Origin of the sequence: Robinsoniella peoriensis (assembly GCF_000797495.1) — a bacterium.
Lineage (GTDB): Bacteria > Bacillota > Clostridia > Lachnospirales > Lachnospiraceae > Robinsoniella > Robinsoniella peoriensis.
This window is the reverse complement of record NZ_JTGN01000004.1, coordinates 57338-115008: the sequence shown is the minus strand read 5'-3', so window position 1 is coordinate 115008 and position 57671 is coordinate 57338. Positions and strand designations below refer to the sequence as shown.

53 protein-coding genes and 1 pseudogene (2 of these 54 running past the window's edge) are annotated in these 57671 nt (G+C 40.2%); 45 read left to right on the top strand and 9 right to left on the bottom strand.

Annotated elements, in window-relative coordinates; genetic code table 11:
* Nucleotides 1–473: the end of a beta-L-arabinofuranosidase domain-containing protein gene (locus QR40_RS29725; RefSeq protein ID WP_052430773.1), read on the top strand. 4606 nt of this gene lie to the left of the window's left edge; only the last 473 of its 5079 coding nucleotides appear in the window; its start codon lies beyond the left edge, outside the window; the stop codon is at nt 471–473.
* A gap of 78 nt (nt 474–551) precedes the next feature.
* On the opposite strand, the gene QR40_RS29720 is transcribed toward QR40_RS29725, so the two are convergent.
* Entirely contained in the window at nt 552–1418 is an 867-nt protein-coding gene (locus QR40_RS29720) for an AraC family transcriptional regulator (protein WP_052430772.1), read from the bottom strand.
* Between the two features lie 142 nt (nt 1419–1560).
* On the opposite strand from QR40_RS29720, the gene QR40_RS09345 reads away from it, so the two are divergent.
* Nucleotides 1561–2847, top strand: coding sequence for a hypothetical protein (locus tag QR40_RS09345; protein ID WP_044294578.1), 1287 nt, complete (start codon nt 1561–1563; stop codon nt 2845–2847).
* A 93-nt stretch (nt 2848–2940) separates the two neighbouring features.
* On the opposite strand, the gene QR40_RS09340 is transcribed toward QR40_RS09345, so the two are convergent.
* Nucleotides 2941–6855, bottom strand: coding sequence for a glycoside hydrolase family 98 domain-containing protein (locus QR40_RS09340; RefSeq protein ID WP_044294577.1), 3915 nt, complete (start codon nt 6853–6855; stop codon nt 2941–2943).
* Nucleotides 6856–7207: 352 nt separating this feature from the next.
* On the opposite strand from QR40_RS09340, the gene QR40_RS09335 reads away from it, so the two are divergent.
* The 23 genes from QR40_RS09335 to QR40_RS09235 all read left to right on the top strand — a co-directional run bounded on the left by QR40_RS09335 (nt 7208) and on the right by QR40_RS09235 (nt 28858).
* Entirely contained in the window at nt 7208–7960 is a 753-nt protein-coding gene (locus tag QR40_RS09335) for an IclR family transcriptional regulator (RefSeq protein ID WP_027294451.1), read from the top strand.
* A 94-nt stretch (nt 7961–8054) separates the two neighbouring features.
* On the top strand, nt 8055–8981 hold the full coding sequence (locus tag QR40_RS09330) for a dihydrodipicolinate synthase family protein (protein WP_044294575.1): 927 nt from the start codon (nt 8055–8057) through the stop codon (nt 8979–8981).
* 4 nt (nt 8982–8985) lie between these two features.
* Nucleotides 8986–9876, top strand: coding sequence for a carbohydrate ABC transporter permease (locus QR40_RS09325; protein WP_027294449.1), 891 nt, complete (start codon nt 8986–8988; stop codon nt 9874–9876).
* Between the two features lie 20 nt (nt 9877–9896).
* Complete coding sequence (locus QR40_RS09320; protein WP_242858479.1) at nt 9897–10736, top strand: carbohydrate ABC transporter permease; 840 nt, start codon at nt 9897–9899, stop codon at nt 10734–10736.
* 61 nt (nt 10737–10797) lie between these two features.
* Nucleotides 10798–12120 carry an ABC transporter substrate-binding protein gene (locus QR40_RS09315; RefSeq protein ID WP_242858478.1) on the top strand — a complete coding sequence of 441 codons (1323 nt, stop codon included), beginning with the start codon at nt 10798–10800 and terminating at the stop codon, nt 12118–12120.
* Between the two features lie 17 nt (nt 12121–12137).
* Complete coding sequence (locus QR40_RS09310; RefSeq protein ID WP_044294572.1) at nt 12138–13655, top strand: FAD-dependent oxidoreductase; 1518 nt, start codon at nt 12138–12140, stop codon at nt 13653–13655.
* A gap of 51 nt (nt 13656–13706) precedes the next feature.
* Nucleotides 13707–13889 carry an Ig-like domain-containing protein gene (locus tag QR40_RS09305; RefSeq protein WP_242858476.1) on the top strand — a complete coding sequence of 61 codons (183 nt, stop codon included), beginning with the start codon at nt 13707–13709 and terminating at the stop codon, nt 13887–13889.
* A 244-nt stretch (nt 13890–14133) separates the two neighbouring features.
* The gene (locus tag QR40_RS09300; RefSeq protein WP_044294570.1) at nt 14134–15429 is read left to right on the top strand and encodes a bifunctional folylpolyglutamate synthase/dihydrofolate synthase; all 1296 of its coding nucleotides are present in this window, start codon (nt 14134–14136) and stop codon (nt 15427–15429) included.
* A complete protein-coding gene (locus tag QR40_RS32050; RefSeq protein WP_176731149.1) occupies nt 15426–15572 on the top strand; it encodes a hypothetical protein in 147 nt (48 codons plus the stop codon). Before QR40_RS09300 ends, QR40_RS32050 begins: the two co-directional genes overlap by 4 nt.
* A gap of 10 nt (nt 15573–15582) precedes the next feature.
* On the top strand, nt 15583–17286 hold the full coding sequence (locus QR40_RS09295; RefSeq protein ID WP_052430771.1) for a tetratricopeptide repeat protein: 1704 nt from the start codon (nt 15583–15585) through the stop codon (nt 17284–17286).
* A gap of 156 nt (nt 17287–17442) precedes the next feature.
* A complete protein-coding gene (locus QR40_RS09290; RefSeq protein WP_330373713.1) occupies nt 17443–17868 on the top strand; it encodes an STAS domain-containing protein in 426 nt (141 codons plus the stop codon).
* Nucleotides 17869–17882: 14 nt separating this feature from the next.
* Nucleotides 17883–18329, top strand: coding sequence for an anti-sigma F factor (spoIIAB, locus tag QR40_RS09285; RefSeq protein WP_027294443.1), 447 nt, complete (start codon nt 17883–17885; stop codon nt 18327–18329).
* Between the two features lie 20 nt (nt 18330–18349).
* Nucleotides 18350–19066 (top strand): RNA polymerase sporulation sigma factor SigF, encoded by a 717-nt coding sequence (gene sigF, locus QR40_RS09280; RefSeq protein ID WP_027294442.1) that lies wholly within the window; start codon nt 18350–18352, stop codon nt 19064–19066.
* A gap of 68 nt (nt 19067–19134) precedes the next feature.
* Nucleotides 19135–19293, top strand: coding sequence for a hypothetical protein (locus tag QR40_RS31720; protein ID WP_160295792.1), 159 nt, complete (start codon nt 19135–19137; stop codon nt 19291–19293).
* A complete protein-coding gene (locus tag QR40_RS09275; RefSeq protein WP_044294569.1) occupies nt 19290–19925 on the top strand; it encodes a stage V sporulation protein AA in 636 nt (211 codons plus the stop codon). The genes QR40_RS31720 and QR40_RS09275 overlap by 4 nt, the downstream gene beginning before the upstream one ends.
* Before the next feature lie 53 nt (nt 19926–19978).
* Nucleotides 19979–20392, top strand: a complete 414-nt coding sequence (locus QR40_RS09270; RefSeq protein WP_027294440.1) for a stage V sporulation protein AB — start codon at nt 19979–19981, stop codon at nt 20390–20392.
* 118 nt (nt 20393–20510) lie between these two features.
* Nucleotides 20511–20981, top strand: a complete 471-nt coding sequence (spoVAC, locus tag QR40_RS09265; RefSeq protein WP_027294439.1) for a stage V sporulation protein AC — start codon at nt 20511–20513, stop codon at nt 20979–20981.
* A complete protein-coding gene (gene spoVAD, locus QR40_RS09260) occupies nt 20978–21988 on the top strand; it encodes a stage V sporulation protein AD (protein ID WP_027294438.1) in 1011 nt (336 codons plus the stop codon). The genes spoVAC and spoVAD overlap by 4 nt, the downstream gene beginning before the upstream one ends.
* A gap of 30 nt (nt 21989–22018) precedes the next feature.
* A complete protein-coding gene (locus QR40_RS09255; RefSeq protein WP_027294437.1) occupies nt 22019–22375 on the top strand; it encodes a SpoVA/SpoVAEb family sporulation membrane protein in 357 nt (118 codons plus the stop codon).
* Nucleotides 22376–22608: 233 nt separating this feature from the next.
* Nucleotides 22609–23709 carry a glycerol dehydrogenase gene (locus QR40_RS09250; RefSeq protein ID WP_027294436.1) on the top strand — a complete coding sequence of 367 codons (1101 nt, stop codon included), beginning with the start codon at nt 22609–22611 and terminating at the stop codon, nt 23707–23709.
* 150 nt (nt 23710–23859) lie between these two features.
* The gene (locus tag QR40_RS09245; RefSeq protein WP_027294435.1) at nt 23860–24525 is read left to right on the top strand and encodes a response regulator transcription factor; all 666 of its coding nucleotides are present in this window, start codon (nt 23860–23862) and stop codon (nt 24523–24525) included.
* On the top strand, nt 24509–26176 hold the full coding sequence (locus QR40_RS29715; protein ID WP_052377817.1) for a sensor histidine kinase: 1668 nt from the start codon (nt 24509–24511) through the stop codon (nt 26174–26176). Before QR40_RS09245 ends, QR40_RS29715 begins: the two co-directional genes overlap by 17 nt.
* A 102-nt stretch (nt 26177–26278) precedes the next feature.
* Nucleotides 26279–28858: an ABC transporter substrate-binding protein gene (locus QR40_RS09235; protein WP_044294567.1), complete on the top strand. Its 2580-nt coding sequence runs from the start codon at nt 26279–26281 to the stop codon at nt 28856–28858.
* A 982-nt stretch (nt 28859–29840) separates the two neighbouring features.
* On the opposite strand, the gene QR40_RS32515 is transcribed toward QR40_RS09235, so the two are convergent.
* From QR40_RS32515 to QR40_RS09225, 3 genes are all read right to left on the bottom strand, one after another.
* Nucleotides 29841–29963, bottom strand: coding sequence for a hypothetical protein (locus QR40_RS32515; protein WP_255348072.1), 123 nt, complete (start codon nt 29961–29963; stop codon nt 29841–29843).
* Between the two features lie 69 nt (nt 29964–30032).
* A complete protein-coding gene (locus tag QR40_RS09230; protein WP_044294565.1) occupies nt 30033–30593 on the bottom strand; it encodes a chromate transporter in 561 nt (186 codons plus the stop codon).
* Nucleotides 30590–31153 carry a chromate transporter gene (locus QR40_RS09225; RefSeq protein WP_044294563.1) on the bottom strand — a complete coding sequence of 188 codons (564 nt, stop codon included), beginning with the start codon at nt 31151–31153 and terminating at the stop codon, nt 30590–30592. The genes QR40_RS09230 and QR40_RS09225 overlap by 4 nt, the downstream gene beginning before the upstream one ends.
* A 235-nt stretch (nt 31154–31388) precedes the next feature.
* Between QR40_RS09225 and QR40_RS09220 the strand changes: the two genes are divergently transcribed.
* The 3 genes from QR40_RS09220 (at nt 31389) to aroE (ending at nt 34190) form a co-directional block, all read left to right on the top strand.
* Nucleotides 31389–32261: a LysR family transcriptional regulator gene (locus tag QR40_RS09220; RefSeq protein ID WP_044294562.1), complete on the top strand. Its 873-nt coding sequence runs from the start codon at nt 31389–31391 to the stop codon at nt 32259–32261.
* A 180-nt stretch (nt 32262–32441) separates the two neighbouring features.
* Nucleotides 32442–33302: an NAD(P)-dependent oxidoreductase gene (locus QR40_RS09215; protein WP_027294430.1), complete on the top strand. Its 861-nt coding sequence runs from the start codon at nt 32442–32444 to the stop codon at nt 33300–33302.
* A gap of 30 nt (nt 33303–33332) precedes the next feature.
* The gene (aroE, locus tag QR40_RS09210; protein ID WP_200889744.1) at nt 33333–34190 is read left to right on the top strand and encodes a shikimate dehydrogenase; all 858 of its coding nucleotides are present in this window, start codon (nt 33333–33335) and stop codon (nt 34188–34190) included.
* Between the two features lie 109 nt (nt 34191–34299).
* Here the strand turns inward: aroE and QR40_RS09205 are convergent, their stop codons facing one another.
* Nucleotides 34300–35295 carry an ABC transporter substrate-binding protein gene (locus QR40_RS09205; protein ID WP_027294428.1) on the bottom strand — a complete coding sequence of 332 codons (996 nt, stop codon included), beginning with the start codon at nt 35293–35295 and terminating at the stop codon, nt 34300–34302.
* Between the two features lie 191 nt (nt 35296–35486).
* Between QR40_RS09205 and QR40_RS09200 the strand changes: the two genes are divergently transcribed.
* From QR40_RS09200 to QR40_RS09185, 4 genes are all read left to right on the top strand, one after another.
* Nucleotides 35487–37427 (top strand): OPT family oligopeptide transporter, encoded by a 1941-nt coding sequence (locus tag QR40_RS09200; protein ID WP_044294558.1) that lies wholly within the window; start codon nt 35487–35489, stop codon nt 37425–37427.
* Nucleotides 37428–37429: 2 nt separating this feature from the next.
* Nucleotides 37430–37792 (top strand): PqqD family protein, encoded by a 363-nt coding sequence (locus tag QR40_RS09195; RefSeq protein WP_027294426.1) that lies wholly within the window; start codon nt 37430–37432, stop codon nt 37790–37792.
* Between the two features lie 148 nt (nt 37793–37940).
* Nucleotides 37941–38663 carry a phosphatase gene (locus tag QR40_RS09190; protein WP_027294425.1) on the top strand — a complete coding sequence of 241 codons (723 nt, stop codon included), beginning with the start codon at nt 37941–37943 and terminating at the stop codon, nt 38661–38663.
* Between the two features lie 71 nt (nt 38664–38734).
* On the top strand, nt 38735–39031 hold the full coding sequence (locus tag QR40_RS09185) for a YerC/YecD family TrpR-related protein (RefSeq protein WP_027294424.1): 297 nt from the start codon (nt 38735–38737) through the stop codon (nt 39029–39031).
* A 93-nt stretch (nt 39032–39124) separates the two neighbouring features.
* On the opposite strand, the gene QR40_RS09180 is transcribed toward QR40_RS09185, so the two are convergent.
* Entirely contained in the window at nt 39125–39736 is a 612-nt protein-coding gene (locus QR40_RS09180; protein WP_027294423.1) for a DUF1836 domain-containing protein, read from the bottom strand.
* A gap of 118 nt (nt 39737–39854) precedes the next feature.
* A complete protein-coding gene (locus tag QR40_RS29710; protein WP_052430770.1) occupies nt 39855–40517 on the bottom strand; it encodes a DUF1648 domain-containing protein in 663 nt (220 codons plus the stop codon).
* A 386-nt stretch (nt 40518–40903) separates the two neighbouring features.
* On the opposite strand from QR40_RS29710, the gene QR40_RS09170 reads away from it, so the two are divergent.
* The 4 genes and pseudogenes from QR40_RS09170 to rlmD all read left to right on the top strand — a co-directional run bounded on the left by QR40_RS09170 (nt 40904) and on the right by rlmD (nt 45938).
* The gene (locus QR40_RS09170) at nt 40904–41134 is read left to right on the top strand and encodes a hypothetical protein (RefSeq protein WP_027294421.1); all 231 of its coding nucleotides are present in this window, start codon (nt 40904–40906) and stop codon (nt 41132–41134) included.
* A gap of 104 nt (nt 41135–41238) precedes the next feature.
* Nucleotides 41239–43446: a DNA helicase PcrA gene (pcrA, locus tag QR40_RS09165; RefSeq protein ID WP_044294556.1), complete on the top strand. Its 2208-nt coding sequence runs from the start codon at nt 41239–41241 to the stop codon at nt 43444–43446.
* An 83-nt stretch (nt 43447–43529) separates the two neighbouring features.
* Nucleotides 43530–43745: pseudogene (locus tag QR40_RS09160) on the top strand (hypothetical protein); the annotation flags it as partial.
* A gap of 561 nt (nt 43746–44306) precedes the next feature.
* Nucleotides 44307–45938, top strand: a complete 1632-nt coding sequence (gene rlmD / locus QR40_RS09155) for a 23S rRNA (uracil(1939)-C(5))-methyltransferase RlmD (RefSeq protein WP_044294554.1) — start codon at nt 44307–44309, stop codon at nt 45936–45938.
* A 62-nt stretch (nt 45939–46000) separates the two neighbouring features.
* Here rlmD and QR40_RS09150 read toward each other — a convergent pair whose 3' ends face one another.
* Complete coding sequence (locus tag QR40_RS09150; protein ID WP_003508925.1) at nt 46001–46192, bottom strand: helix-turn-helix domain-containing protein; 192 nt, start codon at nt 46190–46192, stop codon at nt 46001–46003.
* A 575-nt stretch (nt 46193–46767) separates the two neighbouring features.
* On the opposite strand from QR40_RS09150, the gene QR40_RS09145 reads away from it, so the two are divergent.
* From QR40_RS09145 to QR40_RS09110, 9 genes are all read left to right on the top strand, one after another.
* Entirely contained in the window at nt 46768–47043 is a 276-nt protein-coding gene (locus QR40_RS09145) for a SymE family type I addiction module toxin (protein ID WP_044294553.1), read from the top strand.
* A 14-nt stretch (nt 47044–47057) separates the two neighbouring features.
* Nucleotides 47058–47225 (top strand): hypothetical protein, encoded by a 168-nt coding sequence (locus tag QR40_RS31715; protein WP_160295791.1) that lies wholly within the window; start codon nt 47058–47060, stop codon nt 47223–47225.
* 40 nt (nt 47226–47265) lie between these two features.
* Nucleotides 47266–48195 carry an ORF6N domain-containing protein gene (locus tag QR40_RS09140; protein WP_330373711.1) on the top strand — a complete coding sequence of 310 codons (930 nt, stop codon included), beginning with the start codon at nt 47266–47268 and terminating at the stop codon, nt 48193–48195.
* Nucleotides 48196–48439: 244 nt separating this feature from the next.
* Nucleotides 48440–48661: a helix-turn-helix domain-containing protein gene (locus QR40_RS09135; protein ID WP_044294550.1), complete on the top strand. Its 222-nt coding sequence runs from the start codon at nt 48440–48442 to the stop codon at nt 48659–48661.
* Nucleotides 48662–48815: 154 nt separating this feature from the next.
* Nucleotides 48816–50540, top strand: a complete 1725-nt coding sequence (locus QR40_RS09130; RefSeq protein WP_052430797.1) for a phosphoadenosine phosphosulfate reductase domain-containing protein — start codon at nt 48816–48818, stop codon at nt 50538–50540.
* An 11-nt stretch (nt 50541–50551) separates the two neighbouring features.
* A complete protein-coding gene (locus QR40_RS09125; RefSeq protein WP_200889742.1) occupies nt 50552–51436 on the top strand; it encodes a DUF4007 family protein in 885 nt (294 codons plus the stop codon).
* 17 nt (nt 51437–51453) lie between these two features.
* Entirely contained in the window at nt 51454–55053 is a 3600-nt protein-coding gene (locus QR40_RS09120) for a hypothetical protein (RefSeq protein WP_044294547.1), read from the top strand.
* A gap of 10 nt (nt 55054–55063) precedes the next feature.
* Complete coding sequence (locus QR40_RS09115) at nt 55064–56209, top strand: aminotransferase class V-fold PLP-dependent enzyme (protein ID WP_044294545.1); 1146 nt, start codon at nt 55064–55066, stop codon at nt 56207–56209.
* A 93-nt stretch (nt 56210–56302) separates the two neighbouring features.
* Nucleotides 56303–57671, top strand: the 5' portion of a protein-coding gene (locus QR40_RS09110; RefSeq protein ID WP_044294543.1) for a DEAD/DEAH box helicase. 356 nt of this gene lie beyond the right edge of the window; only the first 1369 of its 1725 coding nucleotides appear in the window; it begins with the start codon at nt 56303–56305; its stop codon lies off the right edge, out of view.

Below are 57671 nucleotides of genomic sequence, written 5' to 3'. Positions count from 1 at the left end.
ACCGTTATAAAGTGACCAGCCTAAAGCACAAGACCGTAACCCTAACCGGAGTGACGAAGAAAACCCTCACTTCCATTAAAGTCGGCAAAACAGTTAAAATAAAAGGCAAAACTTTTAAAATAACTGCAATTGGAAAATCTGCATTTAAAGGCTGTACGAAAGCGAAAAAAGCAACGGTTGGAAAATACGTAAAAACAATTGGTGACAACGCATTTTATCAGTGCAAAAAACTAAAATCCGTTCATATAGAAAGCACAGAACTGACAAAGATCGGTAAAAAAGCATTCTATAAAAACAGCAGTTTAAAGAGTATTACCATAAAAAGTAAAAAGCTGAAATTAGCCGGATCCCAGGCATTCACCGGTATCCACAAAAATGCAAAGATGAAAGTGCCTTCGTCATGCCTGAAAAAATATGAGACAAAAATCCTGAAAAATAAGGGACAGAAGAAAACAGTGAAAATTGTAAAATAAATTAAAAAGGATATTTCTGGTTCTAAGCACAACCGGAAATATCCTTTTTCCAACAGTAACGAAATATCTTGAATCCGGTTAAAACGGGCTGCTGCGATATCTTCCCGGTGAGATTCCTACTTTTTCACTAAAAGCGGAAGTGAATCCCATCTCACTTTGGTAGCCAACAGCGTTTGATATTTCTCCGATAGTTTTATCTGTTGTTTGCAACAGATGTTTGGCAGTATCTATGCGCAGCTTTTGCAGGTACTCATATGGTGAATATCCGGTATTGTTTTTAAAGACCCGTATAAAATGATATTTGCTCATGTGAACCGAGTCAGCAATATCAATGAGGTTGATTTTGCTGCTGAGATTATATTTCATATATTCAATAGCAACAGTGGAGACTCTGGTTGATTTTGAGGCAGTGCTGTTATTATCGGCAGAAAGTGAAGAAATCAGGGTCTTATAGATTGCGGAGGACAGATCTGTTTTGCTCAGCATCTGTCCTGTTTTGAAGGAAGAAAGTATAAAACGAATATTAGTTTTAATATCATTACAGGTATAGTCATGGATGATAATACCGTTTTTACTGCGATAGTGTTCATAAATATTATTGCAGATAGTTCCTTTTATATGAAGCCAGCTAAAATCCAGGCTGCCTGCAGCGCCATAGCGGTGGGGGGTTTTTAAATCCATGAAAACAACATCCCCCTTTATAGCGGTATAGTGGGATCCTTCGTAATCGATATCCATGGCACCCTGATCAATATAAGCAATAAAAATGCAGTCATAAAACAGACGGTCTATCACATAACCGTCTATACAATGGTACTGGCCGCACATAACCAGATGATTGAAGATATCCGTATCCTTGCATTCTTCTGATGCAATGAAAAACTCGGATCCGGGAGATACTCCGGCTTCATTTCCAAGCACATAACTCTTACGTTCAATATTCATATCGGACCTCTCTAAAAACAGCAATTTTGATATAATAGAACAGCAACTATTTCGATTGTTAAGCAGGATTCTTTCAACTATACTCATTATATCAGATTGTACAATCTATAGTAAGAACTTAATTGAAATGGAGTGATTGTTTATGGAACATATGAATATCAGAGTGAATTTTAATATGGCTGATTACAGCAATTTGAAATTTCCAAAAAAGGATAAGGAAATCTTACGAGAACTGGCTAAGAGAATGGCAGAGTCAGCGGCTAAGCCGGTGATGTCAGAAAGGCGTAAACTGTGGACTGCGCACAATATGCTGCAATGTGCCCGCCCTCTGATTCTGTGTGATCCTGAAAATGGCTGGAATGAAATTATACCGGATGAAGAGATAGAGTGCGAAAACAGTATAGCCAGATACTGGGAGTTACATATCAGAAAACAGATTTATTGGGGCGAATATATGAATGATGATTATGTCGTGGAACCCGTATTTACACTTCCGTATGTTCACAAAGTAAAATCCTGGGGTTTAAAGGGAAAAGAATCTAAATTTACAAAAGGCATAAAAATGGAACAGGGGAAATCCTATCACATTGATGCGATTATGAAAGACTATGGTGAGCTTGCCCAGGTGGAAAAGGAAGAGTTTCTCTTGAACCGCAATGCAACAAAAGAGTTGTTTGAAACTGCCTGCGATTTATTTGAGGGCAGTTTGAAAACACAGCTAAATACGGCATGGTTTTGGTCATTTGGCCTGACGGATGAAGCAGCTTTCTTAAGAGGCATGGAACAGCTGATGTATGATTTTTATGATGAACCAGAAAATATACACAAAATGATGGCAATGCTTCGGGATGGAGTTATGGCAAAACTTGATTTCCTTGAGGAAAATGATCTTTTTTCAATGAATAATGATAATTCCTATGTAGGTTCCGGGGGAATTGGCTATACTACGGAACTTCCGGCATCTGATTATACCGGCAGGGTTCGAACCAAAGATATGTGGGGGCTGGCTGAGAGTCAGATCACAGTTGGGGTATCAACGGAAATGTTTAAAGAATTTGTGTTTCCCTACCAGAAACCAATCATGGAGCGTTTTGGTTTGACATGCTACGGCTGCTGCGAACCAATGGACCAGAGGTTTGATATAGTAAAAGAGGTAAGTAATCTTCGCAGAGTCTCAGTATCACCCTGGGCAGATAAAAGAATAATGGCATCTAAACTGAAGCAGGACTATATCTATTCCCTGAAGCCATCGCCGACTGATCTGGCATCATCAGAACTGGATCAGGATAAAGTCCGGCGGGAACTTAGAGAGACACTGCGTATATGCCGGGATAATTGTGTGGAAATTATTATGAAAGATAATCATACATTGGGCAAGAATCCAAAGAATCTGACAGACTGGGTGAGAATTGCCAGGGAGGAAATCTGAGCTGCCTTTTACAATAATGACAAGCGCAAGAGTGTCTTTTAGACACGGTCTGGCGCTTGTCATTAATTATATGGAGTTAGAAAAGTATACAGCTTATGATTTGTATTTTTTAAAAGTAACCGTTGCCGCCTGCCCTTTGTTTTTAAATTTTGATTTATAGGAAGACCATTTTTTAGCAGGTACCTGAATGGTGGCTGTTTTATGAATATTCTTTAAAGCATCTTTTTCCACTGTTTTTATCGATGAAGATTTTACTAATATCTTTTTCAGCTTTGAACAGCCACTGAAGCTTTGTTTTCCAATAGAAGTGATATTTGAACCAATTGTTATGGAAGTTAGCTTATTATTTTTTTGAAAAGCCTTGTCAGAAATTCCGGTTACTTTAAAAGTAAATGAATTTACTTTAATAGAAGAAGGAATCGTTAATTTGGTAAATGTATTCTTTTTTGGTTTCACAACAGCAGCAGTTCTGGATTTGGAAGTGGCGCTCGTAATTTTATATACGAAATTTCCAATGGTAACTTTAGTTCCCTTTTTCGGGATCTGTGGGACACTCTTTAATCCACGGATTGCTGTTTCGGCGGATTCTGTAGTGATCGTAACCAGAGTCTGCAATTCTGCCTTGGGACTAATGCTCAATAATTCCTGTGCTGCTTTTATAGATTTGTCAACAACCGCTAAGGTTTCTGTAGTGTATTTATTTCTATCCAGCTTTGCGGCTTTGTTAATAACAGCGGTTAATGCCGATACATCAGCTTTTTTCTCAGGCTGTGCAATATTTTCCTTTAAATTGTTTACTGCTGATGCCAAAGCCTGCAAGGTGTTATTGACGGTATTCTGCTCATCAATATCAGGATTTAATTTCACAATACGTTCAGCTTCAGCCAATACTTTATCCAATACGGATAAGGAACCTGCCTGGTATTTTGTCCGGTCAATTTTCTTAGCCAGATTAATGCCGGTTATGAGTACAGTCAGATCAGCAGGTTTTTTTACCAATGATTTCATGGCATTTTGTATGGATGCCACTGCAAGATCCACCGTTTCCTGGGTGATGTCTCCCGGAAGTGAAACGATGATTTTATAAGCATTTGCCGTCGCACTGTCTAAGCTGTTTAAAGAAGCAGCAGTGTAGTTATCCCGCACGATTTCCTGGGCATTGTCAATAGCCTGGAGTAAGAGGTCCGTGTTGAGGGGCTCTTCAGGTGTTGTTTTTACTATCTCAAAATTCATATACCCGTTTGCGTTTATTTCTAAAGTATATTCTCCTGTCTCTTCATTCCAGGTTTCTTTAGGGGCATCATACTGATTTTTAAGCCCTGTCAGATTCTGAATCTCAGGTTTAGACTGGAGGCCTTTAAATGTTATGGAAGCTTTTTTAAATTCATTATCACGGGTTTTATCTTTTGGAATATAGTTTTCCATCAGATAATCCTGGAAGAGCAGGTTATAGTCTCCATCCCAGCGTTGTGTGTAGTTTTCCCAGATATCACTTTTATCTACGAAATAGTTATTGAAATTGACAGTAACTTTTTCGCTAGTTTCTAAGAAATTAATGTAGGTATAAGGATCAAATGATACATGAATGCCATTGCCAAATTCTGTATTTTTCAGATCCGCAGTCTGTACAAGAGATGACACCGGATATCCGATCCAGCGGTTATTGTAAGTAAACCAGTAGTTGTCAATGTTTTGAACATAAGCGTTACCAGTTGCATTTTCCTCATAAAACTGGTTGAAATATTCCTGCACAGCTTTTTGGGTTGCGGTATCTTTTCCGGTTTTTACTTCATCTAGCGTATTTTTCTTGAACTTTTCTATTACGGAATCTTTGTTCAGCAGCTGTATCCCATTATCGGTAAATATTTTTTTATCTTCATCCGTTGCAAGGGCAGGAATAGATGGAATGATTCCATATCTTCCGGTAAGCTGCATCATCAGCATTTCATTTTCATCTGATCTGTCTCCTTTATGATTTAAATTCCCATCGCCGTATAGAGCCTTTATCAGATTCACACCAGCTTCCGCTGTTTTATTGAGCGTACCTTTTCCAGAATCAAATGCAACTTTGGTTCTGCTCATAACTTCTTCATGTGTCTGGCTGTGGTTTGCTATCATATAGTCCATTGCCTGTACAATGGCGTTATCAAAAGCAGGAGTGGTATAAGCCGGTTCATTTTCACTTCTTGCGATGGCTGTACTGTAAAAGGGATGCTCAAATGAAAATACAGTAGCACCCGAATTGGCTTCAGACAGCATACGGATTGGATAATTTAATTCCGGGAATGAAAATGGGTGACGGCATTCTTCTCCACCGCCCAGACGTTCTACGCGGTTTTCGCGGAAAGGATCGTTATAGTAGTAGAGATCCCACCATTGCCAGGAATCAATTAAGGATCCCCAGTTTCCGGCATATCCGCTCAGCCAGGTACCCATGGCAACGCTCTGATAGGAATTATATCCTGCCATGCTCCATTGGCTGGTATACTTTGGCATAATGATGAAGTTGTCTCTGTATTTTTTAGCAGCTTCCATGAGGACGGTATTTTTTAAAGTGCTTTCCATGTATTCATCATAATTGTTGGTATCTGCAAAGATAACGTATCCGCCGTATTCCGCAGACAATTCCAGTTTAGATGCAATTTCCTCACTTCGGTATCCGCCATGATTCTGCCATACGGATGCATGATTTTCCGAGTATACCACGCCAAGCATATTTGGATATTGTTCATACATTTCAGCCAGCCAATCATTGTCAAAAGGATGGTCGGTGTAAGAGTTGGATATCATCAGGAAAAAGGGAATTTGATCGGCTGTCGTCTTATCCATTTCCATCTTATACCATCTTCTGGTGTCTTCGTCATCATTAATATTGCCGCCTGCATGTATGAGAATTGCCTGATACTGCTTGGTTTCCGGTGTCATGGCTGTATCCAGGCTGTCCCAGAATGTCTGAATGTCAAGTCCGCCCTGAAGAGAATCCTGTCCTTGTCCAAGATTTTCGGGATTGGACTGGCGGTACAAATGGTGATAAAACAAAGGATGTTCACTATCGATAACTCTTCTAAGCGCTCCCACCTGTGTTGATCTGACCTCCAGCCAGAAGGATTGATCTAAGCCATTTATGGAGGCAGTGATCTGGGTTTTGCCGTTGGAAAGGGCTGTTATAAGGCCTTTTTCATTTATTTCGGCAACAGCAGGAACACTGCTTGCAAAGGAAAGCCCACTTGCGTACACTTGACTGTCTCCTTTTTTTAAGGATACATCTAACTGTAGTGTTTCACCTGTCTTCATTTTGCCGGTAGAATTATTAATTACAAGGCTGTCAGCTGTTACAGGTGTCTGGTCAGTAGTGTAAGCCAGTGCATCTAATTCTATAAAATTAATATTGTGAGCTGAATTAGGTGGACCCTGACTTTCTATCACAAAAGTATGTTCTCCATAAGGGATACCGATTAACGTATAGATTGTACGCTGATACATAGGGCTGTTATTGGAGTCAGGCATAGCCATTAGTTCACCGTCCAGGTATACTTTTGCTTTTGTGAAATTTGTATCTGTTTGTCCAATCCATTGAATTCCGGTACCTGTAAACTGATAACTTGCGGTAGCGCCAACGGCGTCGGACTGATGAGCGCTGCCCTGGCTGTGTCCCTGTTCGGAATATTGATTCCAGGTGCCTTCATATGTAATGGAACCGGAATCATTTTCAACCAAAGTCCAGCCTTCCAGAGCTTTGGCTGTTGTTTCAGAATAGATGCTGTCAATGGAATCTAGGGTTTCAACTACGGTATTCTGTTCTGTGATACTGTCTGTTTCAGACGGGGGGAGTTCTATGCCCGGAGTTTCTGTGGTTAGCGGTTCTGTTTCCACCTGCTCCATAGTATTCTGTTCTGCAGACTCCGATTCTGACGCAAAAGTATTCATTGGAAAGTTCAGCGAAAGCGTGCTGGTTATGAAGATACCCGCCATTATGGCTGCAGTTATGCGTTTCATTCTCTTTTTCATACGTTCTTCTCCTTTTTTACGTGCCTCTATATTATATAATAGATGAAGCTGGAGAAAATTGACATTCGAATTTTTGTCTAAATATTACACATTTTTTACTGGATTCTAAATGGATCTATGAGGTACGAAAAAAAATAATACATATGGTTGAAATGACAATGATAAGTGATAAATAAATTACGGAATTCTGCACTGTTCTATATGACAGAACCTTGTATGTTAATAATGAACAAAGCGTTAAGAGAAAATTTGCATATTTCAGCCAATTGTCATATCTGATTGTTTGTGATATGATTTAAATATAAGAAATATAAGAACAATGTTCTTTAATACAGAACGGGTGGGTGAGTGTATGGAAACAGAAGTAAAAGTGAAGAGCCTTCAGAAGGCAATTGAAGTATTGAATTGCTTTACCAGAAAGCCCAATTTGGGTGTAACTGAAATTAGTGAGCAGCTGGGCTTGTATAAAAGCAATGTACATAATATCCTGAATACCTATAAGGCTATGGGATATTTGGAACAAGACCCGGAGACAGGGAAATACAGCCTGGGAATTGGTATTTTTGACTTAAGCAGAGCATTAGGTGATCGGTTTACACTGACAAAAGTAGCTATGCCCTATATGCAGGAGTTGGCAAATACAACGAATAAAAATGTATATCTGGCAGTCCCAAGGGAAGATGAGGTGCTGTATCTGGATGCAACCTATCCCGCAGATGCAACCTACCTGATGCGGTCTCTGCTGGGGGAACGTGCAAAGATGTATTGCACGGGTTTAGGAAAAGCAATGTTATCCGGTATGAATAGCGGGCAGATAGAGGAGTGTATATCGGCAGATATGCGGCCATACACAGAAAATACTATTACAGACAGGCAACAATTGCTGGAAGAGCTGCAGCTTACAAAGGTCAGAGGATATGCAATCGATAATATGGAGCATGAATTTGGAATTAAATGTGTCGCACTTCCTATTTTTGATAACAGGCGGCAGGTAGTGGCAGCCATTAGTGTAAGCGGGGCATCGGTACATTTTACTGATGAAAAAATTGTGGAGATTGCAGAGCTGATCAAGAAATACGTAAAGCTGATTGAAAGCAGGATTTAAAGGAAGAACTTAGGTACATGGATACCTAAGTTTTACTTAAATAAATTTATTAGAACATTGTTCTATATTATAGAACAAAAAGGAGGAGAAGGAAATGGAGAAACAATTTCCGGGAGGGGTCTGGCCGGTTATGCTGACACCTTTCACAAAAGAAAATGAAGTGGACTATGAAGCGTTGGGGAGTCTGGTGGAGTGGTACATAGAAAAAGGAGTTTCCGGATTGTTCGCGGTATGCCAGTCCAGTGAAATGTTCCAGCTTTCACTAAAGGAGCGGATTGCGGTTGCAAAAGCCGTTGTACAAGCCTCCAAAGGAAGAATTCCGGTTATCGCATCCGGTCATATTTCGGAATCCCTAAAGGATCAGGAGGCAGAAATTACCGAAATGGCATCGACAGGAGTAGATGCTGTTATTCTTATTACAAACAGGCTAGCCAAAAAAGATGAGGGAGATGATATCTGGCTGAAGAACTGTGAACAGCTTCTTGCCAGGATACCCAGGGATATCCCTCTTGGATTCTATGAATGTCCGTATCCCTACAAACGGCTTTTGTCGGAAGATAATATCCGCTGGTGCCTGGGAACTGGGCGCTTTTACTTTCTCAAAGATACCTGCTGCGATATCCGTCAGATTGAGGAAAAACTTTCCTGGCTGAAAGGAAGTAAATTAAAGCTGTATAATGCAAACACGTCAACTCTTTTGGAGTCACTGCAGATTGGGGCTTCAGGTTACAGTGGGGTAATGGCCAATTTCCATCCGGAGCTTTACGTATGGTTATGTGAGCACTATAAGGATGAGAAAGCAAAAGAACTGTCAGACCAGCTTGCCATGATGTCTCTCATTGAGCGCCAGTATTATCCGGTAAATGCAAAGTATTTTCTGTCAGTTGAGGAGAAACTTCCTATTCGGACTGTCTGCAGGGTACAGGATGAGGGAGGGCTGACAGAAACATTTAAAAAGGAAATTGATATGCTTTCCCGTGTTTCAGATGAACTGGCAGAAGCTTATGAAGTGAGGAGGTAGCGGTATGGAAGGAAAGACAGTAAAAAAGAGACGTATAGGGGAAGAAAAACTTCTGGCTATTATTTTCCTGGCACCGGCGGTCATTTTAATTCTGGGTATGACGGTTCTGCCTATCATCATTGCCATCAATACCAGCCTGCACAATACAGAATATGCAGAAGTAAAGGAATTTGTCGGTCTGAAATATTACATAGAAATTCTTGGCTCTAAAAAAGGATGGAATAGTATCTTTAATTCCATTACTTATGTATTGATGTCCCTGGTATTAGTTATTCCCCTGGGGGTGGTGAGTGCGGTACTGCTGAACCGTAAGATGAAGGGGCGCACAGCCATCCGGACATTGATTATCATACCGTGGGTACTCTCGCAGACAGTGACCGCATTATTGTTTAAATGGCTTTTAAACAGCAATTATGGACCAGTCAGTTATATTGTATATACTCTTACTGGGCAGAAAGTGGATTTCTTTAATTCTCCGCTGGCAGCAAAGCTGACAGTTGTATTGGCAAATGTCTGGAACTCCTTTCCAATTGTACTGATCTTAATATTGGCTGCCTTACAGTCTATATCCAGAGATGTATACGAAGCGGCTGAGGTAGATGGTGCTACAAAGCTGCAGACATTTTTCAAGATTACGCTTCCTCTCTTGAAGCCTACCATTTTGACCTCTGTTGTATTACAGAGCATGGAGTATTTCAACATGGTTACCTTAATTTATACCCTGACGTCGGGAGGGCCTTTTGATGCAACGCAAACGGTCAGTGTCCTGGCATTTAAGGAAGGCTTTGATTACTGGCACCTGGGTTATGGGTCTGCAAGCAGTATTGTAATTCTTCTTTTAAATATGGCATTTAGTATCATCTACATGCGGATATTGAACAAAAAAGAAGATTAGCCATGAGAGGAGGAGATAATATGAGAGGAAAGTTAAAGGTACGGATATCCCTATTTCTGACGTATCTGGTTTTAGGAATATTTATTATAGTCATGATAATTCCAATTTTATGGGGATTCATGACATCATTAAAAAGTACAGGGGAAATCAGCAGGTTTCCTCCAACCATTTTTCCGGAAGCCATAGATATGGCTAATTATTATAAAGTTTTGTTTTTATCAAATTTTTCAACTTATTTTAAGAACAGCTGCATTATTACGCTTCTGTGTGTAATCATTTCAACCGTAATTGCAGGACATGCAGCATATGCACTGGCAAGATTTCACATCAGGTATAAAGAACAGTTTATGTTTGCAATTCTGATGACCAGCATGGTCCCGGCAGTAGCGCTGTTAATACCGCTTTATATTATTGCAGTAAAAGTTGGTATTTATAATACACGGTTTATGCTGGTACTGGTGTATACAGCCTGGAGAACACCAATGCTTACCTGGATTTTAAAAGGATTTTTTGAATCAACACCGGAGGCAATCGAAGAAGCGGCATTGATCGACGGCTGCTCCAGATTGCGGACATTTTACAGGATTGTAGTGCCGATTTCGCAGCCTGGTATTGTATCCAGTGCATTACTTACAGCAGTTTATGTCTGGAATGACTTCCTGGTATCATTTACATTTGTAACAAAGGAGGAACTAAGGACGGTATCCGTTGGCTTATATTCCTATATTACACAATACGGTGTACAGTGGGGGGAATTATTGTCAGCCGTGATGATTACGATTATTCCAATTATCATTTTATTTGTCTGCCTTCAGAAGAAATTTGTAGACGGAATGGCAGCGGGGGCGGTTAAGGGATGATCGTGTTGCAAATTCATTATAAGTAACCAATAAAATTAATATCATAAAGGAGAAGAAGTATATGAAGATGAGGAAAGCAATGAGCATGGTTTTAGTATTCGTTCTAGCGTCCGGACTAATGGCATGTGGGCAGGGGACAAAGGCAGATCAGACAGGCACAGGAAAAGAAACTTCGGCTAAGAAAGAAAGTACAGCAGATGGAGGAACAGATCTAACCTTTTGGATTTTCTTAAATCCCGAATCTGCAGAGGATCCGAGGAATGTGGTTTTGAAAGAAATTGTAGAAGATTATAATAAGAACAATACAATGGGAAATACCGTGACAGTAGAAAGTATTCACTATAGTAAATTTGAATCCCAGGCGATACAGGCAGCTGCAGCGGGAACCGGACCCGATATCATTAATATTTACACAGATATGCTGAAACAGCACATTGCAGGCAAAACGGTGCAGCCTATGACTAAATATGCCGAAGAATTGATTCCTGCAATGGAAGGGTATACCTATTCAGCTGACAGTCTGAAAATTAACAATGAAATTTATACGCTGCCATGGGAAAGCCGTACCTTCACCTATTGGTATCGTACCGATGTATTTGCAGATGTGCCAAATTCCCTCAGTGATTTGGCTGATACGGCAGGGGCGAAGTCAACCGCTCTGGAGCAGGGATTTGTAATTGGTCTTTCGGATGGAAGTAATGCAGCCAGTTTCATGGAATCCTTTATTCCATTCCTGAGATCTGCAGGGGGCAGTCTATTTGATGATAATGGAAAAGCTGTGTTCAATGATGATGCAGGAGTGAAAGTACTGGAATACATGAAGGGGCTGGTAGACAAGGGAGCTATGGATAACTCTACCTTAAGCCTTGGTGTAGATGATGTGGTAGATGCATTTAAAGCAGGCACCATCCTTTCCTGTAATGCAGGTACTCAAAGGGCAGCAGCCATTCGTTCTTCGGAGTTAAATGACAAGATCTCATCTGCTCCTATTCTTGGATTTGAAGACGGTATGGAGAGTCCGGCAGTTGTAGCAGGGCAGAGTCTTGGAATCGGTAAGTATTGTAAAAATACAGACGCAGCTTTTGATTTTATCAAAACCTTCTATACGAAAGAAAATCAGGTGAAGTGGCTGAAGGCGAATGTACTGCCTGTTCTTTCCAGTGTATATGATGAAGAAGAGATCAAGGCTCTTGCTAACTATGAAGAGTTAAAAATGTGGAACGAATATGCAGCCACCGGTGCAGTGGAATTTTATCCCGAAGATTATTCGGAACTTTCCGTGAAACTGGTACAGGCGGCGCAAAATGTTGTATTTAACGAACAAGATGCGAAGACAGCTTTAGATGAAACAGCAAACTGGTATAATGAGAAAAACGGACTGTAAGAGAGGGGAAGAAGATTATGGAGCAACAGTTTAAAGAACAATATGATGTGATTATCGTGGGCGGAGGCCCGGCAGGAATCATGGCAGCCCTGGCAAGTGCCAGAGTAGGAGCCGCCACACTGGTGATTGAGAGAAATGGCTTCCTTGGAGGGGCAGCGACAAATTCTGTATTAGGCCCGATTTCCCCGTTCCATTTTGGAGATGAGCAGGTAATCAATGGGATTCCTCAGGAATTTATGGATGAATTAATAAAGGTACATGGAAGCACAGGACATTTAAAAACGCTTGATCCGTATGGAAGCGGCGCGTATCTGGGCTTTTATGACAGAGAAAAATATAAATATGTGGCAGAAGAAATGATGTTAAAGGATGGAGTGCAAATCTATTATCATGCGTTTATCAGCCAGGTGAAAAAAGAAGTAAATCGCGTCATGGGAGTAACCGCTGTTACTAAGGCAGGATCAAAAGAATTTGAATGCAAAATATTAGTAGATGCCAGCGGAGACGGTGATGCAGCAGTACTGGCTGGAGCAGATTATGTGTATGGAAATGAAAACACAGGAAAAGCGCAGCCTGGATCGGCTATGTTCGAAATGGCAGAGGTGGATACAGATAAGGTCTATGATTACATATATGAGAATCCAGAGGACTTTGAATGGAAGTCGGATTTAGTTCCCATACGGGAATACAGCGACAGGCTGAAGCAGCATTATTTTGTGGCACAAGGTTTTAAGAAATTGGTGAAAAAGGCTGTTGAGGCCGGAGATCTGCAATTTGGCAGGGACAGTGTTATTGTTTTAAGTGGAATTCATCCTGGAAGTATCCACTTTAATGCAACCAGAGTCAGTGGTTATAATTCTTCCTATCCGGAGGAAAAAGCAATCAGTGAAATTGACGGCAGACGGCAGATTGAATCCGTATCAGAATTTATGATTAAATATGTGCCCGGATTTGAAAAATCCTACGTCAGTGTTACCAGCAATGAGGTGGGGGTGAGGGAAACCAGACATATTAAAGGACTTTATACCCTCACTGGAGAGGATGCCGGGGAGGGCAGAAAATTTAAGGATGTTGTATCCAGGGGTTATTTCCCAATGGATATCCACAACCCGGATGGTGCTTCCGGATATACGGAAGGCAGTCAGGGAGGATGCTGGGTAGATTTGAAGGATACTTATGATATTCCCATGCGCTGTCTGATTCCAATGGGAATTGACGGTTTGGTTTTAAGTGGAAGATGTATTTCCGGAACCAGTGAGGCACATGGTTCTTACCGTACCCAGGGAGGCATTATGGGAATTGGGCAGGCTTCCGGTGTATTAGCCGGGTTATGTGCAGTACAGGGAATCCAGCCAAAAGATATGGATGTAGAGCAGGTACAGAAGAAGCTGATAGAATTCGGAGCTTCGGTCTTCCGAGACGAGGAGAAAAAGGCAGGAGAAGAGGCTCATGCCAAGAAGTGTGTCAAAGAATATATGAAGAAACGAGTGAAATATATTACTAAAGAGGAGGTAATAAAAAAATTTTTCGAATAACAGGAAATTGTATCGATGAGATGCTTCCGGTAGCTGATGTTACCGTTGAAAATGTTGCAGAAGCCGGAAAGGCCGGCCTATAAGAAATTGACCTGGACGTCAGCCAACACGAAAGTGGCAAAAGTGGACAGCAAAGGTAAAGTCAGGGCGGTGGGCCGCGGCAGGACCGTGATTACAGCGAAGGCTTGTGATGGAAGCGGAAAGAAAGTAAAGTGTAATGTAACGGTAAGTTAGAGCGTATTTTGAATTTTTTTGACAGCACTTGCCGGGCGGGTTTCTCGTCCGGCAAGTGCTGAACTTTTTTCAGTTGTATTTATTTAATGAGTGGTATTGCAATTCAGCCAGCTGGGCGGCGGCTTCTGTTAGCAAAAGTTCACTCTAGAACGATTGATGACGGATATTGCGAAAAAAATTACTTGCATATTATATAGACTATATTATAATAGGAAAAGAACAACGAAAGCGGAGTGACCATGAAATGAACTATACAGAAGCAGTGGAATACGTATTGAGTGTTCCAAAATTTACGAAAAAAAATAAGCTGGAAAACACGATTGAATTAATGGAGCGTCTTGGCAGACCGGAACGTGGCATGAAGATCATACATGTGGCTGGTACAAACGGAAAAGGATCTGTTTGTGCTTTCCTTTCCTCTATATTGGACAAGGCTGATAAAAGGGTAGGTCTGTTTACATCCCCTCATCTGGTCAAAATAAATGAGCGGTTTCAGATCAATAATGTCCCCATATCGGACGAAGCCTTTTTAGGTGCATACCGGCAGGTGTGGGCAGCCATAGAGGAAATGCAGGAGGACGGCTTCTTCCATCCTACTTATTTTGAAATATTATTTGCCGTTGCCATGGTGGCTTTCAAGGAGGCTGACGTGGAGTATGTAGTATTGGAAACGGGACTTGGCGGCCGCCTGGACGCTACGAATATCGTAGAGAAACCACTGGCTGTTATCATAACATCCATCAGTCTGGACCATACGGAAATACTGGGCGATACCATTGCAAAGATTGCATTCGAAAAGGCTGGAATCATCAAAGAAGGTGTTCCTGTCATCTATGACGGAAGGAATGCAAATGTGGCTGAAGTCATTGAAAAAAGAGCAAAAGAACTGCATGCACAGACGTATCCGCTCTATGAAGAAATGTATGAAATTTTAGTAAATACGGATAAAAGCATTGATTTTTCCCTGAATTGTAGTTATTATAAAAATGTCAGGGTTACAGTTCCTTACATTGCTCCATATCAGGTAGTGAACAGTTCACTGGCGATGCTGGCGATTAAAGTGATTGACCTTAAGCAGGAAATTCAGCTTCAGACGATTGTTGACGGTATTGCTTATACAACCTGGGCAGGCAGAATGGAGACGGTTATGCCGGGAGTAATTCTGGATGGCGCACATAATGCGGCAGGAGTGGACGAGTTTGTTAAGACACTGGGACGAGTGGATAGCAGACGAAAAGTGGTATTGCTGTTCTCGGCAGTGGTGGAGAAGAACTACGAATCCATGATAGAGTCCATTTGTAAATCAGCGAAATTGGATGAAGTAATTGTTACCGAAATCCAGGGAGACAGAATTGTGCCTGCAGAGCAGCTGGCAGATATTTTCCAGCGATATACACAGGCAGCAGTCACAGAAATTCCTGATATTAAGGAAGCATTCGCAAAAGCACTGGATAAGAGGCAGGATGGATTATTATTCTGCGTAGGTTCTTTGTATCTGGTCGGCGAGATTAAAGGAATAATTGAGGAGAATTACAAATGATTGATTATGAAGAAGAATTGAAGAAATTTCATCCGAGCCTGGATGTAAATGAAGCAGAAGACGCCATTTACAACAGAGACTTTACCGATATTACCGATATCCTGAAGGAATTGATTCAGGAAGAAAAGAAAAAGAGAAAATAAGGGGAATCATATGAGATGTATTTATTGCGGCACCCCCTTATCTGCCATAGATTATTGTACCGGATGTGGGGCGGATATCAGCTTACAGAAAAGAACCATAAGAATTTCTAATCTTCTCTATAATGAAGGATTGGAAAAGGCAACGGTTCGTGATTTATCTGGAGCGATTGCTTGCCTGAAAAGAAGTTTGAAATTTAATAAAGAAAATATTGATGCCAGAAATCTACTGGGACTTGTTTACTATGAAATGGGCGAGGTTGTTTCGGCACTGAGTGAATGGGTAATCAGTAAAAATCTGCAGGTGCCGGAAAATGCTGCGGACGGCTACATAACCAAACTGCAGGCGAATAAAAATAAACTGGATACGATAAACCATACCATTCGCAAATACAATCAGGCACTGCAGTATTGCAGGCAGGATAATGAAGATATGGCGGTCATTCAGCTGAAAAAAGTTTTGACACAGAATCCAAAGCTGATCAAAGGTTACCATCTTCTGGCGCTGCTTTATCTGAAGCAGCAGGAGTATGAACGTGCCAGGAAGCTTTTGCGAAAAGCGATCCGTATTGATGCCACGAACACTACCACACTGCGATATCTGCATGAGATAGAAGATGCGACCGGCATAGGGACAAGCCTGGATGTAAAAAGGCGGAAGCGCTATGCAAAAGATGCCATGGAGAAGAAATTCACAGGTCCCATGACGTATTTAAGCGGAAATGATACCATCATACAGCCTACACCGTTTCGTGACAGTTCCACGATTGCAACATTTATCAACATTTTTCTGGGACTCCTTCTGGGAGGCGCAATCGTATGGTTTTTGGCGGTACCGGCGATTAAGCAGAGCGTTAATCAAACGGCCACAAAGCAAGTTACAGAGGCAAATACAAAGCTGGCATCTGAAAATGCAAAGAATGTGAAGCTTCAGGAAGAAATTGATGGTTATCAGGCAAAAGTGGACTCTGCAAATAAGACCATGGACGAAGCGAAGGCGAAAGCTACGGGGTATGAAGATCTATTGAAATCTGCAAATCTGCTGATTAAAGGAGATCAGACAGGTGCGGCTACTGCACTTAGCAATGTGGATGCAAAAAGCCTGGATGGTTCTGCAAAAGAGCTGTATGAGCAGATTATGGCAGGGGTTAAGGATGCGTTATATGCAGAGCAATACAACAAGGGTTCTACAGCTTTTGCAGCAGGTGATTATAAGACAGCTATTGAACAGCTGACGCTTGCCAGCCAGACGGATCCTGAATCGTGGAATGCGATGTTTTATCTGGGATTTTCTTACTATTACACGCAGGACACTACCAATGCGGATAAAATATTTAAACAGTTATTAGAAAAATTCCCAGCAGAAGCAGCTGCTAATAATATTAATGGTTTTATTTCTAATAAAGGAAATAATAATTCAACCGACGGAAATACTGCAGGAACTACCGGAAATGCCGCAGGCGGAACCACAGGTGATACCACCGGCAATGCCGCAGGCGGAACAAATGGAAATGCTGCAGGCGGCAACGCAGAAGGTGCCAATGGCAATGCCGCAGGCGGAGATGCAAACGCACCGGGCGGTAACGCAGACGGTGTAAACGGAAATGGAACTGCAGGTGGTGACGGAAACGCTGCAGGTGGAAATACAGCCGATAATAACGGCAATGGAGCAAACGGACAGGCAGGCGGAATCGACGATAATAACGGCATTCAGTAGGCTTGTATCACACACAAAATGAGGAACCTCCAGATTGGGGACGTGTACAATAATATGTACACGTCCTTTTTCTATTTTATATTGGATCGGCAGTGAAAGATTATGATTAATGCAGCCATTGCCGATTACACAGCTTGAGAGAATGGAGAATCTGTTATGAACCCGGAAGGATCAAATTTATACACACAGGAATTAGAAAAGGCATTAGAAGCGGAATTAATGGGGAGTAAAGGGGGATTTAGGCTAATGGATGATTGCTTTAAAGTAAAGGGGACGAATCTTACAATCGTGGTACCAATGGAGTTAGACCACCACAGTGCAGAAAAGATCAGGACAGGAGCTGATAAAATCGTACAGGGCAGGAATATAAGAAGTATTGTATTTGATTTTGGAAAAACGAATTTCATGGACAGTTCCGGAATCGGCATGATTATGGGCCGCTATAAGGATATGAGGTTTATGGGCGGAACGGTCATTGCAGTTCGTGTAAATGAACGGGTGAGAAGAATTTTAACCCTGTCAGGTATCTATAAAATGATTGAAATATATGAAGGATTGCCGCAGCAATCAACGCTTAATTAAAGGGGGGAGCCAATATGAGCTATGCAAACGAAATGAAACTGGAATTTGACAGCAGATCCTGTAATGAGGGATTTGCAAGGGTGGCGGTAGCTGCTTTTGTAACGCAGCTGAATCCGACACTGGAAGAAGTGGCAGATGTTAAGACGGCGATCTCAGAAGCAGTTACAAATTCAATCCTTCATGGATATGAGGGAAAGATATGTAAGATACTGATCGAATGTTTTATTGACGGGAATGAATTTATTATCCATGTGATTGATCATGGAAGAGGAATTGAAGATGTAAAAAAAGCAATGGAGCCTTTGTTTACCACAAAGCCGGACTCGGAGCGTTCCGGGATGGGATTTGCTTTTATGGAGGCCTTTATGGATGAAGTGAAAGTAGAATCAACTGTCGGCGAAGGAACCAGGGTAATCATGAAAAAGAAAATAGGCAGACCCAGAAGTGAATATGAAATTTAATATCGGGAAAGGATGGGCAAATGGAGCATACCCTTGCGTTAATTGAACAGGCACACCAAGGGGATAAAGATGCACGAGAAAGACTGGTAGAGGAAAATATGGGGCTGGTTTATACCATTGTCAGGCGGTTCTTAGGCCGTGGTTATGAGATGGAGGATTTAATCCAGATTGGAAGCATCGGACTGATTAAGGCAATTGATAAATTTGACCTGTCGTTTGATGTGAAGTTTTCCACTTATGCGGTACCCATGATTACAGGAGAAATAAAACGATTTTTACGGGATGACGGTATGATTAAAGTGAGCCGTTCCTTAAAAGAAACAGCATATAAGGCATATGCCACCAGGGAAGCGCTGGAAAAAAAGATGGGCAGAGAGCCGACTTTAGAAGAAATTTCAGCCGAGATTGGCGCTGCAAAAGAAGATATTGTACTGGCAATGGAATCATCAGCCGAAGTAGAATCATTGCATAAAACAATTTATCAGGGAGACGGAAGTGCAATCTTGCTGATGGATAAATTAGAGGAAAAGGAGAATAAAAACGAGGAGCTGCTTAATCATATTGTGCTGGAAGAACTGCTGGATTCCTTAGATGCCCAGGAGCGTTCGCTGATCTATCTTCGCTACTTTGGCGACAAGACTCAGGTACAGGTTGCGGCGGCAATGGGAATGACCCAGGTACAGGTTTCCAGGCTTGAAAAGAAAATACTGAAAAAGATGCGGGGAAAGATATCATAATTTCCCCGTATATTTTTTGCTAAAATTCAAATAATAAACAAAAATGATGGAAAAAGGAAGTGAGAAAAATGTATAAAAAAATTGCGAAGGGATTGGCGCTTTTCATGATCGTGGCAGCAATTGTAGGAATCTTTTATTATATGACCTATCTGAATAATCATGATGGCCAGATGAAAGGAACCCTTGTCAATACATTTCAGATGAAAGAGAATGAGGAAATGATATGACGAATGATACACTGTATTTAAAGATAGATCAAAATGTCCAGGTGCATGACGATTGTGTATTTTTAAAGGATATTGCCCAGTTAGAGTGCAGTAACAAGGCTATTGAAAATAAGATAAAAACCTTGAAACTGGATAATCCTACCGGAAACAAGCCAGGGCGCCATGTCATGTCTGTAATGGAAATTATAACCCAGATCCATGCGGTTTATCCAAGTCTTGAGGTAAACAACATTGGTGAGGCGGATTTTATCATTACCTATGAAAAGTCCAAACAGCCCACTCAGGCATTCAGCTGGATAAAGACTATATTTGTGTGCTTTCTGTCTTTTTTCGGAGCAGGTTTTTCCATTATGACATTTAATAATGATGTTAGTATCACCAAATTATTTGCTCAGCTTTACGAACAGTTTACCGGGACTGTTTCGGATGGATTTACGATACTGGAAATTTCATATTCGATAGGGCTTGGTCTTGGAATTATCATATTCTTTAACCATTTTGCAGGAAAAAAACTTACTGCGGATCCTACGCCTATGGAAGTGCAGATGCGTACCTATGAAGATGATATTAATAAGGCGCTGATTGAATCCAGCAACCGTGAACCGAAGAATGAGAAGAAAATGAAACAATAGGAGAAAGTGAGGACAATATTGCAAGTAAGCTTGTGATACTCAGGAGGTAAAATATGTTAACACATTTAATATTAGCCCTCATAGCTTTCAGTTCCGGTTTTGTCATAGCAGGAGGCGTCATCGCGCTGATCGCCGGACTTGGAATTATAAACAGACTGATTGGGGTTACTCATACGGGGAAACATATCCGGATATTTGAAACCTGTATTTTATTTGGAGGTTTATTTGGAAATCTGCTTACTGTTTATAATGTTAGTATTCCACTGGGCGGCTTAGGACTTTCCATTATTGGAATATGTTCCGGAATGTTTGTAGGAGGCTGGATTTTAGCGCTTGCGGAAGTAGTCAATATTTTTCCTATCTTTTTCAGGCGTATCGGTCTGGTAAAGGGAGTAAGCTTTATTATGATTACCATAGCGCTTGGAAAGACTCTGAGCAGCCTGCTGCAATTCTATATGAGGTGGTAAAAACAATCTGCATACTGCATGAAGCAGAGGTTTGAAAGAAAATCGCTTTCAAAATACTGATTAAGGAATAGCGCAGCTTGTGCTATTCAGGGAGATAAAGACGAAAGGAAGTATTATAATGGCGGATGTTTTAAAAGAGAGAAAAAATCAACAGTATAATGATTACGTCAAGAAAGTAACACCTACTCACAATCTCTGGGCAAATATGGCTAAGGCGTTTTTGGTAGGTGGAATTATCTGCGTCATTGGACAATTTATATTAAACTATGCATCTAATATGGGACTTGACAAAGAGACGGCGGGAAGCTGGTGTTCCATGCTTCTGGTTCTAATCAGTGTGATTCTGACAGGATTTAATATTTATCCTAAAATAGCAAAATTCGGTGGTGCAGGAACGCTGGTTCCGATTACCGGTTTTGCAAATTCAGTGGCAGCTCCTGCAATAGAATTTCAAAAAGAAGGTCAGGTATTCGGAATTGGATGTAAGATCTTTACCATCGCCGGTCCTGTAATTTTATATGGTGTATTTACCAGCTGGGCACTTGGTTTAATCTATTATATTCTAAGAATTACGGGGGTGGTAGGATGACTCAGATAGCAGGGCAGCAAAGTATAAAATTTGATAAATCCGCTCATATTATAAGTGCGGCATCTATCGTCGGGAAAAAAGAGGGTGAGGGTCCTCTTGGGAAATTATTTGACCTGGTCGGAGAAGAAGCATCCTTTGGTGAAAATACCTGGGAAGAAGCAGAGAGTACGCTGCAAAGAGAAGCATGTCAGCTGGCACTTGGAAAAGCAAAACTGCTGCCAACCCAGATGCGGTATGTTTTTTGCGGAGACCTTTTGGGGCAGCTGATTGCATCCTCCTTTGGTGTAATGAATTTCAACATTCCAATGTTTGGATTATATGGAGCATGCTCCACCTGTGGGGAATCACTGTCACTTGGAGCAATGGCGGTCAGCGCAGACTATGCCGATTATGTGATGGCGGTTACATCCAGTCATTTTGGAAGTGCAGAAAAGCAATTCCGTTTTCCTCTGGAATATGGAAACCAGCGGCCATTGGCAGCGACTTGGACAGTCACCGGCAGCGGGGCATTTATCCTGGCTAAAAAAGGAGGACATGCAAGAATTACCGGCATTACGACAGGAAAGATTGTAGATTACGGTGTAAAAGACTCCCTGAATATGGGAGCATGTATGGCGCCGGCAGCTTGTGACACCATCTATCAGAACCTGATGGATTTCAACCGCCAGCCGGATGACTATGACAAAATCATTACAGGAGATCTTGGATATGTGGGACAGACTATCCTGATTGATTTATTGAAAGAAAAAGGCTTTGATATCAGCCGTGTGCATATGGACTGCGGTATTGAAATTTATGACAGAGAGACACAGGATACTCATTCCGGTGGAAGCGGATGCGGATGTTCAGCAGTCACTCTGGCGGCTAAAATACTCCCTAATGTGGAAAAGGGAGCCTGGAAAAGGGTGTTATTCGTACCAACCGGTGCACTGCTGTCGCCTACCAGTTTTAACGAAGGTCAGAGTGTACCGGGAATAGCGCATGGTGTAGTGATCGAGCATTGCTAACACCTGGGATTGTCAGCAAAGGAGATAGTTATGGAATATATTAATGCTTTTTGGGTGGGCGGACTGATCTGTGCACTGGTACAGATCCTGATGGAAAAAACAAAACTGATGCCGGGACGCATCATGGTTATTCTTGTGTGTCTGGGAGCGGTACTAGGAGCAGTGGGGCTCTACGGACCATTCCAGGAATTTGCAGGAGCCGGTGCAAGTGTTCCGCTTCTGGGCTGGGGCAATGTATTGTGGAACGGTGTTAAGAAAGCAATCGAAACGGACGGATTTATCGGGATATTCATGGGGGGATTTACTTCCAGTGCAGTAGGTGTGTGTGCGGCACTGGTATTCTCTTATCTGGCAAGTTTGGTATTTAAGCCAAAAATGAAAGAATAGCCAGATATGTAAAACCAGCCGGGATGCAGAAGCAGGCTTCAAACCCTTTTAAGAGTTTGAGTTATGGTTCGGCCGTCCCGGCTGGTTTTACGTTTTGCTGGTTTTATATCTGCCCGGAATTTACTTTCACCATGCAGCGTGATATAATAAATACCGTACGGTCCGTGTTCCTTACATAAAGATAAGAATATGGATAAACAGACAATTACATTATTTATAAGGAGGAAAGCAACATGGCAAATATAATTGGAAGCCCAAGCCGTTATATACAAGGAAAAGGTGAATTAAAAAATCTCTGCAGCCATGCGGAAAAATGTGGAAAGAACCTATTTATTTTAACAAGTGAATCCGGGAGAAAACGTGTAGAACCTGTCATAAATGAAGGGATGAAAGATACTTCCTGTGCAGTTACTTATGAAGTATTCGGGGGAGAGTGCAGCAAAACTGAGATTAATCGGATTATAGATGCATGCAGGGAAAAGAACGGAGAAGTCATCGTTGGAATCGGCGGGGGAAAAACCCACGATACTGCAAAAGCAGTAGCTTATTATATGAATAAGCCGGTTATCATTGTACCAACCATAGCGTCCACCGATGCACCTTGCAGCGCACTTTCCGTAATCTATACAGAGGAAGGGGTATTTGAAGAATATCTGTTCCTTCCCTCCAGCCCGAACATGGTTCTGGTGGATACGGATATTGTCAGCAAGGCACCTTCCAGGCTTTTAATTGCAGGAATGGGAGATGCACTGGCTACTTATTTTGAAGCCAGAGCCTGCCAGAAATCAAATGCAGCCAACTGTGTGGGAGGAAAGTCCACAAAAGCGGCTATGGCGCTGGCTGAGCTTTGCTATGACACATTATTGGAAAACGGCTTATCGGCAGCATTGGCTGTAAAAGAAAAAGTGTGTACAAAAGCCGTAGAAAATATTATTGAAGCAAATACTTATCTGTCCGGTATCGGTTTTGAAAGCGGCGGCCTGGCAGGAGCACATGCGATCCACAACGGACTGACAGCCATTGAAGAAACACATTCATTGTATCATGGGGAAAAAGTAGCGTTTGGTACCCTGGTTCAGCTGATATTGGAAGATGCAGATTCAGATGAAATCGATACGGTAATTGGTTTTTGCGAGGAAGTGGGCTTGCCGGTGACCCTGGAAGGCCTTGGCATAAAGGAAGTAAAACCGGAAAAAATCATGGATGCTGCAAGGCTTGCATGCGCACCTGGTGAAACCATTCACAATATGCCATTTGAAGTTACACCGGAGGACGTGTATGCCGCTATCATGGGGGCAGATGCAATGGGAAGATACTTGACCTGCGATGAATAACAGAAGAAATTGTGAAAAAGATGAATGTCCCTGTGGCATCCATCTTTTTTTATGCCATAAATTACCCGGGACAAATACTGAAACTTCACACAAAACACAAAAAAGTATGATAAAATTACATTGATTCTTTAATATAATAAGAGGTGTGATATGAAAGAGATACTTGTCATAGAAGATGAAGCAGATATACAGGAACTGTTAACGGCATTTTTGGAGGATTCCGGGTATAAGGTCACGGTGGCGGGTGACGGAGTTGCGGGAATTACCAGCTTCCATGGCCGTCCCTTTGATCTGGTACTGCTGGATATTATGCTGCCTAAAATTGACGGATATGGTGTATGCGAGGTAATCCGCCAGGAATCTTCCGTTCCTATTGTAATGCTGACGGCTTTGGACAGTGAAGAAAATCAGGTGAAAGGCTATGATCTGAGGGTTGATGACTATATTACCAAACCATTTTCCATGCAGATCCTGATCCGTAAGATAGAGGCGGTACTTCGGCGGACTTCCCCTGTACAGGAGACAAATCAGCTGGTATACCGGAATCTGGTACTGGATTTGGACGGTTATAAAGTATTCGTTGACGGTGAAAACATAGAGTTAACACAGAGGGAATTTGAACTTCTCCGGGAGCTGCTTCAAAATCAGGGCAAAGTCCTGACAAGGCAGGCGCTGCTGAACGGACTTTGGAAATATGATTTTTATGGCGATGAGCGGGTTGTAGATACCCATATAAAAAATTTACGGAAGAAACTGGATGTAGATTATATTGAGACAATCAGAGGGGTGGGATATCGGATTGATAAAACGTATTAGAGGAAGCCTTACACTTAAAATATTTCTCATTACCAGCCTGATACTGATCTGCGTCTGTGGTGTTACATATGGTTTTATCGCTTATTTTATGCCGCAGACCTATACTTATGGAATCAGCGAGGACATGGATAAAAAGACGGATGCTCTTGTGGCAGATTTAGAGAATATAAAATTTGAGGATAGTGGTCCGCTATTTGATGATTTTATTGTAAACAATACGGTAGACCTGCAATTATTGGATGCTGAAGGCAATGAAATCCAGCGCCCGGGCAGCGTGCAGTCAGGATTTGTAGAAACCATTGGAAAACAGTCAATGCTGGCCATCACTATCAATGAAAAGGAGCAGAATTCTGCTGCAGATGCAAGCAGTATTGCTGTTGGCTCAATGCATTCAGCTACTACGGGAAACGAGGCGATTGAAACAGTTGAAGTAATTGACAGAAGCGCTGTAAAAAAAGAATCATCAGAAGAAACAGAAGAGAAGTCTGATGATAGCCTGCTGGCTTATTCGAATGCCCTTGCAACAAACACAGACATCTATGGTTTTATTGAGAATCCTGTGGATATATCCGTCATGACTACAAGTGCCAGCGTTGATTATGGTATGCAGAAACCAGTTACGTTTTCCGGATCAGATAAAGAATATGAACTTTACGTATTAGGAGCGTACCGGTTTGTGAATCAGGCGGTAGAGGCGATGAATAAAATATTGCCCTGGCTGATCGTTGTCATTGTATTTATATCTACGCTGACTGCCTATTTATATTCCAGGTATATCACAAGACCGGTAGTACGCCTTAGCAAAATATCAAAAAAGATGTCTGACCTGGAGTTTAACTGGATCTGTGATGAAAAACGCAATGATGAGATCGGGGTACTGTCCTCAAGCCTGAATGAACTGTCCCTGAAGTTATCTACCGCATTAAGCGAACTGAAAAGTGCAAACGAATCGCTGCAGAAGGATATTGAAACAGAACGTAAACTGGAGCAAAAACGGCTTGAATTTTTCTCTGCCGTATCTCATGAATTAAAGACGCCCATTACTGTTATGAAAGGGCAGCTGGAAGGAATGATGTATCAGGTTGGTATCTATAAAAATAGGGATAAATATCTTGCCAGATCTTATTCAGTTGCCTGTACGATGGAAGACATGGTGCAGGAGATTCTGACGGTATCCAGGATGGAAGCGTCGGGGTTTATGCCCCAAATGGAAGAATTTAACCTGGGAAATATGGTAAAGGATTGTGCCCATAGACAGGATGATTTGTTTATCCAAAAGGATATGGAGGTTTCTTACCACATTAGCAATGACCTCTATGCACGTGGAGACAAGAAGCTTCTGCAAAAGGCATTAAATAACATTATCAGCAATGCCATCCACTATTCACCGGATGGAGCAAAAATTCAGATTGAAGCATATAAAGAGGACCAAAAATTGACGGTGAGGGTAGAGAATTCCGGTGTACATCTGGATGAAGCAGCAGTCCCACGCATTTTTGAAGCATTTTTCCGTGTTGAAAAATCCAGAAACAGAAACACCGGCGGCAGTGGACTTGGGCTGTATATTGTCAAAATGATCCTGGAACTTCACAAAGCCGACTATAGAATAGAAAATACTTTCAATGGTGTAGCTTTTACATTCTCCATATAAAACACATATAAAATACAAAACATCCACAAAAGGTTTTGTTAGGATTAGAACGTGCAAAAGCGCAAAGAAAAATCATTCTAACAAACAGGAGGTTACAGTGAGATGATTCTTAAAAGGATGGCAGGAGTGGTAATGGCAGCAATGCTGTTAACAACCTTCTTAACAGGGTGTTCCTCAAATGGAACTGAGCAGTCGGATGGCAGTAATGGCACTGATAATGGAAATACAAAAGAGGCTGCAGCTATGGGAAGGTATCTGGAAGAGGATGTAGTTCTTCCGGAGGGTATTACAGATATACAGGCATTGTGTGAAATGGAAGATGGAAGCCTGCGGTTAGCAGGAATGGGGGAAAACTATACCGGCGGAGTCTGGGAGACAAAGGATCAGGGAAAGAAATGGGATAAAGTATTTGATTATCCGGAAGAATTAAAAGGAAACGAAATGAAATATTTAACTTCCGTAGCCCTGTCGCCAAAGGGAGGCGCAGCTGCAATTACTACCGATTATTCTAAGGTGGATATGCAAAGCGGACAGGGCGCCGTTGAGACCGGTTACTGGACTATGGATGATTCAGGTAAAGCCGTTCCGTTACCGGTAGCCCTTGGAAACAGCAGTGGCGGGGGGCAGAGTACAAATATTTCCAATCAGGAACCGGTCAGTGAAGGGCAGGAAGAAGGCGGAGCAGACAAACTGGATATACAGATGAGCAGTAGGGAAATGGAGGAAGCTGATAATACTGAGGTTCAGACCGGAGCTGAAAGTGCAGGACAAAGTGCAGGCGAAAGTGTAGGCGAAAGTGTAGGCGAAAGTGCAGGCGAAAGTGTAGGCGAAAGTGCAGGACAAAGTACGGGACAAATTTCCCAGATGGAAATACCCCAGTATCTGAATAGCTGGAAATATGCGCCGGATAACAATCTGGTAGGAATGGGGATGGATGGGAAAATTCATATAATAGACCCGGCAAACGGAGCAGTGCTAAGGTCTATTGAAAATAGTGACGCATATTTTACAAATACCGGTTTTGTGGGAAATACATTGGCAGCATATGCAGGCAGCGGGGTTTATTACTATGATATGACTACCGGAAGCGCCCTGGAAAAAGATGAAGTTTTAAACGAACAGCTGGGTACCAATAATGAAAACGGCGGCATTTCATTTGGCGGGGGCAATTCGGCTGTTCTTCTGCAGGGGGGGAAAGAAGATAATATTTTATACTATTGTAACAAAGATGGTATTTTCCGTCATGTCCTTGGCGGTAATGTATCTGAACAGCTGATAGATGGATCTCTGAATTCAATGGCGGATCCAAGTGTTACATTAAGCAATCTGTCAGCAATGAAAGACGGTGCGTTCTTCCTGGCTTACTGGAAAGATATGAGCAGCCATCTGGTTCGGTATACATATTCTGAAGATACGCCGTCTGTTCCGGAAAAAGAAGTAAAAATCTATTCTCTGAATGAAAATGCAGAAGTGCGGCAGGCAATTGCATTATACCAGAAACAAAATCCGGACATCCGAGTGAATTATGAAGTTGGACTTACCGGCGATGATGGAGTCACGGTGTCCGATGCAATCCGAACATTAAATACAAATATTATGGCTGGAAAAGGACCTGATCTATTCGTTTTAGATGGAATGTCCATAGAATCTTATCAGAATAAAGGACTTCTGGCAGATTTGAGCGAAATCATAAAGAAGGTATCAGGGCAGGACGGTTTCCTGGAAAATATCACAAAGCCATATGAAAAGGATGGTAAAATATATGCAATTCCAACCAGATTTATGGTACCGGGAATTCAGTCTGATAAGAAAAACCTGGATGGAATCAAAGATTTAAAGACTCTGGCAGATACTTTGCAAGGCTTGAAACAGGAAAATGCAGATAAAGATATTCTGGGAAGTAAACAACCGGAAGATTTAGTAAAACGCTTGTATGATACATCCGCCAGCGAGTGGATAAAGGAAGACGGAACCTTAAAGGAAGATGCATTAAAAGAATTTTTTACCCAGTTAAAGAAAATCTATGATCTTGATAAGAAAGAACAGACAGATAGCTATAACTCTATTACTATGAATATTAGCGGTTTATCACACATGAGTGGAATTGCAGATGATTCCATGAGCTACCTTGCAGGAACCACCATGGCAAATATAGGAAATATCAATTCCATAACTGATCTTATGCAGGTAGTGGCAATAAATGAAAAGTTAAAAGACAGTGGTTATAAAACACTGGATGGCCAGGCTTCCAAAGTCTTTGTACCAGGTACTATGATTGGTATCAGCAGTAAGGCAGCGAACAAAGAGTCTGCCGAAAAACTGGCATCCTACATGTTATCCAAAGATGCCCAGACCGTAAGCCAGGGAGGCGGATTCCCGGTAAACAAAGCAGCTTTTGATCAAATTTTCACAGCGGAAGCCGGTAATAGTGTTCCTGGGATGGCGATTTCAACCGTTAGCGAAAATGGCGTAGATCTCTCTCTTGAGCTGAAATGGCCCACAGAGGAACAGGCTGCAGAATTTAAGGCTTTAGCCGAAGGTCTGACTACACCTGCAAACACAGACAGCATTATACGGGAAGCAGTGAACAGTGCAGCGGATAGCTGCCTGAATGGAACTACAAGTATCGATGAAGCGGTAAAAGCAGTGATGCAGAAAGTAAATCTTTATCTTTCAGAGTAAACGCAGGCAGGAAGAAAGGTAAATTATAACAGCTGGTTGGATCGTAAGTAATATCCAACCGGCTGTTTTTGCTGTAATAAATTTTACGTATGGCTTATGGGCCGCTATTCCAAACAATCTTATGAGTCATTACTTGAAAGCGAGACTCATTGCAGGTTTATTATATTTGGGTTTAGCTGATTAAGACGCTTTGTAGATGTAGGTAGTGTACGGAAAGAGAAGGGGACGGACCAGGACATTGGTTTGGAAGGCTTACCGCAGAACTGGCATTTTCTAACCTTCCCGGAGCACTTTTTGGCGGCACGCGGGCATTCGCTGCGAAATCCTGATGCATTTCGCAGCTCACTGCCCGCTTAGTATCCGATGGGAGCCAGTCGAATACTATCCGCCAAAAAACACTCCGGCAAGGTAAGTAAATGCTCAGATCTGCTATACGCCTTCCAAACGCCTGCCATGGTCCGCCCCCTTCTCTTTCCGGGATCCAGTTTATTGATACAAAGCTGGTTTTCTCAGCATGGATGGGCCCCGGGGTTGTGGCATGCTGTACGCTATTGGCATAGAACACTTAAAAACCAATAAACCAATAAACCAATAAACCAGCTGGATGTTATCATTCTGAACTGTCTCTAAATTCTACTACAGTATATTTGTGGTTTTAGTACCTACATCCAGTTAAGTCTGTGATCAGGAAAGCAGGTAAAATTTCGTCTTATCATCCCCTTTCACACTGAACTGCCGTAACACACTCTGCTGCATCCAAAAACGAGCAGACCGTCACAGCCCAGGGGTCTCTACCAGGCTGAGAAAACCAGCTTTGTATCAACGAATGCTATCTCGGAAAGATGGGTGTGGGAAACTGGTATGGGCGTAGGAAGCGTAGAGCAGAGCTGAGTATTTACTTACCTTTCCGAAGTGTTTTTTGGCGGATAGTATTCGACTGGCTCCCATCGGATACTAAGCGGGTACTGAACCGAGAAATGCATCAGGATTTCTCGGTGAATGCCCGCGTGCCGCCAAAAAGCGCTTCGGAAAGGTTAGAAAATACCAGTTCTGCGGCCAGCTGACGGAGCCCATGCCAGTTTCCCACACCCATCTTTCCGTACACTACCTATCATCTACAAAGCGTCCTTAATCAGCAAAACCCAATTTTAAGAAGAATTTGTTCCCAGTAGTACTAGTAGATAAAATAGCCAGCGATACCAGAAAGCACCATAACCAGAATGGGATTCCATTTCCATTTGCGAAGCAGGAGCAGGCAGGCACCAAAGAGGCAACAGGCGAATATGTCCGGATGCAGAGCGGAAATATCTAATTCAGATGTACCGCAGAAAGCAAGCAGAAGGATTACACCGGCAGAGGATGCAATCAGTCCTGCGGATACCGCTTTTAATCCGTTTAATACCTGGAACAGATAGCGATTACTGCGGTATTTATTGAAAAAGCGGTACAGGAATATGGATATGATAAAGCCGGACAGAATACATCCAATAGTTGCGGTAACAGCCCCCGGGATGCCTGCAATTCTAAGTCCCGTAAAAGTGGAGGTATTGACTGCCAAAGGTCCGGGTGTCATCTGGGAGATTGTAATGATATCGGTGAACTCCTGAAGTGTAAGCCAGTGTTCCAGTTCAACCACCTGTTCCTGGATCAGGGGAATTGTGGCGTAGCCCCCTCCGATGCTGAACAGCCCGATCTGGGTAAATCTGTAAAAAAGTATGAGCAGCAGCTTTGTCATACAGTCACCTCATTTCTGCGTATAAAGCATTCCAGCAGGCAGAGCAGGGCACTGGCTGCAATGATCAGTGCAGCATTTATCTGCAGGAAGAAGCTGGCAATAAAAGCCAGAGGAATTAAAATTGAAAAAAACAACCGGCCTTCTTTAAAAATATTGCGGCACATATCGTAGACCAGATCCACGATTAAAGCTGCGACACCGGCCTCCATTCCTTTTAAAACGGCAGATACCACCGTATTATCGCGAAATGCCTGATAACCGGCACTGATCACGGATAATATGAGAAGTGCCGGCAGGACAGAAGCCAGTCCGCTGATAATGGCGCCTTTAAGCCCGGCGGTTTTATAGCCTGCGAGCACGGAGAGATTGACGGCAATTGCACCTGGTGAGGACTGTGCGATTGCAGCCATATCCAGAAGTTCGGATTCGCAAAGCAGGTTCTTGTTCTGCACAAAATATTTCCGGATCATAGGAATGACTACATAGCCGCCCCCGAAAGTAAAAGCGCTGATAAAGAAATTAATTCCAAAGAGCCAGCAGAGCAGAGGTAATTTTTTCATAGGTGAAATCTCCTTTTTCATAAATGGTCAAGTCGAAAACTACACCGCAGGCAACCGTGTTTGGACTTTTGCAAAAGCCGCAGTCGCCAAATGACCCCAAACGCGCTCATACGGCTCGTTGCCTGCGGGAATAAATTATTTAGCAGTTTCATTATAACCCCTGATGATATATAATTAAAATTATATTATTTTATATAGAACATAACAAAATAGTAATGAATAGGAGGAGATAGAAATGACAATACGCCATCTTCGGATTTTTAAAATTGTCTGTGAGGAAGAAAATATTACAAAAGCAGCGAAAAAACTATATATGACCCAGCCTGCTGTGTCTCATGTCATAAACGATCTGGAAGAAAAAATAGGCAATACACTGTTTGACCGGGTGTCCAAGCGGATTTATCTGAATGAATTCGGAAAGTTATTTCTGGACAAAGCCATCCGTGTACTGGATTTGTACGATGATCTGGAAGGCGGCCTGGATACCCTGAAAGAGCAGGCAGTTTTACAGATTGGTTCCAGTATAACGATTGCTAATTTCTGGCTGCCGTCCCTGCTGAAGAGATTTGAAGAGCAATGGAAGAATACTCCCGTCCGGGTAGAAGTGGAAAGTGCCCGGGTTATTACCGAAAAGCTTTTGCAAAATGAAGTTGATCTTGCATTGATAGAAGGAGTCTTTCCCAGGGATAATCTGGTCTGTATTCCCTTTTCTTCGTACCGCCTTGTGGTGTTGTGCGGCACTGGACATCCTCTGTCATCTGCAAGTGAGGTGCAGATTGAAGAACTTGCACAACAAAAATTATTGCTAAGAGAGAAGGGGAGCGCAATACGGGATACTTTCCAAAGTGCAATGACTTTACATAATCTGTCTGTGTCTCCGGCATGGACCAGCGTAAATTCCCAGGCATTGATTCAGGCAGCCAGAAATAACCTGGGTGTTACCATTATGCCTGATATTCTGGTGGAAAAAGAATGTGAGAGAAAAGAACTGGTGCCATTGACGGTAGCCGGACTTTATATGGAGAATCAAAATTATCTGGCATATCATAAGGATAAATTTTTGTCGGAGCCAATGCAGGGGTTTCTGAAAATCCTGGAGAGTGTCTGAAAATTCATTCCAGCTGTCTGCATGTCCCACTTTGTGTTATATTTGTTCCAAATCCAGATACATAGCCCGTTGTGCTTCCTTCATTTATGTATCGGTGCAGGAGCTATTGACATTCCGGCATTATTGCGGGTAAAATAAAATTATTGCTGTACCCCTATTACATAAAAAGGAGAAGATGAGATGAAGAAAATCGGGTTTATCGGTGTTGGAATTATGGGAAAATCAATGGTGAATAATTTAATGAAGGCAGGATATGAAGTTTCTTTCTATGCCAGAAATAAGGCAAAAACGGAGGATGTAATTGCAAAAGGAGCCGTTTATCATCCAACTATTCCGGAGTGCGTAAATGGCTGTGACGCGGTAATTACAATCGTAGGATTCCCAAAAGATGTGAGAGAAGTCTATTTTGGGAAGGATGGCATACTGGAAAATGTATCGGAAGGAACATATGTGATCGATATGACCACCTCAAGCCCTAAATTAGCGGAAGAAATCTATGAAGAGGCTAAAAAACGCGGAATTCACGCGCTGGATGCTCCGGTAACCGGAGGGGATGTAGGCGCCCAAAATGGGACGCTGTCCATACTGGCAGGGGGAGATCCACAGGCATACGAGAAATGCCTCCCTGTTTTTGAGGCAATGGGAAAGAACATCCATCTGGAAGGGAAAGCAGGAAGCGGGCAGCATACCAAAATGGTAAACCAGATAATGATAGCCGGTACCATATCCGGTATCTGCGAAGCATTTGCTTATGCAAAAGAGAAGGGTTTGGATATACCTACGGTGCTGGATTCCGTTGCCACAGGGGCAGCCGGAAGTAAGCAGCTGGAACTGCAGGCGGCGAAAATGCTGGAACAGGATTATGCACCGGGATTTTTTATTAAGCATTTTATTAAAGATATGAAACTGGCGAAGGAAGAGGCTGAGGCAGACGGACTCACCTTAAAAGTGTTGGATCAGACACTTGCAGCATACGAAGAATTGGAAAAAAGAGGAGACGGAGAACTTGGAACCCAGGCACTCATTAAATATTTTGAATGACTAAAAATAAAATGAAAGAAGGGGATTAATATGTCGAAAAATTACCGATCTGAACTGGTTGGCGTTTTTGGCTGCCCGATAGATGAAAATCCAACGGGTGTCATGGAAGAAGCTGCATTTGAAAAAATGGGTCTGGATTACCGTTATCTGACAATCAAAGTAGAAAAAGAAGATCTGGGAGCGGCTATGAATGCCGTGCGTGCATTTGGAATGAAGGGGATTAATTTAACCATCCCTCATAAAGTCAAAGTACTTTCATACCTGGATGAGCTGTCAGAAGCCGCAGAAATTATCGGTGCCGTGAACACCGTAGTAAACCGGGAAGGGAAACTGTTTGGAGAAAATACAGACGGAAAAGGATTTTTAACAGCCCTTAAAAAAGAGGGCATAGAAGTCCGGGATAAGAAGATCGTGATATTAGGAGCAGGAGGTGCGGCCCGGGCAATCGGTGTGGAGTGTGCGCTGGCTGGGGCTCTGGAAATTACGGTTGTAAACCGTAATGAAGACCGTGGTATGGAACTGGCGGCACTGATTGAAACAAAAACGGAAGCAGCAGGGAAATTTGTGAAATGGGAGGGCTGCTATCAAGTGCCGGAAGATACAGACATTCTGATTAATGCCACCTGTGTAGGCCTGTATCCAAATGTATCGGACAAGCCGGAGATTAACTACGACACCATAATGTCCGGCATGGCAGTCAGCGATGTGGTTTTTAATGATCCCAATACGCTATTCTTACAGGAAGCTGCAATAAGGGGCGCGAAGACCGTAAACGGACTTGGAATGCTGGCCCAGCAGGGAGCGCTTAATTTCACCCTGTGGACGGGAGCTGACGCACCTGTGGGAGTGATGGAAGATACCTTGAAACGGGAGTTTGGATTAAAATAAGCAGGTTATTTGTGGTTCCTTACAATAAATGGATTGTGGGAAATACGCGCTGGATGTGTTTGAAAATTGCTTAATGCCATCTGCAAAATATACAGATGGCATTTTATTGTTATTTTGCCGCTTTTTGGGCAAAACTAGTATTAACCAGCTTATCATAAGGTGCGCGCTGGCTCAGTTCCCCGGCATTATCCAGGATATCCTGAAGGAGATTGAAACTATTTTCTTCAAATACCATGTTATCTTTCCAGGTTTCCTGTTCGTGGTAACGTTTTACAATGGTTGTAATTGTAGCAAGATCTGTTTCTTTAAACTGCGGCTCAATAATTTTTGCGATTTCTTCCGGCGTATGGGAATTCACATAGTCCATACCTTTTTGCAGGGCATCGGTGAAGCCCTGGATAATTTCAGGATTCTTTTTGATGAAACTGCCTTTAGCGCTGTATGCGGTGTATGGCACATAACCGGAATCCGTACCGAGGGAGGCAACAACGTGGCCGCTGCCTTCTTTTTCAAGAGAAGTGGCACCAGGCTCAAATTCTACCGTAAAGTCACCCTGACCGCCGGAGAATGCAGCAGCGGTAGATCCAAAATCAATACTTTGGTCTATATTTAAATCGGTTGCCGGATTCAATCCATTTTGTTTTAAGATGTACTCGAATACCATTTCAGGCATACCGCCTTTGCGGCCGCCAAGAACATTTTTTCCTTTCAGGTCACTCCAGGTAAAATCAGGCATATCCTGTCTTGCAACCAGGAAGTTACCTGCACGCTGAGTGAGCTGTGCAAAGTTTACCACATAATCTGAGGCTCCTTCGTTATAGGCGTAAATGGTAGATTCGCTTCCCATAAAACCGATGTCAGCATCACCCGATACTACAGCGGTCATAGTTTTGTCCGCACCAAATCCTGTGACAAGCTCCAGTTCAATTCCTTCTTCCGCAAAATAACCTTCCTGAATTGCCACATACTGTGGTGCGTAGAAGATGGAATGTGCCACTTCATTTAAAGTAACTTTGGTCAGTGTGTCCGATTCTTTTTTACAGCCGATACAGGTCAATGCCAGAAGAACTGTAAAAGCAGCTAACAGTAAAAGCTTTTTTTTCATAACTTACCTCCAAAAGATCTAATGCTATAAGATATGAAAAATTGCGTAAATGTTGCAAAGAAAACCAACAAATCTAAAAGATAAATAAAAAAGATTAACAAATACTAAAGAAATTATGTAAAATTAGTTGATATTATGAACAAAATCATGTTATAATAACACGAACAAAAAAGATAAAGGGAGAAAGACACATGAACGAAAAACAAAGTTTCAAGCCGTATATTCCTGCTGACAAGTCAGTACCGGAATTTACGCCGACAGCCATCATCCTGGGTGTATTGCTGGCTGTTCTGTTCGGTGGCGCAAATGCGTATCTTGGACTTCGTGTAGGTATGACCGTATCTGCATCAATTCCAGCTGCCGTTATCTCAATGGGCGTTATCCGCGTCATTTTGAGAAAAGACTCCGTATTGGAGAACAACATGGTACAGACGATTGGTTCTGCCGGTGAGTCTGTAGCCGCAGGTGCTATTTTCACGCTGCCAGCGTTATTTTTGTGGGCAAAAGAGTGGGGAACAGCAGCACCGTCTTTACTTGAGATTGCAATTATTGCATTTATCGGTGGTACATTAGGAGTTCTCTTCATGGTACCTCTTCGTAAAGCCTTAATTGTACAGGAACACGGAACACTTCCATATCCGGAAGGTATGGCATGTGCTGAAGTACTTTTGGCTGGTGAGCAGGGTGGTGCAAAAGCGTCCACTGTATTTGCTGGTTTAGGTATTGCTGCAGCTTACAAATTTATCACAGACGGATTTAAATTATTCCCAAGTGAAGTACATTATGAAATTCCTGCTTATAAAGGAGCGGGTGTTGGTATGGACGTATTACCAGCACTGTTAGGTGTTGGTTATATCTGCGGACCAAAGATTTCATCATATCTGTTTGCAGGTGGTGTACTCGGATGGTTTGTGTTAATGCCATTAATCGTATTATTTGGTGCAAATGTTACATTGTTCCCGGCTACTATACCGATCGCTCAGATTTATGAAGAGGGAGGATCTTTTGGTATCTGGTCCAATTACATTAAGTACATTGGTGCAGGAGCTGTAGCATGCGGTGGTATCTTAAGTTTAATTAAGTCACTGCCACTTATCATCAAAACTTTCAAAGACGCTATTAAAGGATACGGAAAAGGCGGAGCTGCTAATTCCAACATTCGTACTGATCAGGATCTTTCCATGCCGGTTATTTTTATCTCTATACTTGCATTGGCTATTGCAATCTGGCTGATCCCGATTATTCCGGTAAACTTATTTAGTGCTGTTTTGATCGTAGTATTCGGATTCTTCTTTGCAACTGTATCTTCACGTATGGTTGGATTGATTGGTAGCAGTAATAACCCGGTTTCCGGTATGGCTATTGCAACACTGCTGATTTCATCCATGGCATTGAAAGCAACCGGACAGGTAGGACAGGGCGGAATGACAGCAGCAATTGCAATCGGTTCTGTTATCTGTATTATCGCAGCAATTGCAGGCGATACTTCACAGGATTTAAAGACAGGTTATATTTTGGGTGCTACACCTAAGAAACAGCAGATTGGTGAAATCATCGGTGTATTAGCAGCTGCGATCGCTATCGGTGGTATCTTATATCTGTTAAATGAAGCATGGGGATATGGTTCTGCTGAACTTCCTGCACCACAGGCTACTCTGATGAAGATGGTAGTAGAAGGTGTTATGGGCGGTAACTTACCATGGAACCTGGTATTTGCAGGTGTGTTCATTGCACTTGTAGTAGAAGTATTAGGAATCCCGGTACTTCCATTTGCAGTTGGTTTATATCTTCCAATCCATTTAAGCACACCTATGATGGCTGGTGGACTCGTAAGATTATTTATTGAAAAGAAAAAGGGAATGGACGAGAAGAAAAAGAAAAATGCCATCGATGGCGGCGTGCTTTATTGTTCTGGCCTTATTGCCGGTGAAGGATTAATTGGTATTCTGTTAGCAGTATTTGCAATTATTCCTATGTCAGGCGGATCTCTTGGAGATGCCATTGCAAAAATCGGCGGTGGAATATTCCCCGAAAGTGTTGCTAAGATCGTTGGATTAATCTTCTTTGCTCTGTTAATCTTCTCATTGTTGAAGTTCTCTTTATTCTTAAAGGAAAAGAAAGCTAAGGCATAAGAATGGGAAAGAAAAACAAGAAGAATTATCTTGACTTTGTTCCGATCTGTAATCCTAAGTTTGAATGGGATCTGGATAAAAAAGGGAACGTAGTCGTTCACATGGAAAATAAAGGTTTCTACAATTGGATTGCCCAGAAAGTATTTAAAAGACCCAGATTCAGTCATATTACACTGGATAACTACGGAAGCTTTGCGTGGCAGCTGATGGATGGCAGAAAAACAGTATTTCAAATCGCAAATGAGATGAAAGTACAGTTTGGCGATAAAGCCGAACCGTTGTATGAACGCATGACGAGATTTTTTCAGACATTGTATCAGAATAATTTTATTGGATATGTGAGTGAAAAGAAAAAGAAAAAATAATTACAGACAGCCCGGTGTTTCAGCCGGGCTGTTTTTCTGTGAAAGACACTTTGTTGGAACAAAATTATCATAAAAGGAAAACGGAACTTGAAATTTCCCCATGAAACACGTATAATAACCATGTTAGAACAGAAAGAAGGTTAACGAGATGAGATACGTATTAGATTCACATACACATACGCTGGCCAGCGGACATGCATACAGTACGATTCATGAAATGGCCTATGAGGCTGCAGCAAAAGGTCTGGAACTGCTTGGGATTACTGAGCATGCACCTAAGATGCCGGGGACCTGCCATGAATACTACTTCATGAACCTGCGTATATTGGAGCGCAGCATGTGTGGAATAGAAGTTTTATTTGGGGCAGAAGTTAATGTACTGGATTATGACGGTAATCTGGACATGGATGACAGCCTTTTGAAAAAAATGGATGTGGCAATTGCAAGCCTGCACACACCCTGTATAAAATCCGGTACAAGAGAAGAGAATACAAGAGCATGTCTGAATGCCATGAAAAATCCATATATTAATATTATCGGACATCCGGATGACAGCCGTTTCCCGCTGGACTATGAAGCGCTTGTCCTGGGGGCAAAAGAACATCAGGTACTGTTAGAACTTAATAACAATTCCCTGCATCCCCTGGGAGCCAGAGAGAACCCAATTCCAAATGATATTGTGATGTTGGAAATGTGTAAAAAATATCAGGTACCAATCATCTTAGGCAGTGATGCCCACTGCGCCGCAGATGTGGGAAATCATCAGTTTATAGACAAACTGTTTGAATGCTTTGAATTTCCGGAAGAATTAATCGTAAATCGTTCTGTGGATGAATACAAAAAGTATATCAACCGCTATAAAAATCGATAAACTTCTTTACACTAAAGTTTCGCTGTGCTAATATATAAAGTACAACAACGAACGAATGAAGGGGTAATTTTATGAGCAAAAAAATCAGGACAGAAGCAGTTGACCAACTGTTTGAGGCTATTTTAAATCTAAAAGATAAAGAAGAATGTTATTTATTCTTTGAAGACGTATGTACTGTTAATGAATTGCTTTCTTTATCACAGCGTTTTGAGGTAGCTAAGATGCTAAGAGAGCATAAAACGTATCTGGAAATTGCAGAAAAGACAGGAGCATCTACGGCAACCATCAGCAGAGTAAACCGTTCATTGAATTATGGTAATGATGGGTATGAAATGGTATTCGACCGTATGCAGGAAAAAAAGCAGTAATATTAAAAAGATAGAAGAATATAAAACAGGCAGAGCTGCTCTTTAAAAAGCATCCTGCCTGTTTTTAGATTTTTGATATTAGATTTTTGATTTTCACTTTTTACTTTTTTCTAAATCTTTTTTTGGAAGTTCATCAATTAATTTTTCAATCAGCTGTTTTTTAATATATACATCAAAACTCAGCAGGCAGATAAAAGAAAAATGTTTTAGAAATGCCTGATCTTCTTCATCTGCATTTTCAAAGGTCTTCTGGGAAGTATTGTATTTTTCCAAAATATCCTTAGAAATTTCATTTACCTGGCTTTTCTCCAAACTGAATACTTCCTGGTAGAGTGTCTCCATATTAAAGTCGGAATCGTTATGAAAGTATTTTTCTGTTATGGGATGGAGCAGTGTCTGAATGTCAGTGATGGATAGCACGCCTTTAAAATAATATATAAAAATCAAAACCAGCAGATGTTCTTTTGAATACTTTTTCTTCAGCGGTGGCGGAAGCAGGTCATTTTTAGCATAATTATTAATCATGGTCTTTGTCAAAATCTTATCATCTGAATTTCGTTTCGAATGGGCTAAGTGCGAATCCATAAAAGTAGTTACCTGGTCCATGTATAGGTCAATATTTGGAATATCTGCAGGTTTGATATAATCAATTCTGGATAAGCTGCGCAATATGCTGTTTATCATATCATCTGTATCTATTGTCATCTTGTTCACCTCTGATTACATTATATAGTTTTCATTACTATTTGTAAATGTTTTTATTGTAGTTTGTAATATTTCTTAATACTATCTACAATATCAGAGAAAAACATAATTGCAATTTCTACCTTAAAACGTATTTTTTAGCAATAACACATTCATAGATGATCATGATAATGATACAGCCCGGCATTGCACTCAGAGTGAGACACACCGTACATAATGTCTGATCCTTCAATCCCACAAATCCGCTTGCTATAAAGAACAGTGAATATCCCATAAACAGAAATCCCACCGCACGGTTATATTTTTTCAGATCAGATATTTTCTCCTGTTCCGGGGCTTTCATAACGGAGTAAATACCCACCGGTTTTTTGGCAAAGCACATCGTGATTCCACCCAGAAAAATAAAGATTCCAATAATCCAGGTAACAACAGCAAGAGAAGGCTTAAAGTTAATTCCGTTCTTAATAAATGCGGAAATATCTGTATCATGGGAAAAGGTACCAATTAATGTAATTATTGTGATAAGATTAAAAATAACAACCAGGATGATGCCTGCAATATGAGCATCTTCCGATTTCAAAATAACCTTCACGAATGCACAGATTGCCAGAGTAAAAATAGGGAAAATCAAAAGTTCATACTTACTCCCGATGACATTCATTCCGCTACCGGATAAATTAACTGAAGTCGTGATTTTATCCGGTAGGAAATACAAGCTGATCAGGGTCAGAATCAAAGGCAGGCACATCAGAATGTTATATATGAGGTAACGGCGTTTCATAACATTGACTCCTTTCATTTTTTTAATTTAGTGTAACACCGATTTGGGTACCCTTCAACCGGTTTGGCTTAAGGTAAAGATATTTCAGATTGAGATATAGCTCTATTCGTGTAGAAGATGAATATAGGCGGGTAGAATATAGGGAATGTATCGGTACACAATGAGCGAGTATGTAATGAATGAGCATATAATGTGAGTGCATGTAATGAGGGAGCATGTAATAAATGTGCATGTAATAAGAGGGGATGTAATTAAAATGCCTGTAATAAGAAGCATGTAATAAGAGGAATGGAGGGTGTCATGTTATAAGAGGAATGGAGGGTTGCAAATTAGGAGGGAATGTACTAAGATATTAGAGGTATATCTATGGAAAGGAATGAAAATTAATGCGTGAAGAACAGTTTAAGATGGAAAGGCCGGGGTTGGTAGAGGAAGGACAGGAAGTAGAGATCGTAGAGATCAACACCTCGATGAATTACAGCTATATCATAGAGCCTGCAGTCGCTATGTCTGGGTGCTTTCCGTCCGGCAGAAGAATTAAGGCAAGAAAAGGGATCATTAAGAAAATTGAAAATACCCCAAGAGGTTACATCGTCACCGCGGCTTTTGATGAATAGAGGGGAATAATCTTAAAATAAGATGAAAAATGTGGATTCTTGGTGACAGAAGCCTCATTTTATTATATAATAAAACCCGAGACTAAAAGTTAGGTGGTATTACAATGAGCATATACGATACATTGAATGACATGCAGAAATCGGCGGTATTCCATACGGAAGGTCCGTTATTATTACTGGCTGGGGCAGGTTCCGGCAAGACCAGGGTTCTGACACACCGCATTGCATATCTGATTGAAGAAAAAGGGGTAAACCCGTGGAATATTATGGCAATTACCTTTACAAATAAAGCGGCAGGAGAGATGCGTGAGCGTGTAGACAGCCTGGTGGGTTTCGGATCCGAAAGTATCTGGGTATCCACATTCCACTCTACCTGTGTCAGAATCTTAAGACGTTACATAGACCGCTTGGGTTATACGAATAATTTTACCATTTATGACAGCGACGATCAGAAAACTCTGATGAAGGATGTCTGCAAACGCCTGCAGATAGATACTAAAGTATATAAAGAAAAAGCACTGCTGGGAGCAATTTCATCTGCAAAAGACGAACTGGTTAGTCCGCAGGCATACGAATTAAATGTTGCAGGCGACTTTGGAAAGCAGAAAATTGCACAGGCTTATAAAGAATACCAGAAGCAGCTTCACAGCAATAATGCGCTGGATTTTGATGATTTAATTGTAAAAACAGTAGAGCTGTTCCAGAATTGCCCGGATGTATTGGATTACTATCAGGAACGATTCAAATACATCATGGTAGATGAGTATCAGGATACCAATACGGCACAGTTTAAGCTGGTAAGTCTGTTTGCAGAAAAATATCAGAACCTTTGCGTAGTGGGTGATGATGACCAGTCTATTTACAAATTCCGTGGTGCCAATATCGGAAATATTTTAAATTTTGAAAAAATGTTCGCCAATGCAAGAACAATTAAACTGGAGCAGAATTACCGTTCCACCCAGAATATCTTAAATGCCGCCAATGATGTGATTCGAAACAATGTAGGCAGAAAAGAAAAAACACTCTGGACCGATAATGAGGAAGGTGATTTAATTCATTTTCGTCAATTTTTAACGGCTTTTGATGAAGCAGAGTATATTGTGGGAGATATTGCGCAGAATATACGAGAAGGCAATTATGAATATAAGGATTGCGCGATTCTCTATCGAACGAATGCCCAGTCCCGTATGTTCGAAGAAAAATTCCTGATGGCAAATATTCCTTATAAAATCATCGGGGGCGTAAATTTCTACGCCAGAAAAGAAATCAAAGACCTTCTGGCTTATTTAAAGACGGTAGATAATGCCATGGACGACCTGGCAGTTAAGAGAATCATTAATGTACCAAAAAGGGGTATCGGAGCCACTTCCCTTGGCAAGGTGCAGGAATATGCAGATGAGTATGATATGAGCTTCTATGATGCGTTAAAAGATGCTGAGAGCATTGCAACACTGGGAAGAAGTGCAGTAAAAATAAAACCATTTGTAACCTTCATCCAGACACTGCGCAGTAAACTGGATTATCTGTCAGTACAGGAAATTATGAAATCAATCATCGACGAAACCGGGTATGTAAAAGAACTGGAAGCAGAAGACACCGATGAGGCGAGAGCCAGAATTGAAAATATCGATGAATTGATCACTAAAGTTGTATCTTATGAAAGTGATGCTGAAGAGCCGTCACTGAGCGGATTTTTAGAAGAAGTAGCCCTGGTAGCGGACATCGATAACCTGGATGAAGAGAGCAGCCATGTAGTACTGATGACCCTGCATAGTGCCAAAGGACTGGAGTTTCCAAACGTGTATCTGGCCGGAATGGAAGATGGCATATTCCCGAGTTATATGACTATAACTTCCGACGATCCCCTGGATATCGAAGAAGAGCGCCGTCTGTGTTACGTGGGAATTACAAGAGCAAAGCAGCGTTTGACCCTGACCAGTGCAAAGCAGCGAATGATCCGCGGTGAAACACAGTATAACAAAGTATCCAGATTCATCCGGGAAATACCACGGGACCTGGTAGCTGTTGGCGGACAGGTGAAGGATAAAGTGGAAGATATTCCCAAACCAACCAATTATGCCCAGGCAAAAACAGCATTCAAAACAAAAATATTTGATCCCAAACAATTCCAGGTAAAGAAGGCGGATACCTTGGATTACAGTGTTGGAGATCAGGTAAAACACATTAAATTCGGCATAGGAACCGTAGAGGGAATCGTAGAAGGCGGCAAGGACTATGAAGTAACCGTCAACTTCGAAAAAGCAGGCGTAAAAAAGATGTTTGCGGCCTTTGCAAAACTAAAGAAAGTATAAAATATTTTTTTCATATAGTAAAATTTAGTATTTAGTGATATACTAGTCATAAGAGTAAATCTAATGAAAGGACGTGTAAGGATATGAACAAATTTGAAGAATTACTGGCTGCATTACAGAAAAAAGAGGATGACAAAAACAAAAATACAGTGCTTTGGGTTTTGGCAATTATCGGTGCTGTAGCAGCAGTAGCAGCAATCGCTTATGGTGTTTATCGTTATTTCACGCCGGATTATCTGGAAGACTTTGAAGAGGACTTTGATGATGATTTCGATGATTATTTTGATGATGCGGATGATATAATTGACGATGTAAAAGAAGACGTCAAAGAAGCAGCAGAAAAAGTGAAAGACGCCGTTGAAGACGCAGTAGATTAATTAAAAATGCATAAAAGGGCAGATGTCATTTGGCACCTGCTTTTTTTTACGAAAAAATTGTAATATGTCGAGAGATTTGGTAGAATAGAGTTATTGGATAAATGTTGTGAAAATATGTTGTAGATATATGTTGTTTTGAAGCATATTTTTAAATATAAGCATAGTGGTTTAATCATATGATTTCTTCACTGGTTCATAGAAAATATTATTCATATGTTGGTAGAAAACAAGATGAGTTGGAATTCTATTTTAAGCGAAAGGGCAGCTAAAAAATTAGTTTAGTTAATATTGATAATAAACATTTAGCTATAAAGAATATATATATTTCCAGAGTAATGTTTTCGCATACTGGTAAAAGAAAAATATTTATATTATGCAGAGTGATATATATTAATGTAAAATATAAAACATGGATAGTTTTTGATTAAAGTTAACAAAGAGTAATTACGAAAAATATGAAATGTAAATGGAGCGTAAGTTATAGTGAAAAAAGGTCAAGTATTAGAAGGTGTTATAAAAGAAGTTGTATTCCCTAACAAAGGGATTGTAGAAGTTGAGAATGAAACAAAAACAGTAATTGTAAAAAATGGAGTTCCCGGACAGAAAGTACGCTTTTCCATCAATAAAATCCGAAAAGGAAAATGCGAGGGACGATTGTTAGAAGTAATTGAAAAGTCACCTGTGGAAGTAGAACCATCCTGCCCGCATTTTGGTATCTGCGGTGGCTGTACATATCAGAATCTGGATTATCCAACTCAGTTGGTTATGAAAGAAAAACAGGTAAAAGATCTGGTAGACAGCGTCTGTCAGAATTATGAATTCGAGGGAATAAAAGGTAGCCCACGACAGTTTGCATATCGTAATAAAATGGAATTTTCATTTGGGGATGAAGTTAAAGATGGCCCATTGGCATTAGGTATGCATAAAAGGGGAAGCTTTTACGATATTGTAACGGTTGATCAGTGTGAAATCGTGGATGATGATTATAATAAGATTCTGGCCTGCGTGTTGGAATATTTTAAAGAAACGGATCTTAGTTTTTATCATAAGCTATCTCACCAGGGATACCTGCGTCATCTGTTGGTACGTAAAGGACAAAAGACAGGAGAAATTTTAATTGATCTTGTAACCAGTACGCAATCAGCTCCCAGTCTGGAGGGACTGAAGGACAGGCTTTTGGAATTAGAATTAGAAGGCAGAATCGTTGGGCTATTAAATACATTGAATGACAGTCTGGCGGATGTGGTTCAGAATGATGAAACCAAAATTTTATATGGACAGGATTATTTTTATGAAGAATTGTTAGGGCTGAAATTCAAAATCTCTCCATTCTCATTCTTTCAGACGAATTCACTTGGTGCAGAGGTGTTGTATGAGACAGCACGTTCCTATGTGGGAGAGACGAAAGACAAAGTGATTTTTGACCTCTACAGCGGCACTGGAACGATAGCACAGATGTTAGCTCCAGTTGCAAAAAAAGTGATTGGAATTGAGATCGTAGAAGAGGCAGTGGAAGCTGCTAAAGTAAATGCGGCTTTGAATAATCTGGATAATTGTGAGTTTATTGCAGGAGATGTATTGAAAGCAATTGATTTAGTTAAGGAAAAACCGGATCTTATTGTCCTTGATCCGCCAAGGGATGGGATTCATCCGAAGGCCTTGTTGAAGATTATTGATTTTGGGGTGGATAGAATGGTTTATATTTCCTGTAAGCCTACCAGTCTGGTGAGGGATTTGGAAGTGCTGCAGGGGAGAGGGTATGAGGTTGTGAAGGTTGTGGGGGTTGATATGTTTCCTGGGACTGGGCATGTGGAGACCGTTGTCCTTTTGTCCAAACTGAAATCGGCCAAATCTATTGAGGTTAAAATCGAACTTGATGAGATGGATTTGACAACAGCAGAGAGTAAGGCAACCTATGATGAAATAAAGCAATATGTGTTTGAACATACTGGGTTGAAGGTATCGCAATTATATGTGGCACAGGTTAAAAGAAAGCATGGTTTAATAGAACGGATTAACTATAATGTTGGTGATGGGAAATCTAAAGTTCCGCAGGTGCCAGTGGAAAAAGAAAAAGCGATAGAAGATGCACTAAGGTATTTTAAGATGATTTGATGAAAGCTGATAGCGAAGCAGGTATTCCGTGATGTGGAGTACCTGCTTTTACTTTGGTTATTTTATTTAATATATTCCATGATGTCTCCGGGCTGACAATCTAAAAATGCACATATCTTACATAGAACATCTGTTGTTACACTTTCCCCTTTTGAGAGTTTGGCAAGTGTGGGGGCAGAAATCACTTCTAATAAATCAGTTTTTTTCATATCACGGCGTGAAAGCAAATCGAACAGCTTATAATACCGCATCATTATATCACCACCTTTATTTACATAAGCATATTTTAACATATAATCAGTATAAGCGAAAGTAATTTTTGCATATGCTAATATTTATGTTGACAAAAATATTAATATATGCTAATATAAAATCAACAAATATGAAAATAATATTATCAAGTGCTGAAAACATATTTTTGAAAGTGCTTTATATGTCGTTTGTTATTTGACGAAAAACATTTCTGCAATTAAAGCAACCGCACTGGGAAGTGTGAAGGTCCGAAGTCCTTATAAATGCTGACGGGTTGCAACGGGCGTTGTAATGTTGGTTGACAAGTTTCGGCCGGGTTTAATGTGAACCGGGCGCCATGGGAGAGTTAAACCTGCGTTTTTGTACCATGGCTAGAAGTCGGTTTCATTCACTAAAAGACAGGGATCTTACAACGCCAAATTTTTTGCAATATGTAACGATAAATCAGAGATTATGTTACAGTGTTGCATAATATATATCCAATCAGTCTAATGTATTTTCGTGTATATCAGTTCATAGATATTTCTGAACAAAAATCCAAGCTATATTGCAAATATTATAAAGGGGGGTAAAAGATATGAGTAAAGAAAAAAGATTTTTAAAGGTCTATGAGCAGTCTGGATATAGATATAAACCCACACCTATGCTTATGTTAAAGGGCGCATGGCTGGAAGATTGGGGGTTTACAGCAAATAAGCTTGTAACTGTTCAGTGTGAGGAGGGAAAGCTGATTATCGTCCTTGATGAAGAAAGAGGAAAGATACTGGAAGAAGAGCAGATTTATATTGAAGAAGAAACGAAGAAATTTCATACACAGCTTATTGCAGAGCGGAGAAGAAGATATGGAAAATAAGGAGGCAATATGAAATGGAGAAACAAATGGTTAAGTTTGCTGTTGTGACGGAGAATGGTGTTGTAAACAGAATTGGAAAAGCATATATTGTCACCCCAGAAATTAGATTTCAGGGCGGCGAGGTTAGCTGGTTGGTGGATAAACTCAAGACACCACTATATGGGAATGGGCATAAAAAATAGGGAAAATCATAATAGGAGGTTGAGAAAGGCGGCGTGATCTTTGGAAAAAGAACAGAAAGGGACAATGGGAATAACGGAACAGAAGGAGAACCGATTACCAGAAATAGCGTACTCTGATAAGGCAATTCTAAATTTAATTTATGTTGTACGTGGACAGCAGGTAATGATGGACAGTGACTTGGCGGCTCTTTATCAGGCGGAAACAAAGGTATTCAATCAGGCGGTAAAAAGAAACATAGCACGTTTTCCTGATGCATTTCGTTTTCAGATTACAGATGAAGAGTATGAAGGTTTGAGGTCACAGATTGTTACCTCAAAGGGAAGGGGTGGAAGAAGATATCTTCCAAATGTTTTTACGGAGCCGGGTATTGCAATGCTTTCAGCGGTATTGAATAGTGATTTGGCGATTCAGGTAAGTATTCAGATTATAACAGCATTTGTTGAAACGAGAAAGTTTCTGGTCAATAATTCTTTGCTGTTTGAAAAAATCAGTGAAGTTAGCTGGAGACAGCTGGAGTATGAAAAGAAGTCGGACGAACGTTTTGAACAGGTTTTTGATTACATAGCGGAGCATCAGGAGGTAGCGCAGAAGGTGTTTTTTGAAGGGCAGATTTATGATGCGTTCAGTCTGCTGGTGAAACTGGTTGGCAGTGCGGAGAAATCTATTATCTTGATAGATAATTATGTGGATGTGAATACAATGAATATTTTAGCTAAGAAGAAAAGAAATGTCAATGTCCATCTTTATACAATGCAACAGACTAAGCTGACAGCGGCAGATGTTAAGACTTTTAATAGGCAATATCCGAAATTGGAGGTGAAATATATAGAGTCATTCCATGACCGTTTTATAGTTTTAGATGATATTCATGTTGGGGCATCGTTGAAGGATGCTGGTAAAAAATGTTTTGCAATAAATCGCTTGGAGGATGAGGGACTTATAAAAGATGTATTGATGCAATTAGTATGAATATCAGTTTGATAAATAATGATTGAGGGGCTAAGACAAAATATATTTGTTTTGGCTCTTCTGTGATTTGTAGCACGTAATCAGTTGTATTGCAAATAATAGTATATTAAATTGAATATTATTAATAAAATATTAACAAAAAGGTTGTGTTCTCAAACTTACTTATTTGACTTTTTTCGACGCTAGAGGTATACTTAAAAAGATATTCCGTCAAAGGACGACTACTTGACAGGGAGGTGAGCACATGGCTTCGAGTTATAAAAAACTCTGGAAATTACTGATTGATAAAGAATGGAAAAAGAAAGATTTGGAGGAAAGGGCACAGATAAGCCATTATACTATGAATAAGTTAAACCATGGGCGAAATGTGACTACTGATGTTTTGGAAAGAATTTGTTGTGCCCTTGACTGTTCACCCAGTGATATAATGGAATTTATTTCTGCCCGAGAAGAAGTTGACAAGTGATATTATTCATACTGCATGTTTTTTGCAGTTGCAGTGTGTGATTAAGATAAAAGGTAGGTGTGGATGAAGCGTTATGTGGTGCAGAGATTGTAATATTGAGATAAGAGAAAAAATCTGTCCTATCTGCGGAGCCCATACTGTAGAGGACTCACCAGTGAAAGAGCATTGGTGTACTCGTTGCAACATTAAAACAAATGAGGAAATCTGTCCTGTCTGTGGTGACTTTACAGCTGAGGATAAGCCGATGGAGGTTTATTGGTGTAATTATTGTAAAATACCAATAATTAACGAGGTGAATCAAGCAGATAAGGGGATTTGTCCTATTTGTGAAAGTAAGACAAAATATATGTCTAAAGACTTGCGGCCGGTATTCCCGGAAGAACGTTTACTGTTGGAAATATTGTCAGAAAAAGAGCCTTTTGAATATATGAATTGTTCGGTATGGGCCGCGAATAATAGGTATTATGTTAATGGAAAATCGATTGTACTTTCCAACGAACTTTTTCAGTTTGCAGATGTTGACAAGATACGAGTGGTAATGGCGGAACATAGGGATGAAAACTCCTATGATTCGTTTAATACATATATTAATAGATTTGTGGAAGCAAATAAGAATCGTTTGAATTATTTGATAGATGAAGCTGGACAGTTTGTTCGCTCTAAAGCAGTAGAATTCAAGAGAGAGAATTTGGTGATTTCATTTTCTGGTGGAAAGGATTCTACTGTAACAGCAGAGGTTGTAATTAGGGCTTTAAGTGATTCAAGCTTAGTTCATATCTTTGGTGATACCACATTGGAGTTTCCACTGACGATGGAATATGCTGAAAGATATCGGCAGGAACATCCCTATGCTATTTTTCAGACTGCTCGAAATTATGAGCAAAATTTTGAGGAAGTTTGTGAAGATATTGGACCTCCAGCAAGAATGATGCGGTGGTGCTGTTCAATGTTCAAGACGGGGCCGATTACAAGAGTAATCAATAGCCTTTATGGAAATGAACAAATATTAACCTTTTATGGAATAAGAAAAGCTGAATCTGTTAGCCGGAGCAAGTATAATAGATTTGAAGATGCTGCCGAATCAGTAAAAATACAGCAACAGGCAGTAGCTTCTCCAATTTTCTTTTGGCGAGATATTGATATATGGCTTTATCTGCTATCTACAAAGATCGATTTTAATGATGCATATCGTTTGGGTTATGATAGAGTAGGTTGTTGGTGTTGCCCTAACAACAATCAAAGGGCACAATTCCTTGCAAGGCTTTATATGCCAGAGAAAGCCACAAAATGGCGCAGTTTTCTGATAGCATTTGCAGACAAGATTGGTAAACCGGATCCTGAAGTTTATGTGGATGAAGGATGGTGGAAAGCCAGACAAGGTGGCAATGGTTTAAAGGCTGCAAATGATGTGAAAATAAAATTTGCAAACTGTACCGCAGAGAACCATGCGAAGATCTATCGCTTAGCTAGACCGTTCGATGATGAACTGATTGGAATGCTTGTGCCGTTTGGAAAGTTGGCACCAGAGCTAGGAAGTAAATTACTGAACGAGACCATTGTTTTAGATATTAGAACGAGTGTACCTATTATATCTGTCCAGCCATTTGGACAAGAAGATTACGAGTACGCCGTGAAGATAAGGACGATGAATGTAGTTGAACATGATGATTTGCAGCGAATGATTGGTTATCAAATTCGTAAGTTCAATGCTTGCAGAAAGTGCTTAAAATGCGAGTCTCTATGTCGGTCAGGGGCTATTTCAATAGTTGGCGGTAGTTATTACATTAATCCCGAAAAATGCGTACACTGTAAGATGTGTGTAACAGCGAAATATCTTGAAGGCGGTTGCATGATGGATAAATATTTAAGAACGAAATGAGGTAATGAGATATGGCTGTGAAGTTTCGAGCCCACGACACATTTTTTATAAGAAAGGGTTGGCTTAATAAGGGAATGAAGCATGTGGACCATAAACCGAACGTGTTTGTAGACCGTACAGAAAACCCTATGGATGTTCTAGGAATTGGTGCAAATATGGTAAAAGCCTTACGATACTGGCTACAGGCGGTGGGGGTGACCGAAGAACCACCTAGTGGTACTAGAACACAAAGTTTCACTGAGTTTGGTCAGTTGGTTTTTGATAACGACAAATTTATTGAGGAAATAGGAACCTTGTATTTACTTCATTATAAAATGGTTTCTAATGAGGAATTTGCCACTGCATGGTATATTTTTTTTAATGAATTTAATATGACAGAAATTACCAAAGAAGATTTTGTTATTGCTGTTAACAGTTATCTCTCGAAGATTGGAGAGGCCGTTGCATCTCGTTCAATAGAAGATGATTTCACATGTATTATAAATACGTATCTTCCGCGGTTTAAATCAAATCCGAATAAAGTTTCTCCAGAGAATAACATTGATTGCCCGTTTGGCGAACTTGGACTGATAGATTTCATGAATAAAAATAAGAAGGTATATCGAAAATCTATACCTTCTGTCAATTCATTTGACCCTTGGGTAATTTTGGCGGTTATTTTTGATAGGGCGAATGGAAATATAGAGGTTCCACTGAATGATTTACTTACAACACCATCTAATATTGGGAAGGTATTTAACCTTGATGCTATTAGTATGTTGGACATATTACACAGAGTTGAGAAAACAGGTGTGGTTAAGATAATCAGAACAGCTGGTTTGGATATTATACAGATAAATAAACAAATGTCATTTGAGCAATGTGTTAAAAAATATTATCAAAGTATACAAAAATAGGACGAGGAGAAGCAAGGATGAGCAAAATGATTTCCGTCGCTTCTGGGTTTCAATATTCGGTGAATATTGCTTATGACCTGAACAGTGATGATAAATTAAAGAATTTTATACCAACTAAATCGGCGTTAGACCTGTTAGAGGATATTTTGCTGAGTACCATTCCAACTTCTACGAATCGTTCACGGGTACTGGTTGGTGCATACGGCAAGGGAAAGTCACATATTGTCTTAACTATACTTTCCATATTAGTAAAGAAAAATTTGAAACTATTTGTGAAATTGCTTCCTAAGGTTCAAGAAAACTCTCAATTATATCAGCTGCTCTTGAACTATTATGATAGTGACACAAAATTATTGCCAGTAATTATTACAGGTAGTAATACAAGCTTACCCCAGGCATTTCTATTAGCCTTGCAAAGAACGCTTGCAGAAAATAATCTTATTGACGTGATGCCTGAGACAAACTATAAAGCAGCCATTGCTACTATAAACCGTTGGGAGAATGAATTTCCTGATACATATAGGAAATTTTGTGATAGCATTGGAATTTCGGTGGAATCATTTATTTGTGAACTAGAGGATTATAATATTGAAACCTATGAGTGTTTTGAACGAGTTTATCCCCAATTAACATCTGGAAGTGTGTTTAATCCATTTATGGGATTTGATATTGTAGATTTATATGAGAGTGTGGTTGAGGCAATCAAACCACGAGGATATTCAGGTGTTTATGTCGTATACGATGAATTTAGTAAATTTCTAGAGGCAAATATTACTGCTGCTTCAGTTAGTGACACAAAAATGCTTCAGGACTTTGCAGAAAAATGTAATCGAAGTAATGATAAGCAAATGCATCTTATGTTGATTTCACATAAGGAAATTGCCAATTATATAGATAAGTTGCCAAAACAGAAGGTTGATGGTTGGCGTGGAGTTTCGGAGAGGTTTACCCACGTCCATATGAATAATAATTTTGCACAAACTTATGAAATAATAGCTTCAGTTATCCAGAAAGAAACTAATAGTTGGCAATTATTTTGTAAGAGTAAAAGTGCAGAATTTGAAAGTTTAAAGGCCACATATACAAAACATGCCCTTTTTTCAGATGTTGCGGATGAAGACTTGGATAAAATAAGCCAAGGTTGTTATCCGTTGCATTTGGTGTCTACATTTATTTTACCAAGATTATCAGAACGTGTAGCTCAGAATGAGCGTACATTATTTACGTTTCTTTCGGCTGAAGGAATATCCACATTGCCGGCATTTTTACAAAAGTATAAGGATGAATCTTTTGATGTAATCACTCCAGATTTGATTTACGATTATTTTGAACCTCTTTTTAAAAAGGAAGTTTACTCTGGAGATCTTCATAAAAATTACATCCTGGCAAGCACAATCCTGGAAAAGCTTGAGCTAGAATCCCTGGAATCAAAAATTATAAAAGCATTGGGCTTAATCTATATACTTGAGCAGTTTGATAAACTTAAACCTACTGTTGGTGAGATTGCTGATATGTTTAAGATAAGCTATCCGGTGGGTGTTATTAAAGAGGCAATCAATAATCTAATTGAGAAGAAGTATGTAATTTATTTGAAGCGTAGTAATGATTATCTGCGTTTGAAACAGACATCTGGGGTGGATATTAGAGAGAAGATTAGTGACTTGATGACAATTCAGCAGAGGACAGTAACGCTAAAGGATACGCTGAATTCTGTAAATTTTGATAATTATATTTATCCATACCGTTATAATGATGATAAAGAAATGATAAGGTATTTTTCTTTTGAGTTTATTGAGTCCTCAGAGATAGTGGATGATATCGATTGGAATGTAAAGAGCGAAGATGTTGATGCGGATGGTATCATTTATGGAATCATACCTAAAGATGAAGATGATATAATCAGGTTACGTGAGAAGCTTCTAGGAGTTAATAGGGATATTTTACGACTTATGTTTATTATCCCGAAATGTTATACAAAAATTGAGGATGTTGTGCGTGAGTTTAATGCTGTGGTAACCTTACGTGATTTATCTGTGGATGACAAGATTCTTTTTGAAGAATATGATGTTGTTTATGAGGATTTACGAGAAGTTATTAGTAAGTTTATTAGTGCATATACGCATCCAGAAGAAATGAAGTCATTATATATTTACTGTGGGGAAATCTTACCTATAACAAGAAAAGCAGCATTGACAAGTCAGTTATCATTGATTTGTGATAAGATATTTCCAGATACACCAGTAATTAATAACGAAGCTCTTAACAAGAGTGAACCTACAGTTGCAGCTGTAAACAGCCGAAATAAGATTATCACAGCACTACTTAGGACGGAATTAGAGCCAAATTTAGGGTTTACGGGTACTAGTCAGGAAGTTTCTATTATGAGAAACACTTTATTACGTACTGGTATAGTTGTAGAAGACAATGATATGATGCATATTAATATGAACCCCGAAGATGAACTGATAAGAAATATGCTTACGAAAATTGAAAGTTTTGTTATGCAGGCCAAAAGAGATGGCTGTGTAAATTTTGAAACGCTTTATGAAGTACTTACTTCTCCGCAAAATCATATTGGACTGAGAAGAGGATTACTTCCACTATATATCGCAGTGGTATTTCATACCTATAAACACGAAATTATTATATATGATAGATTTGGGCAGATTTCTACTACAACGGATGCGCTCGTTCAAATTAATGCAAATCCAGAAGGTTATACACTTCATTATTTGGATTGGAATCCAGAAAAGGAACAATATATAGAAGGGCTTAGCAAGGTATTTGACGATTTCATTATTCCAGCGGAGAAAAGTGCTAGCTCGTATGAATTTATTGTTTCTGCAATTCGACGTTGGTTTATGTCTCTTCCTAAGTATACTAAAGAGATAAAGACATCTAAAAATAAACATTATACTGCTTTTTTGAGAGTGCTTAAAAGAAATGTTGGTGGCAACGAATTACTATTTAAGAGCTTACCAAAAGCATTTGATTTAGAAGAAGTTTATATTGGCGTTGTTGATGAAATAGCTAGTACCAAAAAGTATTATGATAATATACTTGATGAATTAAAAAATGAGTTAATAAAAGATGTAAAAAAGTTATTTGTTTCAGAATCATGCAGAGAAAATATAAAGAAGATGTCACTTGCATCTATTATACATGATTGGTGTGACACCTTAGAACCGGGTGCTTTTGAACAAATATTTAGTGATGGAACAGAGAGAATGCTTGGATTATTTCAAACGATAAGTAATGATGAAGGTGCTTTCATTGAACGATTAGCAAAGCTAGCTACCGATTTGCGCATAGAAGATTGGGATAGCTATACTCAGACGAAATTTGATGAAAATATCAAGATGTATAAAGTTACTGCCGAGGAGTATCACTTTCATAAAGTAAATAGTATTGATAAATCAGAGATGACAGGGTTTCAAGTTAGCTTTGTAGATGAAAAAAGTGGTACGGTAACAAAGCGTTTTGATCCTGTGGAAACAAGTCCACGAGGCAAATTACTCTATAACTCCCTATCCTCAACACTCGAAGGCATGGGACAATCTATAGCAGAGCAGGAAAAGAGACAAATTCTAATGGATTTATTGAAACGATTACTTTAGGAGGGAAAGCATGGGGTATTTTGACAATGCAGCAACGACATTTCCTAAACCGGAAAGTGTCTATACATTCATGGATGAATTTTATAAACAAAAAGGAGCAAATGCGGGGCGGGGACAATATCAGCTCTCACAGAGTGCAAGCAGTTTGATCTCAGATACTCGAATTAAAGTACAGAAATTGTTGCATTGTCCTGCAAAGCAGGTTGTGTTTACCCCGACAGCAACGGTGGCATTAAACATTATCATTCAGGGGTTAATTAAATCAGGATGCTGCAATATATACATTAGTCCATTTGAACATAATGCTGTAACAAGAATTTTGCATCATTATAAGCAAGATAATGTGATTAAGGTGCATCAGTTGCAGGTGTCTGAGGGTATGGAATATGATTTGCAAAGAATACATTATCAATTCGATTCAGTTTCACCTGAGCTTGTGATTGTTAGTCATGCTAGTAATGTTTGTGGTTTGGTGGCTCCAGTAGAAGAAATCTTTTCCCTAGCTAAAAAGTATGGAGCCATAACTGTGGTGGATATGGCGCAAACAGCTGGACTTATTGATTGTAATGTTGGACTTTCTACATTTGATTTTTCTGTTTTTGCTGGTCATAAGACCTTATATGGGCCAACAGGAATTTCTGGTTTTGTAATGAATCCAGAGATAAAACTTCCAGCTGTGATTTTCGGAGGAACAGGTTATGAATCAGCAAATCAAAATATGCCAGATAGTATTCCAGAGAGATATGAAATGGGAACTATTAATATTAGTGGAGTGGCTGGGCTATATGCTGCTTTGTCATGGATTGAAGAAACAGGACTTACAAATATTGTTGCAAAGGAAAAAGAAAACAGAAAACGGTTGCTGGAGTTGTTGACAGAATATAATTTTATAGAGATAATTGGAAATAACGAAAAAGGTAATTATGTAGGTATTGTTTCATGTTTGATAGATGGAATTAGTAGTGATAGTGCAGGTGTAATTTTTAATAGGTGTGGTATTGCGGTTCGAACAGGTTTACAGTGTGCTCCATTGGCACATGAATTTTTGGGAACATTTCCTGCTGGAACAATACGGTTAAGTGTAAATTATTTTACGTCTGAAAAAGATTATGAGGAATTGCAGACAGCCCTAGATTATATTCAGGATAATCTTTAGGCAGTATATGCTGGTACAGTTATGGAATATACAAAAGAACTACAGGGTATTTGAGTTTTAATATATAATGTAGCGTAGGCAAAGGGAGGAGTAATGTCAGATTATAAAAATGTGATGTTTAATTTCAGTGAACAGCAATTAAGAGATTATTTAGGAACGGAAGTAATTAATACTTTGGTGGAATGGATGCCTTCTGGAAAATCGCTCCTAACAAAAGCACGTCTTATTTCATATATCGATAAAATACATGGACTTGAAATATTCAAGAAAGATAATTTTAGGAAAGATTTACTTTTGGCCGGAACGGAAAAAGAAATAGAGGACATTAGCATTCAATGTCTCAGCAAATCAGAGAGAAATGGTGCAACACCGAGAGAATTGGTTGAGGTTATATCTAAAAAGCCATGGGGGCAAAATAAAGTTACTGTATATTTGATAAAACTATGGAATTTACCAGTAGATACTCTTGAATCTGAAAAAGGTGATGATATTTTTAAGAATTCTTTAGCTGCTGGGGAGAGGTTTTATGAATTATTAGATTACCAATATTTCATTAAGCAACAGGCAATGAATGTATTGTCCTCTGGAAATATATTACAAAGAATGCTGATTCATATGCCTACAGGTACAGGGAAAACTAAAACATCAATGCACATTATTGTGGATTATATCAATTTTCATTTACATAAGAGTGGTATTGTTATATGGGTTGCGCACACTAAAGAATTACTTCTTCAGGCATTTTCGACATTTGAGGAAATATGGGGGCACTTAGGGGATGGAGAGATTAACGCATATAAGTTTTGGGGGAGTTTAAATTCAGAGGAGGATGAGATATCGGATGGCATTGTCTTTTGTGGATTACAGAAGCTTATGTCGATAGCAAAAAATAATCCTGTTATGATGGAAAAATTGAAACTTAATTGCCGTCTCATAGTTTTTGATGAAGCGCACAAAGCAGCAGCTAATGAAACTAAAAAAGTTATCGAAGAGCTGATGCAGATGAAAGTCGGTTTTCCAGATAGGCATTTGATAGGCTTGTCAGCAACACCAGGAAGAACAACAGATTTTTCCTATGATAATGATTTTTTAGTTCATATGTTCGGTAATAGATTGATTAGGATAGATGCAAATATCTTAAACCAAGTTAATTTGGGAAGACTCCAGGCATTAAATACTATTGCTGAAACTAATATTATTAAATATTTTCAACAGAGACAAATTCTATCGAAATTAACCGTAGAACGATTAGAATATGAAAAAAATTATACGGAGGAAGAAATAAAAAAACTAAAAAGAGAATTGGCTTACATTAGAAATAGTGATACTGATTTTTCTGCAAAGCAGTTGGAAGTACTTGCTAATAACAAAAACAGAAACTTAGGGATATTAAAACGATTGCGCATATTAAATCATGAACAAATGCCAACTATTGTATTTGCCTGTAATGTTTTACATGCCA

Coding starts and splice junctions, on each gene's coding strand:
- QR40_RS29720 (WP_052430772.1), bottom strand. CDS start 1,418: ATGAATATTGAACGTAAGAGTTATGTGCTTGGAAATGAAGCCGGAGTA.
- QR40_RS09345 (WP_044294578.1), top strand. CDS start 1,561: ATGGAACATATGAATATCAGAGTGAATTTTAATATGGCTGATTACAGC.
- QR40_RS09340 (WP_044294577.1), bottom strand. CDS start 6,855: ATGAAAAAGAGAATGAAACGCATAACTGCAGCCATAATGGCGGGTATC.
- QR40_RS09335 (WP_027294451.1), top strand. CDS start 7,208: ATGGAAACAGAAGTAAAAGTGAAGAGCCTTCAGAAGGCAATTGAAGTA.
- QR40_RS09330 (WP_044294575.1), top strand. CDS start 8,055: ATGGAGAAACAATTTCCGGGAGGGGTCTGGCCGGTTATGCTGACACCT.
- QR40_RS09325 (WP_027294449.1), top strand. CDS start 8,986: ATGGAAGGAAAGACAGTAAAAAAGAGACGTATAGGGGAAGAAAAACTT.
- QR40_RS09320 (WP_242858479.1), top strand. CDS start 9,897: ATGAGAGGAAAGTTAAAGGTACGGATATCCCTATTTCTGACGTATCTG.
- QR40_RS09315 (WP_242858478.1), top strand. CDS start 10,798: ATGAAGATGAGGAAAGCAATGAGCATGGTTTTAGTATTCGTTCTAGCG.
- QR40_RS09310 (WP_044294572.1), top strand. CDS start 12,138: ATGGAGCAACAGTTTAAAGAACAATATGATGTGATTATCGTGGGCGGA.
- QR40_RS09305 (WP_242858476.1), top strand. CDS start 13,707: ATGTTGCAGAAGCCGGAAAGGCCGGCCTATAAGAAATTGACCTGGACG.
- QR40_RS09300 (WP_044294570.1), top strand. CDS start 14,134: ATGAACTATACAGAAGCAGTGGAATACGTATTGAGTGTTCCAAAATTT.
- QR40_RS32050 (WP_176731149.1), top strand. CDS start 15,426: ATGATTGATTATGAAGAAGAATTGAAGAAATTTCATCCGAGCCTGGAT.
- QR40_RS09295 (WP_052430771.1), top strand. CDS start 15,583: ATGAGATGTATTTATTGCGGCACCCCCTTATCTGCCATAGATTATTGT.
- QR40_RS09290 (WP_330373713.1), top strand. CDS start 17,443: ATGAACCCGGAAGGATCAAATTTATACACACAGGAATTAGAAAAGGCA.
- spoIIAB (WP_027294443.1), top strand. CDS start 17,883: ATGAGCTATGCAAACGAAATGAAACTGGAATTTGACAGCAGATCCTGT.
- sigF (WP_027294442.1), top strand. CDS start 18,350: ATGGAGCATACCCTTGCGTTAATTGAACAGGCACACCAAGGGGATAAA.
- QR40_RS31720 (WP_160295792.1), top strand. CDS start 19,135: ATGTATAAAAAAATTGCGAAGGGATTGGCGCTTTTCATGATCGTGGCA.
- QR40_RS09275 (WP_044294569.1), top strand. CDS start 19,290: ATGACGAATGATACACTGTATTTAAAGATAGATCAAAATGTCCAGGTG.
- QR40_RS09270 (WP_027294440.1), top strand. CDS start 19,979: ATGTTAACACATTTAATATTAGCCCTCATAGCTTTCAGTTCCGGTTTT.
- spoVAC (WP_027294439.1), top strand. CDS start 20,511: ATGGCGGATGTTTTAAAAGAGAGAAAAAATCAACAGTATAATGATTAC.
- spoVAD (WP_027294438.1), top strand. CDS start 20,978: ATGACTCAGATAGCAGGGCAGCAAAGTATAAAATTTGATAAATCCGCT.
- QR40_RS09255 (WP_027294437.1), top strand. CDS start 22,019: ATGGAATATATTAATGCTTTTTGGGTGGGCGGACTGATCTGTGCACTG.
- QR40_RS09250 (WP_027294436.1), top strand. CDS start 22,609: ATGGCAAATATAATTGGAAGCCCAAGCCGTTATATACAAGGAAAAGGT.
- QR40_RS09245 (WP_027294435.1), top strand. CDS start 23,860: ATGAAAGAGATACTTGTCATAGAAGATGAAGCAGATATACAGGAACTG.
- QR40_RS09235 (WP_044294567.1), top strand. CDS start 26,279: ATGATTCTTAAAAGGATGGCAGGAGTGGTAATGGCAGCAATGCTGTTA.
- QR40_RS09230 (WP_044294565.1), bottom strand. CDS start 30,593: ATGACAAAGCTGCTGCTCATACTTTTTTACAGATTTACCCAGATCGGG.
- QR40_RS09225 (WP_044294563.1), bottom strand. CDS start 31,153: ATGAAAAAATTACCTCTGCTCTGCTGGCTCTTTGGAATTAATTTCTTT.
- QR40_RS09220 (WP_044294562.1), top strand. CDS start 31,389: ATGACAATACGCCATCTTCGGATTTTTAAAATTGTCTGTGAGGAAGAA.
- QR40_RS09215 (WP_027294430.1), top strand. CDS start 32,442: ATGAAGAAAATCGGGTTTATCGGTGTTGGAATTATGGGAAAATCAATG.
- aroE (WP_200889744.1), top strand. CDS start 33,333: ATGTCGAAAAATTACCGATCTGAACTGGTTGGCGTTTTTGGCTGCCCG.
- QR40_RS09205 (WP_027294428.1), bottom strand. CDS start 35,295: ATGAAAAAAAAGCTTTTACTGTTAGCTGCTTTTACAGTTCTTCTGGCA.
- QR40_RS09200 (WP_044294558.1), top strand. CDS start 35,487: ATGAACGAAAAACAAAGTTTCAAGCCGTATATTCCTGCTGACAAGTCA.
- QR40_RS09195 (WP_027294426.1), top strand. CDS start 37,430: ATGGGAAAGAAAAACAAGAAGAATTATCTTGACTTTGTTCCGATCTGT.
- QR40_RS09190 (WP_027294425.1), top strand. CDS start 37,941: ATGAGATACGTATTAGATTCACATACACATACGCTGGCCAGCGGACAT.
- QR40_RS09185 (WP_027294424.1), top strand. CDS start 38,735: ATGAGCAAAAAAATCAGGACAGAAGCAGTTGACCAACTGTTTGAGGCT.
- QR40_RS09180 (WP_027294423.1), bottom strand. CDS start 39,736: ATGACAATAGATACAGATGATATGATAAACAGCATATTGCGCAGCTTA.
- QR40_RS29710 (WP_052430770.1), bottom strand. CDS start 40,517: ATGAAACGCCGTTACCTCATATATAACATTCTGATGTGCCTGCCTTTG.
- QR40_RS09170 (WP_027294421.1), top strand. CDS start 40,904: ATGCGTGAAGAACAGTTTAAGATGGAAAGGCCGGGGTTGGTAGAGGAA.
- pcrA (WP_044294556.1), top strand. CDS start 41,239: ATGAGCATATACGATACATTGAATGACATGCAGAAATCGGCGGTATTC.
- QR40_RS09150 (WP_003508925.1), bottom strand. CDS start 46,192: ATGATGCGGTATTATAAGCTGTTCGATTTGCTTTCACGCCGTGATATG.
- QR40_RS09145 (WP_044294553.1), top strand. CDS start 46,768: ATGAGTAAAGAAAAAAGATTTTTAAAGGTCTATGAGCAGTCTGGATAT.
- QR40_RS31715 (WP_160295791.1), top strand. CDS start 47,058: ATGGAGAAACAAATGGTTAAGTTTGCTGTTGTGACGGAGAATGGTGTT.
- QR40_RS09135 (WP_044294550.1), top strand. CDS start 48,440: ATGGCTTCGAGTTATAAAAAACTCTGGAAATTACTGATTGATAAAGAA.
- QR40_RS09125 (WP_200889742.1), top strand. CDS start 50,552: ATGGCTGTGAAGTTTCGAGCCCACGACACATTTTTTATAAGAAAGGGT.
- QR40_RS09120 (WP_044294547.1), top strand. CDS start 51,454: ATGAGCAAAATGATTTCCGTCGCTTCTGGGTTTCAATATTCGGTGAAT.
- QR40_RS09115 (WP_044294545.1), top strand. CDS start 55,064: ATGGGGTATTTTGACAATGCAGCAACGACATTTCCTAAACCGGAAAGT.